Source organism: Streptomyces liliifuscus, assembly GCF_016598615.1.
GTDB classification, from domain to species: domain Bacteria; phylum Actinomycetota; class Actinomycetes; order Streptomycetales; family Streptomycetaceae; genus Streptomyces; species Streptomyces liliifuscus.
Genome location: NZ_CP066832.1, coordinates 56,454 through 109,601, shown reverse-complemented (window position 1 = coordinate 109,601; position 53,148 = coordinate 56,454). Strand labels below are relative to the sequence as shown.

Genomic DNA, 53,148 nt, shown 5'->3' with positions numbered 1-53,148 from the left:
GACACCAGCCGCTCGTCATCGAGGTGGACGGCATTCGGTTCGGCTTCGCATTGTGCATTGAGGCCAACTTCCCCGAGGTGTTCGACGAGTACGAGCGCTTGGACGTCGACTGCGTCCTGCTGTCGGTGATGGTCGACGACGCGCCCCGTGCCCGTGTCGCGCAGGCGTACGGGACGCTCTACAACTACTGGCTCGGCTACTCGGTCCCGTCCCAGTTCAGCGCTACGGTGCCGTCCGGGGTCGTGGCGCCCGGCGGGAGGTGGCTGGCGCGCTGTCCCGCGAACGGACAGCCCGCCCTCGCGATCGCGGACATCGACCTGGACTCGCAGGACGAAGACATCGACGTGGCCGTTCGCTGCGCCCGCCCGTGGCGGCGCACTGCGCGGGCCGGACTCTACGAGGAGCGGATCCCCGTCGGGGATCCGCGCAGCGAAGTACGCACCACGTTCTGAAACTGCCCTGCCCTCGGCATCCCCCCTGCCCAGGTCGCGTTGCCGGGCAAGGCGGGCGGTGAGAGCTGGCGCCGTGCCGTCGGTTCAGTGGCCGGGGCTTTGGCGTCGGAGGAACTCCCGGGCTCCGCGGAGGCGGGTGGCGAGGTATTTCTGGGTGACGCGGCTGTCGAGGTGGACGCGGAGTGCGCCGGGGAGGCCGCTGCCGGCGCGACGGGCGGTCGGCAACAGCGATGCGTCAAGGCCGTCTCGCTGTGCAATGAGGGTGCCGAGTTCGTGGCGAGTGACGGCGTCCGGGCCGGCGAGGTGAAAGATGCCCGCCGCATCGGACAGGGTGAGCTCCCACAGTGCGGCGGCCAGATCGCCGACATGGACGGGGCACCGGACATCGTCCGTGAACAGGGCCCCGTCCCGCGTGCCGGCGACCAAGGCGTGCACCATGCGTTCGTGCTCGGACCGGCCATCGCCGATGATCAGCGAGGTCCGTGCGACGACGGCGCCCTCGTCCAGCAGGCGCACGGCGGTTTCGGCCGCAGCCTTCGCCGCCCCGTACGGCGTTACCGGGTCGGGTAGGCACGTTTCGTCGTACTTGTCGTGGCGGCGGCCGGAGAAGACGGCGTCACTCGAGACGTGGACCAGGCGGATTCCCCGTTGAGCCGCGGCTTGAGCCAGGCGCATCCCGCCCTCGGCCGTGACTGCCCACTGGGATCCGCCACTGCTCGCGTTGACGACCGCCGTTGGGCTGACAGCGTCCAGGGTCTCTCGCAGGCTCGCAGGGTTGCGCAGATCAAGGCGGTGCCACGTCACTCCGGCGATCTCGCCGGGATGTGAGTGGAAGGTGGCGGCCGTCTGACGGCCCGCTGCATGTCCCTGGCGGGCCAGCTCGGCGCCCAGGAACCCGCTGCCGCCCACGATCAGTACCGTCATGCTTTCCACGCTAGGACAGCAACGTCCGTCCCGGGGCGGAACGTGAAGTGCATGGTGGGAGAGACGTCCAGCCGGTCGGTGCGGAACATCGCCTGCTCCGCCACGATCGACCGGCGCGGGGCCGCACGTGCCGTCCTGTCGTGAGGTCATCCGCACACCGCCTCGGGTGATCCGTCGTCGGGCCAGGTCGGGCGGTACGGGTCGTCGATGTTCCACCCCCGCCATGCGGGGTCGCGGAGCTCGCCCGTGCTCTCGTCGACCACGCCCTCGGGAACCAGCCGCAGCCGGGGCCGGGCGGGCCGGCGTCGCTCGACGGCGTACTGCGTGCGTTCGGTGAGCCACTGCCGGTACCGGCGCCGCTGGTCGCCGTGTCGTTTGCGGCGCCTTTCGCCCAGGCCGGCGGTGCCCCGGGTGAGGGCGACGTGCTCGAGCTGGTCGGGGTCGGGGCGAAGGCCTTCGCCGTCGGCCAGGTGGCGGGGCAGGTAGACCAGGCCGTCGGCTTCCTCGGCGAGACCGTCTTCGACGAGCTTGTCCAAGCGGCGGCGCACCGTGGTGCGGTGCAGGCCCGTCGCCGTGGCCAAGGACTCGACGTCGGCGCCGTCGAGCGGGTCGAGGGCGGCGAGGATCCGGGCGCCGGAGGTGCCGTGGGCGTAGTGGTGACAGGCGTCGGTACCCATCACGGCGCCCAGCGCGCGCGTGCTCACCTCCCGCTCCGTGTGCGCGCCCGGGACACCCTCTGCCCCCCTCTCCCCCGAGGCTGGACGGTGTCCCGGGCGCGCACACGACTCCTGGTCTTCGGGCTCTGTCGGGGGGATGCGCAGGGACCAGGCCGAACTGTGCTCTCCTGTGCCGGCCGCGACCAGGACCAGCCACCGGGCCGCACGCAGGCGGGCGTTGCTGGCTTCCACGGTCGAGCGGGCGCATCCCATCAGCTCGGCCAGCTGCCGTACCGAGACCTCGTGCTCGAGTCCGCCGGCCTGTTCGGCCAGCTGCAGCCGCGCGGTGAGGTTCTTGAGATCGGTGCCGCCGCCGGGCCCCGGCCACACGACGGCTTCGACGGCGCCCCGCAGGCGGGCGATCGCCACCATGGCATCGGCCCGGCACACGATTGTGCCGGAAGTGCCCACGTACGCACGTGCCTTGTCGAGCATCCCGGCGAGCTTGCCCTCGACGTACCGATCCCCCTTGCGCGAGCGCAGCGACCGCGCCCAGGCGCCGCCCGCCGTCGGGCGCAGCACCAGGGCCTCCCACCACTGCGCGAGGGTCCACTCCCGGCCGGGCTGGGAGACCGCGACCGCCAGGGCCATCGTCAGCCGGTAGCCGGAATCGGCGGCTGTCCTGCCCGCGTACCGGCCCTCGGTGTCGCCCTCCAGTAGCAGTCGGCGCGCCCGCCCCGACAGACCCGGCAGCCCTTGCACCCACTCGGTCAACGACGGCCGTCGCACCGGCCGGTGCGCGACAGCAGACCGTACGGGACGGTTCATGCCCCCACCCCCGCCTCGCTGCCACGTGCCGGCGAGCCCGGCAACGCAGGGGGCCGTCGTACGGACATCGCGCGCTCGGGCGGCGCGGGGCGGATCAGGCCACGGACCTGGGCGGCCGCTTGCGCATACCAGTCGGGTTCGGCATCCGCTTCGGACGTGGGCCGGGCGGCCCGCAACGCACGCAGCTGGTCGTTGAGGAGCGCGTGCGCCGTGTTGAACCGGGCCATCTGGGCGGCCTCTTCAGCGGCCTCGCGGGCCGCCTCGAGGCTGTCGTGGAGGTGGCTGCGCCGCATCTCGGTGGCGAAGACCTTCTCGTACTCGGCCTGGGCCGGCGGCTGGTGAGCGAACCAGTTCACAGCCCGGCGCTGCAAGGCGCCCAGCTGGAGTTCCGCCGCCAGCCGCGCCGCGAGCGCCACCGATTCGGCGAACACGCCTCCGCCCGCAGCCAGCAGGTCCTTCACCGCCTGGTCGACCGCTCTACGCATGGTCCCTTTAGTCCTGCGAACGGCATCAAGCCGGTCGGCCTCGCCGCTCATGCCCCAGGTGGCCACCGCCACGTCTACGGCCTCGGCCACCAGTTCCTCGACGCGGCGCTCGTCGCGGCACCGGCAGCACAGACCGGCTGTCTCCGGCTTCCCGCACACCTTGCAGGCCAGTGCCCGCTGGGCGGTCTCCTGGGCCGCACGCTGGGCCCGCTGCTCGGCCCACACCCGCTCACGGGCGTGCCGCTGGCGGAGTGCGTCCTCGCGGCGCACCGCGGCCGCGGCGGCCTCCCGCTGCCAGCACGCGTTGAGCTCCGCCTCGAACACCGGCCGGTCAACCCGGCCGCCGGCCAGAGCCGTTGTCGCCTTGGTGAAGGCGCGGGAGCGCAGCGCCCGTCCGTCCAGGACCAGCATCTGGCAGGCGGCGCAGTCGGCCCAGGTGTCCATCCGTCGTCCGTCGTCGCACCGACTGTCAGGGCACAACGCCCGGCGCGGCAGAGCACGGCCGACCAGCCACCCCACCGGGTCGGTGACCGGCACCGTGCCCTGCTCGGTCAACCGGCGCTTGAGCCGTTCCCGGAGAACCCGCTCGGCATCCACCCCTGGACCGCACGCCCCCGAGATCTCGCGGAGCCGCGCCTGGACCACCTTCGTGACGTAACGCCTGGTCGTCAGCCGGTCCAGCCGGCCCCACACCATGGCCACCGGCTCCAGCACACGCTCCAGCCCTTTGGGCACCTGAGCCCACACCGGCGGCGGCCCCCCCGACGCTGACCGCCACGCCTCAAGCGTCGACACCGCGGCCGACGAACCCGACTCCCCCTCCGCCAGCAGCAGATCAGGCTTGTCCCCGCGAAGCGGGCCAGCCCCGCCGTCGACGACCGTCACGTCACCGTGGAGACCATCCTCCAGCGTCGGGGAGTTCCCGCCCTCGCACGCGCGTACCGGCTGACGGCAGTACCCCGACGCGGCTTCGCCGGAAAACCCGAAACCTCCAGCACCCTCACCACGTACATCAGCCACAACAGCGTGGTCGGCGTGAGGGTCTGCAGCAGCGCAACTCGCCTCGAACGTCTCAAAGACGACCTGACCTGCGAAAAGATCGCTACCAGCGTCGTCGAGATCCCTGGGTGCAGTTCCGGAACCCTCCTCGGCGCCCCCAAGGTCATCCCACGACAGCTGCCGCCACCCATCCCCCTCCACCACAAGCACGTCGGACTCTTCACGCCAGGCACACCGAACACAGCGCGCAGCATCACCGGCAGACGCCGGATCAGCAGACGCAGAACTCTCCAGCTCGGCATCGTCCGGGACCGCGGCCGCGGACCCATGCGCGGCCGCCACCGTCGGCACCACGAGTCGACCCGGCGCGACCGTCACCGCTTCCGCGGCAACAAGCCGGCCCAGCACCGTCGCGGCCACCGGCACACGGCACCCCAGCATCCGCGCCAGCGTCACCGCCGCCCGGCCATGACGAGCCACCTTCTTCGCCAACGGCCCACCGACCAACGGAACCCGCCCGTCCGGCCGTGCATGCAGGGCGAGCAGAACCAGTGCCAGCCGATCCGACGCCGCGCCCCTCCCCCGCCGTCCCTTCTTCACCAGCAGACCAGGAGGCGTGGCGCACTGCTCACCCCACCCCGGAGCGAACAACTCCTCCAAAAACCGCAGCAGCGTCGCCAACTCGGCCTTCGTCAACGCCAAAGGTGCGCCGACGTCGTTCCGGGCCTCCCACAGAGCTTCCACCCGATACTCGACACCGGTCGGCAGCCCGTCGCCGCCCCGCAGCACACGCGCAGCGACAGCATCAACGTCACGAAGAACGTTGATTACTTCGTGGTCGACGGTCGACTCCGACACCCCGAGCCAACGACCCAGCTCCCTGGCCGTGATCTCAACCCGGCAGCTGCCATGGCTGGCCTTCGCCATCAGCACGAGGGTGCCGAGACGCACAACATCCTTGCGGCCGGCGAGCCTGGGATCGGAAAGCAGGGCGCGGACGGCCGTCAACAGCCGGAACCCCATGCCGCGCCCCAGCTGTAGGGCCAGAGTCGGTCGGTCGGCCAGGTGTGGAGAGCTTGACGAGACGCCATGCGAGGGCGCTCGCCCTGGAATTTTCGACTTCTTGGGTAGGCTTTCGCCTGCTTCAGGCATGACTGAGCCGACCCTCGTACGGGTAGCTATGATCTGCTCCAGTCGAGGAGGTACAAGGACGTCCGTCATCGCCACCCGGCGCGCTAGGCCGTAGCAGAACAGCCGGGCATGCGACGTGATTCAGCTAGGGATGTCGGTTGTGCCTCACCTCCTCGACAACAGCAGTGGCCCGGGACCGCAGATCCCGGGCCGTCCTGCTACATGAGCCCCCGCAGGGCGTTTCTCAGTGGAGCGTGCCGGAAGCCAATGCTTCGCGGTCGACTCCGGCTGCTGGCCTCTCGGCGGAATGCCCGGCGAGTCACTTTGTTTCCCGGTCAGGACGCCGGCCAAAGTGCTTGAGCTGGGGTCCGTACTCGTTGCGAAGGCTTATGTCGTCCACCGGACGACGGATCAGCCCGCCGTCCGGAAGGCCGTAGAGCTCGGACCAACGAGACTGTGCACCCTTTGTTTGGTGCTCGATGATTCGGATCGCTGAGCCACGGTGCTGCGACGACACATGCTGCTGCACCTTCTGGTACGTGGCGTCGTTGAGTGCGGTGCTTGATGTCGCAAACACCGTGACCTGTTGGGGAATGGTGCTGAAGCCCAGGAGAGCGATCTCCGTGTCTTGGACAGTGATCGTGGTGTCCAAGATCTTGCGCGGCCAGTGGAAGATAGTTTCGAGGTTCGGTGGAAGTTCAGCGATCCATTCGCCGATTGGGACTGCAACGAAGTTCGACCGCTGGTGCGCGAGGACAAATCCCGTGTGGGCACCGAAGTCGTTCGTTACCTCAACGCCCTCAGGGGTAATCCACAGGATTGAGTCCATCTTGGTGGCTGGGTCACGTGCTGCATCTCGCGCAGCGTTGACCGCAAGCGACACCCAGGGCTCCATCGCCCGAGCCTCGCTTCGAGAGCGCTTCTTGCCCGGCCAGACGAGCTGATCCACAAAGGCGAACACGCGTACGACAATGACGTCTTCCCCGTCGAGCGCACTTGCGTTCACGAGACCGAGCTGGGCGGCCTTGGTAACCCAGGAGCGGTTGACGTTGGCCGTGCTCGCGAGAACGGCCGGCTGCACGTAGGCGGACAAGGCGTCTCCAGTGTGTGTCCTTCAGGCTGTGGATCACCGTAGCGCATTGCGGCCCGATCTCGTGTCACGACGCGACACGCGTTTCGCTCGATTCCTCGCCCCCGCCTGGGCGTTCGTCCGAGTTGTCCGGTTATACCGAGCTGTTTGCGTGTCGCGTCGCGTCATAGTCGAGGCACTCAAGAAGGCCGAACGATACGAACATAGGAGTGCGCCTAGATCCCTACAGACATCGCTACAGACATCCCTACGGGCATCCCTACAGGCATCCCTATAGAACTACTGATGTAACTACGAAGGTGCCTTCTCAACGGCACGCCGAGTATCCCTGCTCATGGAAGGGCAGGCAGAAGTGCGGAGGCGCCGACCACATCGCTGTGGTCGGCGCCTCCGCGAAGCCGAGGGGGTGCCTGTGCCCTACTTCCCGAGCGGCCCTTCTGCTTCGAGATCGCGGAGGAAGCTGTCAAGGGCCCCTGAGTAGACGTGAACGGCGATGCGCGCGTGCCCTGCTTCCCGGAGATCATTGGCTAGGGGCGCTGCGACGGCATAGACCTCAGGGCTGACCCGATGGCTGGCCTGCTTCCCCGTGCCCACGTCCGTCTCCCGAGAGAGAAGGAACTCCTCGGCAAGCGCCAACTGCTCCTCTATGGTCGTCGGCAGATACTGGCTCATTGCAGCGTCGACATACTGCGCAGCCGTCAGCGACTTACCGGAAGACGAACAGTCTTGCGCCACCCGTTTGCTTAGCTGTGTCACCAAGTCCGCCGCGAAGCGGAACGGATGCGTCTGCCAGGCGTCCCGACGGAGCTTGAGGTCCACCCTGCTGCTACGCCATGAGTTGAGCAATGCCGTGTGTGCGGGCCCCACCTTGGAGCCCTGGCGAGTGGAGACAGAGCGCTTTCGCCGGGACCCTGATGAAGGTGCTCCCCCCGCTCTTGGCTCAGCCTCAGTCGTCTCGGCTGTGGTCGCCTCCTCCCCCGGGACCGGCTGCTCGTCGTCATGAGCAACGAGGTGCTGCCCAGCGGCCTCCCCGTCGTCGGGTAGGCCTTGGTAGGCATGCGGGGTAGTTCCGTGCATTGCTCCAGAGTTAGCAGCGTCTGGAGATGAAAGATCACCGGAGTCCGGTCGTGCCGGTTCACTGAGTTGCACATCCGTGGCGGAGACCGACAGAGGCGTGGCGGAGCCGGATTCCGCTCCCTCGCTCAACGCCTGGTCTTCGGCCCGCGTCTGCGTAGTGTCCGGCGCAACCGCCTCAGCCGCGCCCTGCGAGTCAGGGGGTGTACTCGGGGCAGGCACGGCAATGGCGTCTTGTGAGGCCGAGGCCGGAACCTGGACAGCCTTAACTGGCTGAGCTCCGGCACCCTGACCCAGGACTGAGCGGGCCGCCACGCTCGCCGCACCCGACAGGGCGGGATTGCTGAGCAAGTCTGGACGAGGCCTGAGACCCGCGACCTTCTTCGCCGTCCTCTTCTTGGGTTGCTTGCGCTCCGCTCCGGAGGGCTCTTCCTCAGGCATCGACGTTCTCCTCGACAAGGACCGGATCGGCGATGGTCCACTTCTGGCGCGGCAGTTGGATGCGGTCCAGGATCTCCTCCACGACGCCCGTGTACTGCTTGCCACACGAGTGATTCGGGAACCGCGTTACGGCGGGCCGGCCGTGGATGTAGGACTCCGAGATGCGGACGTCGCGTCGCACATCCGTAACGAACGGAAAGAGGCCCCGCCCTGGCTCGGCGTTGATGCCGTCACCAATCATCGCGTTCCGGATGTCCACGTCCTGAGCCGTCCACGCAGACTCGGGGTTGGAGCGATTGAGTAGAGCGCCGAGAAGCTGTGGCTCGCAGACTCCCTGGGTGTTCGTTGCGATCGCGTGCGTGGCCGCGCTCAGAACCAGGGCACCCTTGATGGACTGGTACTCCGGGATGCAGACGGTTACCACGAAGTCAGCGGCCGCCAGCGCCACTGCGTTGAGGTGGGATACGGCCGGCGGTGTGTCGATGAGGACGAAGTGGAAGCCCCGTGCCTCCTGGAGCAAGAGGTGTCGAAGGGTGACGATCTCCTTGTAGGGCTTCGTCACGAAGGCGTTCTGCGCCGCTGACATGGATGCCTCTTCCGAGGCAAGGACGCAAAGCTGACCGTGACCTTCGAAGTCCCCCAGTACCTCGTCGGTGCGGTCGAACATCGCCTGCTTGAGATGCGGACGCGGGAACTTCTGGAGAGCCATCTGCAGGATGTAGCCGAGAGACCGCTGGAGCTCCGCTTCGTTCGCAGCCTCATCCTCATGGCCGCCGAGCGTGATGCCGAGCGCGGTTCCAGCTTGCGCCTGGGGCTCAAGATCAACAATTAGGACGTTGTAGCCGGCCATGGAGAGGCGTGCGCCCAAGTTCACGGTGGTGGTCGTCTTGCCCACGCCGCCCTTCTGAGTGGCGATGGCAAGCACCACCGGCGCCGGGAGCGATGCCTCGTCGGCGACGTCGATGTCGCTCGGATGGGCTGTGGTCATCGCGAGGGCCTCCGGAGTTGGGAGAGAGGGTGGCTGCGGGAGACGGCGAGGTGACTGTCGCGTCGTGTCACGCGCTTGAGGTGTATCTGAGTGGCATTACTGGCCATTTGCTGCATCACGAGTGCGCTCTGCTGGTTATTACGGACATTGGGGGCGTGCTTCGTGCACTGGATGTCTGCAGTCCGTGTCACGACGCGACACGGGCGACCATAACAGGAAGATGCGACGAGTGTTGGTGTTGTGGCGTAGCGCGGGGCGTGTCGTGAGCCTTGCGGTGCGCCGAGTCCACGCCAGTGCCAAGGCTGCGGAGCTTGAGGGGCTGCCGCCAAGGCTGGGACTTGTGCAGGCGGCGACAAGAGGCCATGCATCTAGATAGCGCGAAGGGATGTGGTGCGCGTACAGGCAGAGTGGCGGGGTCGGACGTGCCAAGGTGCGTAATGTTCGAGAAGTATGCGTTCGCAGCATGAAGCGTGCGGATCAACGCGCAGGCAGCGACGTCGTCGCATGTGCGCGGGGTGCTAGTGGGCAACTGCCGATGTAGAAGCAGCGTGTGTCGATAGAAGTGCGTGTTAGGTGGAGAGGTGAGCGACCTGGCTGCATCGATCGAAACCTACAGAGATGCGAAGATCCCTACAGAGATACCTACAGAGATGCCTACGTACCTACAAGCATGCCTACAAGCATGCCTACGGAAATGAGTAAATTGGCTCAGCCCTAGCAGTCAGTGCGCGAACTGTGGAGGAGCAATGAGCATGTGCAGGCCACAAACGGCGAGCGCAAAGTGTGGGCGCAGTACCAATATATGTGTTGGTGGCGGCAAGCAAATGACCAGTAGTAGGTGCGCAGGACGGATTGCAAGTCCATGCCGACTGGAACGAAGTTTTCACTGAATCAGAGCCGAGGCGAGTGCGCGCCTTCTTGGTACATCAATGAATAGGTGCAGCGTCGGCGTACCAGTTTCTTGGAGTCCAAAGGGACCTGACGTTGCAACTCCGTCCCAAACAAGCTGCTTGAGACCATTCCCGACGACCAACCATCTTCGGTCGATGTCATAAGCCCGTCGTAATGAGGCTATTCGAGGCCACTGCTTGTGGACATCCCAATGGAGAATTCAAGGAGGTGGAGAGCCCGAGGAGCCAGTGGCCGTGTAGCGCGCGCAGTGGACAGCGGGGGGAGCCACACGGCAGCAACACTACGTCTGGCGGCGACCAGGCTCTGGCCGGTGGCAGTAGGGCCCCTAAACGCCTACAGCCAGAACGCCTCGGAGCGCTGAACGGCTCCGCCGCACGCGGCGGGCCCAGGTGCCTACACGGCCCGAGTGGGCTTGGTGAGGTGGGCCAGACGGACAACCTCTGGTCAGCCGAAGCGGTCACCCGGGGCTGGATCGCCGGGGGCCTGGCCCCTACTCGATGATGCTGTGGTGAAGCGCAGCCAGAGCCGGCCGTTGCCGGTTCGGATGTCCAGGGTGTCGGGGCTGGTGCTCTGGACGTGGCCGACGGGTTGGGCGCGCAGGACCCTGCGGGCGGCCATGAGGACGTCCAGGCCGGGGAGTTCCCGGTGGTTGGGGTCGGTGGGCTTTGTCCAACCGTTGTCGGTGCGGATGTGGACGGCGTAGTTGGCGTCGGGGTCGATCAGCTGGCGGGCGGTGGCGTAGGCGTGGTTGGGGTTCATGTCGCTGCTCCGTCGGCCGAGGGGCGGGGGTGTTCGTGCTCGCCGCCGTTGTTCACCTCGACGAGCAGCAGACTGGGCCCTTCGTTCTGGTCCTCGATGTGGACGTAGGGGACGTCGGAGGCGGGGCCCCACTGGGCTCGGCGGCGGATGAGGACGCTGACGCCGTGGACCTGGATCTCGTAGACGTCGCTGGGGGTGTTGTCCTCGGGAGAGGCGTCGACCACGGTGATCGACGCGTCGCGGATGCGGTGGAGTTCGGGGTCGGCCATGGAGGTTCCGGATGTTGTCGGCGCGGAGTCGGGGGAGTAGGTGGCGGGATCGAGTGCGACGAGAGCCTCGGCGATGGCCGAGGCCAGGTGGGAAGGGACGAGGCTGGAGTTCTGCAGCAGCGCGAGCTTGTCGCGCGGGGTGTCGGCGTGGTCAATCGCGTCGAGCTGCTCCTGGTCCTCGGTGTCGTCGCACGCCCACTGCTGGGCTTCGGCGAGGAGGGCTTCGAAGAGGGGGCCGGCTGCGTCGGTGGGGTTCATGAGGGGCCTTGGGTAGGGGTGCCGGGCCCTGCGGGCCCGGCACCGGAGGAGGGCGGCGTGGGGTCGTGTCAGGGCTTGGCGGGGAGGAAGTGGACGAGGCGGAGGGGGGTTTGCGGCCCGCGCTCGTTGAAGGCGTCGACGCAGTCGGAACAGGTCGCCAGACGGGGATCGGCCGCGATGGGCTGGTGGGACTCGGCGCCGCACAGGGTCCAGCCCTTGCTCACCGGAGCCAGCGGGGAGGTGAGGGGGCCCGGGTTCCAGGCGGTGGGGTCGGTCGTGGCTGCGATGCACGCCTCCGTGGTGGGGACGGGCGGGGCGTTGCGGACGGCTTCGGCGAGCTGGAGGAGGAGGCCGAGCACCTTGTCGCGGTTGCCGTAGAGGGCGATGCCGTCGCTGCTGTCGTAGACGGCGGCGACGATCTCGCCGGGCTCGACGAGTGCGTCGTCGGAGCTGAAGCCGGGGTAGAGCAGGACCGGTGTGGCGTCGGCGGAGACCCACTCGAATTCGGTGTTGCCGAGCATGGGGGAGCCCTTCGGGTAGGGGTGCGGGACACGGGCGAGCGGGCGCCCGGCGCGTGGCCGGGCGCAGCTGTGGGTGAGGTCAGGGGGTGACCGGCTCGACGTGTTCGACGGTGTCGTCGAGCCAGGCGTCGTCGTCGCGGGCGAACTCCTCGTACGCGCGTTGCACGGCGTGGCGGTGGGTGTCGACGGGGAACGTGCACGCCCAGTTCGCGCCGTTGGCGAACGCGGGCCGGGTGAGGGCGTCGACGGCGGCCTGGTCCTCGTCGTCGAACTGGTGGGACGCGGTGATGCTGAGGGTGGCGTTGTCCGTGGACCAGCGGCCGATCAGCAGAGTGGACATGGCGTGGCTCGCCTTCGTGGCTGGCCGGGACCCGGCGGTGGCTCACCGGGCCCTGGGGACGGTGAGGTTCAGGAGGCCAGGACGACGCGGATGTGTTCGCCGTAGCCCGGCTTGGACCACCTGGTGAGGGAGTCGAGGGCGGCGGCGATGTCCGCGAAGCGGTCCCGGTCACGGAACCCGCCGGTGACCTCTTCGGTCCTGCCGCCGTACATCTCGGTGACCTCGGCGCCGCGCCAGCCGGGTCCGCCCCAGTAGTCGAAGACCACGGCGTCGGGCATCGGGGCGTCGGGGCCGTAGTGCCGGAGCAGCGCGCGGCGCAGCGCAGCCCACCGGCGCTCGGTGTACATGCACGGGTGGAGGTCGCCGACCGGCTTGCCCTTGCTGCCCCATCCGCAGCCCTCGCAGTAGCGCTGCCCCCGGTAGTTGTAGGCGGGGCAGGCCGGGTTGCCGCAGCGCCACAGGTAGCCGGCCTGGCGGGCGAGTTCCTGGATGCGCTGGGTCTCGGGCTCGTCGGCATGGGCGAGGAGACGGGCTATGACGGATCGGACCGCTTCGGCGTCGGACATGGGAGATCTCCGTAAGGGGGCATGGGGGAGCGGCAGGGCGGCTCCGAGAGGGGGGCGGGGTGGAGGGGAACGTCACCCTCAACACGAATAAGACTACACATTGAAACGCAAATAGGCAACAGCTCGGGGTGGTGTGGGCCCTCGCAGCCCAACCCTTCAGGAGACGCAGCGCCACGGGGCCAACGCGCTGCCGTAGGCGGGACCCAACGGCTCGGAGTCCGAGCAAAAGCGCACGGACACCCTGACCTTCATCTCGCGCGCGTCGGCCCTTCGGGAGCGCCGGCGCCGCCAACACGCCAGCCATCGGCTCAGCCTCAGCCATTCCGGAGAACGCGGTTCCCCTCCTGGGCCACCATCAGAGGCATGCGTGAAGAGGACTTCCAGGAAGAGCAGTACTTCGGCGACGACTTCATTCACCTCACTGACGCGCCCTTGTGGGAGGGAGAGGCCCTGCCCAGGTCGCGCAGGACCAAGAACTTCAAGAATCGGCAGCTGCTTCCCGGCGCCAGGGTGCGACTGCTCGACTACTTCGACACGGGGCGCACGCCCCCCAAGGAGATCTGCGCCGCCGTACGGCACATGGCGTGGGAGGACCTGGAAGAAGCAGGAGGGCCGCTCGATGCTGTCGGCGACCGGCTCTACGTCCTGGAGTTCCGGTCCATGATCGAGAAGCTGTCCTACATCAAGGTCGGCAGGGCGGAGAACACGCCTGCCAACACCCGCGAGGTCGTGGATCGCATCTCACGCCATGAAAGCGACGCGCAGGTGACTCAGGCGCTCCTGTTCCAGGCGTGGATCTCGCGCCCGTGCGCCACGGCTGAGGGATGGGAGACAGGCGTCAAGGATCATCTGACGGCCGTGACGGAGATCCTGAGAATCGGCGTGGCGGTCAAGAAGGAGTACTTCCGAGGCATCAGCCATTTCGACGCCGTGCGGGTTGCGGAGATGCACCAGGAGCACGTTGATCTCGCCTAACGCCGAGGAGCGCGCGATCCGGCGAGCGTGTCGGCGATGGTCAAGAGAGACGGACGATGCCGATGTGCACGGTCCGGCCGCACGGGAGGCTTCCCCGCCCATCCAGACCGCTGTCGGTGCGCCATGTCCGGACCTGCTCCAGCCCTGCGCCGGCGGCAGCGGCGACACTCTCCACGTCGTCACCGCGTGCGGCTGTCGCCAGCAGCCGGACGGTGAAGCCCTGGCCGTCGTCGTCCACCCACAACTGGGCCCCCGACAGCAGCTGTTGGTCCAGTGCGGCCGTCCACGGGGCCAGCGTCCGCAGCAGGGCAGCCGCCGCCGACGTAGACGTTGCGCGGTGTCTGGGCGCGGTCCCGCGCACCGGCGTGTCCACGGCGGCGACCAGGGCCACTTCGTCTTCCAGGTCCGCCGTGATCACACCGTCGTCCTGGTCGACCGCCCGGCCAGCCACCTCGCCGCCCGTCGCCGCTGACAGGCGCGCCATACTCGCCGAGGCGGCCGGCCCGCTCGCGCACACCTCCGCCTGCACGTCCCGGTCGCTCATGCACAGCCGGACCGGCTCCAACGGGGCACAGCTATCCAGCAGGCGGGCAACCGCTTCCACGCAGCGGGCCAGGGAGAGTGACATGGCCGCCATTCTCGCCCCAGCGAGGTCGAGGCGTTGGGTTGTCCGGCCAACGGGCCGGCTTGAACCCGGGCAGCCGCCGGTCGGCGGTCAGCTGCCCGCGGCGGCCGTCGGCCGGGTGTCGGGGACCGGCCTGAGCCACGACACCGCGTCGTGGGCGTAGCTCTGGAACGCCGGGACGAGGTCCGAGGAGTCGTCCAGGGCGCTGAAGTTGAACGCGATGCTCGTGGCGCCGTCGTCCAGGGCGCACAACTGGCCCCCGCAGTCGGGGCAGCGACCGCGCCGCGTCTTCTGTGGGTACGTGTAGAACCAGACCGGCTCCCGGCCGATCCAGACCAGACCCGCCAGAGGGAAACAGACCCACGACATCACCGGCCCGCCGCTCAGCTTCTGGCAATGCCGGCAACTGCACAGTTCCCTGTCAAGTCCTTGTGTTCAGCTCGGCGGGTTGGCTGAGAGTTGGCTGGACGCTGGGTGTTCGGGCGTCGGCAGGGGGCGCTCTCTGACGCGCTGATTGAGGCTGTGCAACAGTTCCCTGCCCGCCAGCTCCGAGGTTGAACTACAGGCCGTCGTGGTGCCTATTCGACGATAGAACTGCTCCCGGGATCTTCCCTTGCTTTTGATAGGCGGAGTTCACCGATGGCGGTGGTCCAGGCGAGTTTGCGGCAGAGCGCGGTGCGGGAGGGCATTGAAACCCGTGGGGAGAAACCTGGCCTGGCGAGGAATGCGGCTGCTGCTGACCACATCGCCGTAGGCGCCAGCTCAGCGCGGGCCCAAAGCGGCACCTGTGGGCGAGCCGTCGGCGGGCGTGGATCGAACACCCCCGGATACGCGACCGCGCCCTGTGGATGGGCGGCGGGCAAGGTTTTGCGGCTTGCGGTGGAGCATTCTGGAGGTGGGGTACGTTCGCCCGCCGGCCGAAGAAGGTGATCGGCATGATGTGGTACGACGGCTGGGGCTGGGGCGGCTGGTTCGCCATGGTGATCTTCATGGTGCTGTTCTGGGTGCTGGTGATCGCCGGTGTCCTCGTGCTTGTCCGCTATCTCACGGGCGGCCATCGCCCCCACCAGGCCGGTCCATCCCCTGGCACAGGTGAAGCCGGGTGGGGAAGCAGGCGGGCAGAGGATGTGCTCGCCGAGCGGTTCGCCCGTGGGGAGATCGACGAGGATGAGTACAAACGCCGACTGACGCTGCTGCGGGAGCACCGGTGACCGCGCCGGGCAGAGATTCTGGGCCGTTCGATGGCAGGTGCGGGCCGAACGGCCCAGGATCCGGGCCGCTTGCTCGCGGGAGGCTGGTAAGCGGATAAGCCAGTGGCTCCAGCCCTTGGCCCGTGGGCGTCGGCGGGGACGGGCCGTGGAGGTGAGAACCATGATCCGTAGGCGTGCGCGTGTCGCCGCTGGTGCGGCAGTTGCCCTGGCAGGCGCTGTGGCCATTGGTGCGTGCGGCGCGAACGGCAACACCTCTGGCAGTGCCCACCGTGCCCCCGCCGCCTTTGCCAGCTCTTCTCCCACTGCACCGGGCAGCGGCTCTCCGACTCCGGTCGGCCCGACCAGCGGGTGGGGGCCGGACGTATGGAGCGGCGGCTGGGGCTCTTGCATGATGGGCGACGGCCGGGGCTCGTGGGGGCCCGGCATGATGGGCGACGGGATGATGGGCAACTGGTGGTTGCCAGGCACCGGAGACCGTGTGCAGTCACTTGACCAGGCCCGGCAGCGGGCGAAGGCGTTTTCCGATCGGCTTGGGTTGCGGGTCGGCGAGGTCATGCAGTTCTCTCGGAACTTCTACGCCGAACTGCAGACGTCCGACGGCCATGGGGCCACCGAGGTCCTGGTCAACCCTGCTGACGGTGCCGTGCAGATCGAGTACGGGCCGGCGATGATGTAGAACACCGTCTATGGCATGCACTACGGCAGCCGAAGCCCGGCCCGCATCTCGTCCGCTCAGGCCCAGAGCATCGCTCAGCAGTGGCTGCGTGCTCGTGGCAGCACGCTGACTGCTGGTGACCCGGAGTCCTACCCCGGCTACTACACGCTGCACACCATGCGGGACGGGAAGATCAGCGGGATGCTGTCGGTCAACTCCAGCACCGGCCAGGTCTGGTACCACACCTGGCACGGCACCTACATCGCCATGAACCAGCGGTGAACCACAGCCGTGGCGGCTGACAATGGGGGATCTGGAGTGCCTCGGTCGAGCCTCGGCCGAGGCTTCACCGCGGTGTTGACCCGCGTGCGCGCAGTAGGTCTGTCATGACCGTCATCTCCGACTGCTGGGCGTCGACCATGCCCTGGGCCAGCTTCTTCTCCTGGGGGATCGTGCACTGCTGGGTGCAGGCGCGGGCCATGTCGATGCCGCCCATGTGGTGGTCGTACATCAGCTGGAGGTAGAGGATCTCGGCCTGTTTGCCTGTGAGCTTGCCGAGTTGGTCGAGTTGGGTGTTGGTGGCCATGCCCGGCATGAGGGAGCCGTCCTTGATCTGGTGGCCCATGTGGCCGCCTTGCATCCAGGTCATGTAGCCGTCGGGGGAGGTCACGGGCAGGTTCCACAGGTCGAGCCAGCCGAGCAGCATGCCGCGTTGGTTGGCCTGGGTCTGGGCGATGTCGTAGGCGAGGCGGCGAACGTCCTCGTTGGTGGTGCGGTCGCGGACGATGTAGGCCATCTCGACGGCCTGTTGGTGGTGGACGGCCATATCGCGGGCGAAGCCGGCATCGGCGGAGGCGGCGGTGGGCACGCTGACCGACTTGGTGTCCTCGTTGCTGGTCGCGGCCAGGAGCCACAGGCCCAGGACGAGGGCGAGCAGCGCCGCCGCGGCGGCCGCCAGCCACCGGCCCGGGGTGGGCTTGCGCTCGTGGCCGTCGCCGAGGTCCGTCTCGCCGTGTGTGGGGGTGGTCGTGTCGGTCATGAGGCGGTCAGTCCGTTGGTGCAGGCGGCGCCCGGCTCGGGGGTCTGCGGGCCCTGGACGTACTTGGTGAGGAACTGGTCGACCCGCGGGTCGGAGGCCGTGTTCACGCTGAGCTGGTGGCCCCAGGCGGTCAGCATGATGGTTCCGGACTCGGTCTTGTCCGGGCTCATCAGCGTGTACGGGGTCTTGGAGACCTTGCCGGCGAGTGTCTTGATGTCGGCGGCGGTGGCCTTGTCGTTGTAGGTGACCCAGACTGCGCCGTGTTCGAGGGAGTGGACGGCGTTCTCGTTCGGGATGGCCTTGGTGTAGACGTTGCCGTTGCAGGTCATCCATTGCGGGGCGTGGTTGCCGCCGACGGGCGGGTTCATCGGGTAGCTGACCTTGGTCTGGACGTGGGTGCGGCCGAGCTTCTTCGCGTCCCAGGTCTTCTCGCCGCTGATCGGCTTCGCCGCGGCGGCGGCCTTCTGGTCCTGCTTGTCGTTGGCGTTGTTGATGGCGTACACGCCCCAGCCGACCAGTGCGGCGACTATGGCCGTGCTGAGGGTGATGGTGATGATGCGGTTTCTGCGCTCGCGGGCCTTCTCGGCGCGGCGCATCGCCTCGATGCGCGCCTTGCGGTCGGCGGCGGCCTGCTTCTTGCTGGTCCTGGCCATGGGGTACGTCCTTGTCCCCGCCGCGCGGTGTCGTCGGGCGGCGGTGGGTGCAGGGGTGCGTGGGTGGATGTCTGGCGCGCGCACGTGCGCGGGCATGCCGGTCAGGTCCGTTGCACCTGCAGGACGTGGAGATCGGGGGCGCCACGGGTGGGCGGGAGGTCGGTCGAACACGAGGGGGTGTCCGACCTCGGCGGGCTCGGCATGGGGGGCAGGATCGCCGGTGGCGGTTGGGTGGGCGCGGCGAGCACGGCTCGTACGCCGTGGGCGACCGGGTCGCAGCACACGTCGCCGGCCGGGCAGTCGGCCTGGTGCGCGATCACTTTGACGTGGTGTGTTGCGGAGGGGGTCGTCTGGGCCGCCGTGGCCGACATCGTGGCCATGGGAGCGGCAGCCTGGTCGCTGGCGTTGTGCGCCGCGTAGCCCAGGCACATCACGAGCGCCGCGAGCAGCACGGCCAGGGCAGGGCAGAGCGCCGCGACCGGCGTGGTCCACCACGCCCCGCGGTGCCTGCGCTGCGTCCGGCTGCTCATCACGGTGATGCTAGGTGCTACCTGTGATCATACTTTCGGCCCGGTTCGTGCGGTCAGTGCTCATGGCCCTCCTCCTCCGGCTCCGGGTAGACGAAGGTGCGGGTGACCAGGTGGTTGGGCGCGGTCAGCGTCTCGTGCACGATCCGGCCGGTCTCGTCGAGGGTGAGATCCAGCTGCGTGTGCTCGGCCGGATAGGCCAGGGCGAGACGGCGGTGGCCGTTCTCGTCGGGCAGCCGGGTGGTGACCGGGGCGGTGCCGCTGCCGTACGGCTCGGCGGCCAGGAACTCCTTGCCGCTGATGGGGAGCTGCTTGAGGTCGCCCAGTCCGCGCGCGGTGTTGCTGGTGACCAGCTCGTGCAGGGTGAAGCGGGGTGCCTTCTTCATCGCGGCGACCGTCTCGCGCAGCAGCGCCGTGTCGGGGCGGGAGGGCCAGGTGATGGCCAGGCCGGCGCGGCCGCCGGCCCATTCTTCGCCCGCGGAGGCGGTCAGGGTGAGGTGGCTGGTGCCCTTGCGCCAGGTGAGCGGGGTGTAGAAGCAGCCGGTGCCGCAGCCGCGGAGCTTGAGGGCTCGGCGGGTGCCGCGCGGGTCGGCGAGGGTGGCGGTCAGGCCGTACGACTGGTCGTCGGGGTTGCCGACCTGGGGTGCGGTCAGTTCGATGATGAGCTGGCCGGTGCTGGCGCGGGCGCTGATGCCGATTTCCCCGGCGCGGGTGCCGGCGGGCACGACGGGGCCGGTGGTCGGGGGTGCGAAGGACAGCGGACGGTTGGTGTCCGCGGGCGCGCGCAGGATGGTGAGGGTGGCGGACAGGGCGAGGACCACGGCCAGCACGGAGGCTTCGAGGCGGGCCGGGCGGTACGGGAGGCGGCCGGTCGTACGGTGCAGGCGACGGCGTGCGGTCCAGGCGAGGGCGGCGACGAGGGCGACCACGCCGATCTTGACGAGGAGGACCTGGCCGTAGGCGGTGGTGAAGACGCCGTCGAGCGGGACCAGCAGCAGGGCGGCGATGACACCGGTGGTGACGACGGCCGCGAACAGCCACCCGGCAAGCCGGGCATACGCGAGCAGCAGCTTGCGGGAGGCAGCGCGCTCGCCCCGCCAGGCCACCATCGTGCGCAACACCTGTACCAACGCGCCCACCCACAGGGCGGCGGCTGCGAGATGGACGAAGGTCAGCAGCGGTCCGGCGACGGCCTGTTCGGCCTGCGGGTGCGCGCGCAGCGCCTCCGCGACGACCACCGCGGTCAGCGGAATGACAGCCCAGGCCCGCCGTCGGCGGACGACAACGGCCACGGCCGCCAGAGCGAAGCCGGCCACCTCGATCAGCGATAGCACGCCGGGGCGGGTGTCGATCGCGGACCGCAGTGAGCCGTCACCGATCACCAGCACGGTCAGGCCGAGCGCGACCGCGCAGCCGACGAGAGCGGCGGGCAGGGCCCAGGAGCGCGGCCGTCGCGACGGAGCGTCGGGGACGCGGGCGGCGAGTCGGCTGAGTGCGGCCTCGCCGAGGAGCAGGGCCAGGGCGGTGAACAGCAGCCAGCGCAGGATCGTGGTGGGGACGGGGTCCTTGGCGGTGGTGCTCTGGCCGGAGGTGAGGGCAACCGAGCGCGGGCCGATGGCGAAGCGGTAGCTGCCGGTCATGATGTCGCCGTCCTGGGCGGTGACCTGCCAGTTGACGGTGTGGACGCCCTCGGCGAGCTTGCCCTGCACGGGGAGAGTGACCGTCCGTCCGCCCTGGCTGCGGGTCGGCTTGCCGAGTCCGGCTGTGGGCGTGAGGTGTAGGGCGGAGCTGCCGACGACGACCGGCTGGTCGAAGACGAGGACCAGCGAGGACGGGGAGTCGGGGACCGTAGCGTCCGCGGCCGGACTGGTGAACAGCAGCGTAGCGTGCGCGGAGGCCGCGCCGGCGGTGCCCAGCAAGACGGCCAGGACGAGCGAAGCCACGGTCAGGAGCGCGGCGGCGGGGCGCCGGAAGGCTGGTGCGAGGACGGTCACCGGTTAAGGGTCTCCGGTCTGTCTGTCGGGTCGGTCGGCGGGGTGGTCTCGCCCCGCAGGCGCTGGAGCTCCTCGCGGGCGGCGCGCAGCTCCTCCTGCAGTCCGGGATCGGGCGCGTGGTGGCAGGAGCGGTTGCGGACCATCGGGCGGATGCAGCACCACCAGGTCAGGGCGGCGGCGAGGACGGTGGCCGCCAGGGGGAGCCACAGGCCGGTCATGCCGGGTGGTCCTGGCGCGGGTCGTCCTGCGGGGCGCGGTCGGCGCGCAGGGCATCGATCTCCTTGCGCAGGCGCAGCAGTTCCTGGCGGTCGGCGTCCGTGCCGGGCTGGGTCTGTGCGCCGTGCTTGGGGCGCATCATGAACCACATCATCAGGCCCATGCCGACGGGGCAGGCGAGGGCCGGGAGTATGTACAGCAGCTTGTCCATGGCGGACGCTCCTTCAGGACTGGGAGAGGCGGGACAGTTCGCGACGGAGGGCGCGTTGGGAGAGGCGCCCGTACGCGATGAGCCGGTCGTCGTGGAGGAGGCCGGGGGCGAACAGCAGCCGGTGGCGGGCGGCCAGTTCACGGCCCTCGTCGGTGTCCAGCGACACCTCGGTGACCTCGACATCCGCGTCGGTCTCGGCCAAGAGCTGCTTCGCGCGGTCGCACCACGCGCAGTCCGCTTGGGTGAGGAGCGTGAGCGCGATCACGACTTCACTCCGGCCTTGAGGTCGGCGAGGAGTTTGTCGACGGCGACGTACATCGTGTAGTCGGGGGCGCCGCCGTAGTCGGCGCGCCAGCGGATGGTGCCGTCCGGACCGACCAGCAGGAAGCTATGCCCGTCGCGCGAGGTGCCCATCATCCCGTACTGGTTGGCCCCGTACTCCTTGGAGACCTTCAGACCCGGGTCGGACAGCACCGGCGTGGTCAGGCCCATGTCCTTGGTCTTGCGGGTGATCAGGTCGGCCGGGTCGGTGGTGATCGAGACGATGTCGTCGATTCCGGCGGCCTTGACCTTGGCGGCGGACTTCTCCAGGGCCGTCATCTGGTCCCAGCAGGGCTGGCAGGTCAGGCCCTCCTGGAAGTACAGCAGCACGTTCTTGCCCCGGAAATCGCTCAGGCTGACCTGCTTGCCGGTGGAAGCGGCGAGGGTGAACGCGGGTGCGGTCTTGCCGATGCCGGGGCTGCCGACGTCGTACGACGTCCCGCTGCTGGAGGTGTTCTTGGCCGGAGAGGTGGAGAAGACCGCGTACAGCACGACCAGCGCGATCACGGCGACCGCCGAGCTGATGATCCAGGTCAGGCGGCGCCGCTTGGCCTCCCGCTGCGCGGCGATCACGGCGTCGGGCCGCCGCAGCGGTGGCCTCTTCTTGCTGGTGGTGCTCATGCGGGGCGGTCCTCTCCGGCGGAGGTGGGGACGGTCGTAAGGGGCGGCTGCGGTGGGTCGCAGCAGTCGGCGGAGGAGGCCCCCGCCGTGGCGCCGGGGGAACGCCGGGCGGGGGCGGTCAGGTGGGCGCGCGCCTGCCGGAACAGGAAGGCGGCGAGCGCGACGAGGATGACCGCCAGGGCCCAGCCGGGCAGCCAGCCCAGGGCCTTGGTGACCACGGACGCGGCGTGCTGCAGATCAGCGGCGACCCGCACCCGCCAGCCGCCCGAGGCCATGTCCGGGCCGCGCACGGCCTGGACGAGGGTGAGCGCGCCCATCGCGATGAGCAGGATCCCGGAGGCGGCGCTGCCGAGCGGCATCCGCCGCCGCAGCCGGCCGAGGCGCAGGGTGACCTGGCGGCCCTGGAGCAGGCGGCCGGCGCTCCAGTCGCGGCGGTCCCAGACCAGGGCGAGCAGGCACAGCGGGGCGACCATTCCGGCGACGTAGGTCAGGGAGACGGCGAGCGCGGCGGGGAAGGAGGCGGCGGCACCGGAGAGAACGGCGACTCCGGCGAGGACCGGTGCGCAGCAGGAGCTGGCCGCGCCGGAGAACACGCCGAGCCCGTAGACGGAGCCGAAGCCGTGCCCGGCCGGGGCCCGGCCCGCGATCATCGGCAGCTGCGGCTTCCACCCGGCCAGCAGGGCGATCCCGCCGACCGCCATGGCCGCACCGCCGATCGAGAACACCAGCAGGTGGTGGCCGGAGATGAGTGAGACGAGGGCGGTGGCGCCGAGCCCGATCGGCACGATCACGGTGGCCACCCCGGCGGCGAAGACCAGCGTCGCGGCCAGGATCCCGGTGCGGCGGCGGAAGCCGGTCGCGAGGTAGGCGGGCAGCATCACGGACACGCAGCAGGGTGCGAGCAGGGCTACTACTCCGCCGAGGAACGACGCCAGCAGCGTGGTGCCGAACAGCAGCTCTCCCATACGGACGACGCCTCTCCTCAGCCTTAAACCTGAACTCCTAAGGAGATTAGGTCAACGGGGTGGCGGTGTCCAGGCAGAGGCTTGGTGTGCTGGTCAGCGCATCGTGGTGACCTGGGCGGCGGGCGTGCCGTCCGGGCAGTAGTTCAGCTGCGTCGCGGCCGCCGCAGGGCCGCCGACTACCAGCAGCGGCAGGGCGAGCGCCACGGCAGCGGTCAGTGAACCGGCAGCTATGCGCAGGCGGCTCAGGGGCCGGTGGGGCTCGATGAGGCGGCGTACCCGGCGGGCTGCCGTGGAGCCGCCGGCCGCGAGGGCCACAGCCGGGGTGCGCCCGCCCGCCACCGCGAGCAGCGCGGCGGCGGCGGTCAGCCGTCCGGAGCGGCCGGCGGCCACGTCGTCGGCGCGCATCTCCACCAGCCGGGCGATCTCCGCCTCGCCGATACGGAACAGGGCGATCCGGGGGAAGGCGCGGGCAAGCGTCTGCGCCCAGGCCAGTACGGCGTCGTGTCGCTCAACCTGGTGGGCGTGCTCATGTGCGAGGACGGCCGTGAGCTGGTCGTCGTCCAGGGTGTCAAGGGCGCCGGTGGTGATGACGGTGCGGCGGTGGCGGCCGGGCAGGCAGTAGGCGGCGGGCTCGTCGTGGTCGAGGACGACCACCCCGCGTACGGGATCGGCGCGGCCGACCATGTCGAGAACGTCGCGGTGTTCCCGGCGCTCACGGCGGGTGCGCAGGAGGGCCGCGCCCGCGCACCAGGCCACTCTTCCCAGCACGGCGAGGGCCAGGACGGCTCCGGCCGCCCCGGCGGCGGCTCCGCCTGGCGAGGCGTACTGCGCGGTCAGCGCCATGACGCATGCCTGCAGCATCGCGGCGAGGTCGGCGCTGACCCGCACGGTGGGTACGGTCAGGGCGAGCCCGGCCAGGACGGCGGCGGTGAGCGCCGATGTGCCGAGCGCCTGCCAGACCACGATGCCCAGCCGGGGTGCCCGCTCGGCCCAGCCCGCACCGCGCAGCAGCCGGGGCGCCAGGGTGCACAGCAGGACGGCGTACGTGAAGAGGACGGCGGCGACGATCATTCCGACGCCTCCCGGGCCTTGGCCTGGCCGAGCAGGTGGTACAGCTCCTCGGCCTCACCGGGCTGCATCTGCTGCACGAAGCGGGCCAGCGTCGCGGTGCGGTCCCCGGCCACGGACAGGGCCTCGTCCATCAGCCCGGCGACGTACTCCTCGCGGCTCTTGGTGGCGCCGTACCGGTAGGCCCGGCCGTCCTTCTCCTTGGCCAGCCAGCCCTTGCGATGCAGGATCTCGGTGACGGTGTGGACGGTGTTGTAGGCAGGCTCCGGGTCCCGGTCGAGGCGGTCCAGGACCTCGCGGACGCGCAGCGGCCTGCCCGCGTCCCACACCGCGTCCATGATCGCGGCCTCCAGCTCACCGAACTGCGCCATGCGTCCTCCTCTCGGACCGAACCCCTGCCCTGCGGACATCCTAAGCGGCCTAGGTGGACGGCCGGGCGGTCCCGATGATCGACGGGGAGGCGGGGCTGGCCCGGCCGTTGATCAGGAAGTCGAAGCGGCGGATCTCCTTTGCTGTGAAGCCCGCCTCCTGGATGGCCCGTTCGGTGTCGCGGGTGAGGTGGCAGCCGCCGCCGAGCAGGCCCCACAGCGGGTTCAGCAGCCGCTGCATCCGGAAGAAACGTGGGCGCTCGGACCGTACGTGCTCGTAGAAGCGCAGTTCCCCGCCCGGCTTGAGGACCCGCCTGGCCTCGGCGAGTGCGGCTGGCACGTCCGTGATGGTGCACAGCACCAGCGAGAACACCGCCACGTCGAAGCTGTCGTCGTCCGCCGGCAGCTCCTCGGCGCGGCCCGCCCGCACCTCCACCGGCACGGCGGCCTTCGCGGCGGCCTGCTCGGCGACCGCGCGCAGCCTCGCCTCCGGCTCGATGGCGACGACCTGCTCCACCTCCGCCGGGTAGTGCACGAAGTTCGAGCCCAGGCCCGGGCCGATCTCGATCACCCGCCCGTGGATGCCGGCCAGCATCTCCTGGCGGTGCTCGACGGAGCCGTGGGCCTCGGCGAAGGCGTTGATGCGGGGGTAGATCCGGGCGAACAGCGGGTGCGACACGGCGGCTTTGGCCATGACGTCCTCCTCGGTCGCGGCGACAGGAGGCCCCTCTGCCTCACCTAATCAGGTTAGGAGTATTGTCGCGGGGGCGTCCAGCGCGGCGCACCGTTCCTTCGTGCGCCGTTCTGGAGGCTGTCCTTGAGTGCCGCCATACCCGACCTCGTCGCCGACGGGCCGTTGCTGCTGGCCGCGCCGCTCGCCCTGCTGGCCGGTGCGGTGTCGTTCTTCTCGCCGTGCTGTCTGCCGCTGGTGCCCGGCTACCTTTCGTACGCCACCGGCATGTCGGCGGCCGACGTCCAGGCGGGCCGGGAGAGCCGGGGCCGGATGGTCGCCGGGACGGCGCTGTTCATCCTCGGCTTCTCCGTCCTCTTCGCCAGCTACGGGGCCGCGCTCGGCTATGCCGGCAACACGCTGCTCGCCCACCAGGACCTCATCACCCGGATCCTCGGCACCCTGACGATCCTGCTCGGCCTGCTCTTCCTGGGCGCCTTCGAGCGCATCCCGCTCGCCGGACGCACCTTCCGCGTCAGCTATCACCCGCGGGCCGGGCTGGCCGGGGCCCCGCTGCTGGGGGTGATGTTCGGTCTGGGCTGGACCCCGTGCATCGGCCCCACCCTCGCCGCCGTGATGAGCCTGTCCTTCACCACCGGCAGCGCCGGACGCGGCGCCCTGCTCGCCTTCGTCTACAGCGTCGGCCTGGGCCTGCCCTTCCTCATCGCCGCCCTCGGCTTCCGCCGCGCCCTGCACGCCTTCGGGTTCGCCCGCCGCAATGCTCGTACGGTGATGCGGTTCGGCGGCGCGATGCTGGTGATCGTCGGCATTCTGCAGGTCAGCGGTCTGTGGGCGTACTTCGCCGGGCTGCTGCGGTACTGGGTCGCGGGCTACCAGCCGGCGCTGTGATCGCGGAATGCTCAGGCTGGGGCGTCAGCGCGGGCTAGCATCCCGTGCCATGGCCAGGATGCGCGTGCAACCGCTCTCGGCCCGGCGATGGGCCGGGCTGCTGGCCGTGGTCGCTCTGGCCCTGTGCACCACGGCCCTCGCGCAGCCCGCCGTGGCCGTCCCCATGGACACCAGGTCCATGGACGCGATGCCCATGACGTCGACGATGCCGTGGAACGCGACGGATCAAGCAGACGCCGGAGAGAGGGCCGAGCCGTCGTGTCCCATGGACGACATGGTCATGGACTGCCAGCCGTCAGCCCAGCACCGTCCGGCGAGCGTCCCGTTGCCGCTTGCCGCGCGCACTCCCTCGACGGCCGAGGACGAGGTGGCCGGACGGGTCGGCGTGGAGCGGGCGCCGCCGTCCCCCGCCTCCCGTGAGGGACCCGATCTCGACAGGCTGTGCGTGAGCCGGACCTGATCACACCCTGTTTCCGCCGGTCGCTGACCGGCGGAAATCCGGATGCCTGATCAGCCCGGCACGCCATCATGCGCGCGTGCCCTCCTCCCGATTCCCGACGGAGAACCTCACGCATGGCCTCGACGCTCGCCCTCTTCCTCACCAGTGCCGGCACCGGTCTGCTGGCCGGAGGCGCCTCCTGCGCTGCCGTACAAGGCGGTCTACTCGCCGGCGCCGTCGGCCGCCGCACCACCCCTCACGGATCTCCCGCCCCTCGGCCCGCACGCGGCGCAACCACCCGGCAGCAGGCCACCGAACCCCTGGCCCCGGTCGGCGCCTTCCTCGCCGGAAAACTCCTCTCCCACACCCTCCTCGGCGCCCTGCTCGGCATCTTCGGCGCCGCACTGCAGCCCAGCCCCCGCACCCGGGCGGTCCTGCTCATCGCCGCCGCACTCGTGATGCTGCTGTTCGCCCTGGACCTGATGGGGGTCAAGGCGGTGGCCCGGCTGGTGCCCCGGCCGCCCGCCGCCTTCGGGCAACTGGTGCGCCGCAAGTCCAAGTCCGGTGCCAAACTCGCCCCCGCCCTGCTCGGCTTCGCCACCGTCCTCATCCCCTGCGGGGTGACGCTCTCCGTCGAACTGGTCGCCATCACCTCCGGCTCGGCGGTGGCCGGGGCCGCGGTGATGGCCGGGTTCGTCCTGGGCACAGCCCCGCTGTTCGCCGTTCTCGGCTACGTCTTCCGCCAGGCCGGCCAAGCGTTCTCCGGGCGGCTCGGCATCGTCACCGGCCTGGTGGTGCTCACCGTCGCGCTCTGGACGGCGGTCTCCGGACTCCAGGCCGGCGGCTGGTACACGACCGTGGACACCACCACCCCCGCCGCCGCGGCGGAACCGCAACCCGGCACGTCCGCCAAGCCCAACGCGCCTGCCCTGCAAGGACCGGTCACCCTCGACGCCGCCGGGAAGCAGACCATCGTCCTGACCGTCACCGACTTCTACGAACCCACCGCCTTCACCGCCCGGGCCGGGGCGCCCACGACCCTGATCCTGCGCGGCAAGGACTCCGGCGGCTGCGCCCGCGCCTTCACCATCCCCGAGCTCGGCGTGCAGGAGATCGCCAAGCGCGACGGCGACATCCGCATCGACCTGGGCACCCGCAAGCCCGGCAAGCTGCTGTTCTCCTGCGCCATGGGCATGCAGGGCGGCGCGATCGACTTCAAGGAGGACGCGGCATGAAATGGCTGCGCGGCAAGGCCCGTTCGGAGCAGACCGGCCCCCAAGTCGTCCTCAAGGTCGACGGGATGCACTGCGCCAGCTGCGGTCTGCTCATCGACGACGAGCTCGAAGACGTGCCGGGCGTACGCTCCTCCAGCACCGACGTACGCAAGGGCCGCTGCATCGTCCACCTCACCGACGAAGGCTCCACGGACCCCTCGACGCTGATCGCGGCGGTCGAGCGTGCGGGCTACCAGGCCACTGTCCTCGGCTGAAGTCCGAAGCGCGAGCACACCGCGAGGGGGTGGCCGCCACATGGCGGCCACCCCCTCGCTCACCTTCCGTTCACCGCAGCGGCTGGAAACGCCGGAGCCGCAAGCTGTTGGAGACGACGAAGACCGACGAGAACGCCATCGCCCCACCGGCGATCATCGGGTTGAGCAGGCCGAGCGCGGCCAGCGGCAGCGCGGCCACGTTGTAGGCGAACGCCCAGAACAGATTGGCCTTGATCGTGCGGAGGGTGCGCCGGGCCAGCCGGATGGCGTCCGCCGCCGCCCGCAGGTCGCCCCGTACCAGCGTCAGGTCGGAGGCGGCGATCGCCGCGTCGGTGCCGGTGCCCATGGCCAGGCCCAGGTCGGCCTGCGCGAGGGCGGCCGCGTCGTTGACGCCGTCACCGACCATCGCCACCACCCGGCCCTGGTGCTGGAGGCGTTCGACCTCGGCGACCTTGTCCTCGGGATGGACCTCGGCGATCACCTGCTCGATGCCCACCTCGGCCGCGACCGCGCGGGCGGCGGCGGTGTTGTCGCCGGTCAGCAGCACCGGGGTCAGACCGAGCCGCTTCAGGTCGGCCACCGCCTCGGCGCTGGTCGCCTTGACGGTGTCGGCGACCACCAGCGCACCGCGCGCCTTCCCCTCCCAGGCGACGAAGACGACCGTACGGCCCTCGCCCTCGGCCTCCTTCCGGGCCCGGACCAACTCCTCCGGCAGGCCCAGCTCTTGCTCGTCCAGCCAGGCAGCGCGCCCCGCGCGGACCGTACGTCCATCGACCTGCCCGGTGACACCCCGGCCCTGGGTGCTGACGAATTCGGTCACGTCTGGGAGTGAGCCGAGCTGCTCGCGCGCGGCGTTCGCGATGGCCGCGGCGATGGGGTGCTCGCTGGCGTGCTCAAGCCCGCCGGCCAGGCGCAGCACCTCCTCCTGGTCCTCGCCGTCGGCCGGTACGACGTCGACCATGCGCATGCGGCCTTCGGTGACGGTTCCGGTCTTGTCCAGGACGACGGTGTCGATCCGCCGGGTGGACTCCAGCACCTCTGGCCCGCGGATCAGCAGTCCGAGCTGTGCGCCGCGTCCGGTGCCGACCATCAGCGCGGTGGGCGTGGCCAGCCCGAGCGCACACGGGCAGGCGATGATGACCACGGCGATCGCGGCCGTGAGGGCACTCGCCGCCGAGGCCCCGGTCAGCAGCCACACTCCGAACGTGCCGACCGCCAGCGCGATCACGACCGGGACGAAAACCGCTGAGATCCGGTCCGCCAGCCGCTGCACCTCCGCCTTGCCGGTCTGCGCCCGCTCCACCAGCGCGGCGATCTGCGCCAGCTTGGTGTCCGCGCCGATCCGGGTCGCCCGTACGACCAGCCGGCCGTGGCTGTTGAGGGTCGCGCCGGTCACAGCCGAGCCCGGCTCGACCTCCACCGGCACGCTCTCGCCGGTCAGCAGCGACTCGTCCACCGCCGAGGCGCCCTCGATGACCTCTCCGTCCGTGGCGATCTTCTCCCCGGGCCGTGCCACGAACAGATCCCCGACCGCCAACTCCTCGACGGGGATACGTATTTCGGTGCCGTCGCGCAGAACGGCGACGTCCTTGGCGCCCAGGTGCATCAGCGCCCGGATCGCCTCCCCGGCACGCCGCTTGGCCCGCGCTTCGAAGAACCGCCCGGCGAGCAGGAACGCCGTCAGCACGACGGCGACCTCCAGATACAGGTGCTCCCCGCCCACGGCCAGGGCGCCCGCGCTCCACAGATACGCGGCCAGCACGCCCAGCGACACGAGGGTGTCCATGGTCGCCGAGCCGTGCCGCAGATTGACCGCCGCCGCCCGGTGGAACGGCCACGCCCCCCAGGCAACTACCGGCGTGGCCAGCGCGAACACGACCCACTCCCATCCGGCGAAGTGCAGCGCGGAGATCATCGATATGGCCACCACGGGCAGGCCGAGCAGTGCCGAGCCGATCAGGCGGCGCCGCAGTCCGGCGACGTGGGCCTGCTCGGCATCGCCAGACTCGGCCTCCTTTGTCTCAGGCGCGCCGATTCCCGCCGGCTCGGCGCCGTAGCCGATGGCCTCCACCGCGGAGACCAGCTCCGCCACCTCGACCGCCGGGTCCTCGCGGGTGACGTGCGCGGTGGCGGTCGCCAGGTTCACCGTGGCGCTCACTCCGGGCAGCTTGCCCAGCTTCCGCTCGACCCGGGCGACGCACGAGGCGCAGGTCATCCCGGAGATGGCCAGCTCTATGGGGCCGGTATCCGTCGTGGTGGACATCGTGGAAGTTCCTTCCCTGTTCATACTCGGCCGGCCGGGGTGATGACGGCGAAGCCCTGTCCCGCAGCGGGGCGCCAGCCCAGCTCGCCGGAGTAGAGGCGGCGCAGCACGTCGGGCGGCTGGTGGTAGCAGAAGAGCGATATCCCGGCGTCGACGATGGAGGGGGTGTCGAGGAACAGCGGCAGCTCGGCCAGGAAGTACCGCACCGCCCGCTCAACCTGCTCCGCATCTGGCCGCTGCCCGGTGGGCAGCTTCCCGGCCAGCACCCAGCCGGAAGCCTCCCGGCACGCATCCCGGAACTCCGCGTCCTCGGCGTACCGCCGCAGCCCGTGTTCGTGGAGTCGCCCGAACGCGGCGTTGCCCTCCAGCTCGGCCCAGCCCAGCACGCGCGCACCGCGCTGGGTGACGCCGAGTGAACTCAGCGCCGTAGCGATCTTGTTGCGGGTGTACTGCCCCTGCCGGCGCGCCTTCCACGCGGCCTTCTCCGGCGTGTACCCGAGCGCCTCGAAGGTGAAGGCACTGGGCGCGTCCGGTACGAAGAAGTCCACCCGCTCGAAGCGGGCCAGCCCCCACGCCGCCAGATCCCGGATCCGGTCCGTGGAGAAGTAGCTGTTGAACGGGCTGATCCCGAAGCAGGCGTGCTCGCCCCGCTCCACCACGGCCGCGCACGCGGCGCTCAGCGGCTCCACCGCCATCGCCGCACAGCCACCCGCTTGATCCATGCTCATGCCCGGACGGTAGAACCTTGCCCTTAGGGCAAGGTCAAGCCGACACTGGAGACACGCCCCACGAACGGAGCCCCGCCATGCTCACCGTCGGCCGCATCGCCGCCGCCACCGGGCTCAGCCCCAAGGCCGTACGCCTCTACGAGGCCAACGGCCTCATCGACCCGCCCGAGCGCACCGCCGCCGGCTACCGCACCTACACCGACGACGCCGTCCCCGTCCTCGGCTTCATCCGCCAGGCCCAGGCCCTCGGCCTCAGCCTCAAGGAGATCAAGGACATCCTCGACCTCCAGCGCCGCGGCGAGCAGCCCTGCGGCCTCGTCGCCGACCTCCTCGACAAGCACCTCGCCGACATAGACCGCCGCATCGCCGACCTCGAAGCCCTCCGCACGACTCTCCAGCACGCCCGCGCCCAGGCGGACCAGGCCGCCGACCGCGGGGATATGGCCCTGGTCTGCCGGATCATCGAGAACGCGGCCCCAGCCGGCAGTTGACGATCCACGGATACCTGAATTCAGGAATCTATGTATCGTGGTGGTGTGCTGACCATTGCCACCGACATTGAGGTGCTGGCGCGATTCGGACGCGCGCTCGCCGACCCCATCCGCTGCCGCGTCCTGCTCGCCCTGCGCGAGGCCCCGGCATACCCCGCCGACCTCGCCGACAAGCTGCGAATCTCCCGCACCCGGCTGTCGAACCACCTGGCCTGCCTGCGCGACTGCGGCCTGGTCGTCACCGTGCCCGACGGCCGGCGCACCCGCTACGAACTGGCCGACGAACGCCTCGGACATGCCCTGGACGACCTGCGGACCGCCGTGGTCGCCGTGGCGGCGGACCGCACCTGCGTGGACGCCGACGAGAAGGGCTGCTGCTGAATGACCGCGATATCCCTCGGCCCCAGCCCGGCCCGCCGCGACGCACTCGCCCGCCGCATACGCCTGCTGGTCGCCGCGACGATCACCTACAACGTCGCCGAGGCCGCTGTCGCCCTCACCGCGGGCACCCTCGCCTCCTCCACCGCCCTGATCGGCTTCGGACTCGACTCCGTCATCGAGGTCTCCTCCGCCGCGGCCGTCGCCTGGCAGTTCTCCGCGCGCGACCACGCCGTCCGGGAGGCCCGGGAAAAGCGAACGCTGCGGATCATCGCTTTCTCCTTCTTCGCGCTCGCGCTCTACGTCGCCGTCGACTCCGTACGCGCCCTGACCGGCACCGGCGAAGCCGGCCACTCGGTGCCCGGCATCGTCCTCGCCGCTCTCTCCCTGGCGGTCATGCCGTTCCTGTCCGCCGCCCAGCGCAAGGCCGGCCGCGAACTCGGCTCCGCCTCCGCCGTCGCCGACTCCAAACAGACCCTGCTGTGCACCTATCTCTCTGCCGTACTCCTGGCCGGCCTGCTGGCCAACCTGCTGTTCGGCTGGACCTGGGCCGACCCCATCGCCGCCCTCGTGATCGCCGCCGTCGCGGTCAAGGAAGGCCGCGATGCCTGGCAGGGCAAGGGCTGCTGCGCGCCCGCCCTCGGTCACACGCCCACCGGAGCCGAACCGGACGTGTGCGGTTGCGCCCCGGGCTGCGATTGCTGCTGACCGAACTCGCTACCGAGTCGGATGTCGCCGTGTTGACACACGGCCCCCTCGCCGTCAGCCTGCTGAACTCACCCTTGCCCGGGGGTGAGTTGTTTAGGCGACCGGTGCTGCCGTTGGCGTGCCGGAGCGCAGCGTTGTTCGCCTGTTCGGTGCCCGTGTGCGAGATGAGGGCGAGCAGCATCAGCGCCGCGCCAGCGCCAGGTCCTTGCGGAAGGAGCTCATTACGAGCTGCCGCGCCTGGGAGGCTCCGTCCAGAAGGCGCGCATGAGCACCACTCCGTCGTCCTGCAGCGCGTACGGCGTCGTCGGCTGCCCGGCGTCGGCCGGGACCATCGAGGGTGCGGGTGAAGTCGCCGACCAGCGGACGGGCGGTCAACCGGTTGCGCTGTGCCCGGTCTCCGGCACCGGGGGCAGCCAGTGCACGGCGTTGCCGCGGAAGGACGCGTGAATGGGCACAAGGCCAGTGCCGCTCTGGTGTTGTCAAGGGCGGTGACGTTGATGCCGATCTCCGGGATGTCGCTGTCGATCGCCGCGACGCGGCTGCCACAGGTCGGGCAGAAGCCGCGCTTCGCCTCGCCTTCGAAGGTCTCGTACCAGGTCGGCTCGCTCTCGCCGGTCCAGGTGACCGTCTCGAAGCCCACCCACCACATCACGGGGGTGCCACCGAGTTTCTGGCAATGCCCGCAGGCGCAGGTCTCCCTGTCAAGTCTTTGTGTTCAGCTCGGCGGGCTGACTGCGAGTTGGCTGCGCTGCTGTTCGGGCGTCCGCAAGCAGGCGATTCCCCAGCGGGCGATCTGGGTGGCGCACAGGGCGCTGGCAGCGCCCTGTGCGCCGGGGCCGTGACCGGTCCCCCGTCCCGGTCACGGCCCCGCTGGTGTGGAGGTCGGTCATCGGCGGGTCAGCAGCAGCCGCCCGCAGCGACCGGTTCCTTCGCGTCGGTGTCGGACTCGGCCGCGCCTGTGCAGCAGGTGCTGCCCTGCTGCTTGGCGAGGGAGTCGGCGTCGGCCTTGACGGCGTACACCTCCCAGGGTTCCTGGCCGGGGCCGTGAACCCAGACCTTGTCCTGGAGGGCGTAGCAGCAGGTGGTGTCGTTCTCCACGTCGGTGGCCAGGCCGGCCTCGCCCAGGCGTGCGGTGGCGGCGTAGACCTCTTCGGTCCTCTCGACCTCAACGCCGAGGTGGTCCATGCGCGTTGCCTCGCCTGCGCTGCCTTCGATGAGGACGAGCTTGAGCGGGGGCTCGGTGATGGCGAAGTTGGCGTAGCCGTCGCGGAGTTTGGCGGGCTCGGTGCCGAACAGCTTGCTGTAGAAAGCGACGGACGCATCGAGATCGGGGACGCGCAGGGCGAGCTGTACGCGGGACATGGCGAACCTCCTTGGTGGGGTGGGGAGTTCAGCAGCTGCCGGACGCGGTTGCAGGGGCGCCGATGCCGATCTGCAGAGTGGCCGGGGCGGCGCAGCATCCGCCGCCTTCGGTGCTCTGGGTGGCCTCGGGGTCGTCGAACAGGCCCGCGCCCCCGCACACGCCCGTCTCCGGCAGAGTCAGTTCGACGCGCTCGGCGGCCTCGCGGTCGCCTGCGAGGGCGGCGGTGATGGAGCGGACCTGCTCGTAGCCGGTCATCGCGAGGAATGTGGGGGCGCGGCCGTAAGACTTCATGCCGACCAGATAGACGTCCTTCTCCGGGTGGGAGAGCTCGCCCGCGCCGTGCGGGTAGACGGTGCCGCAGGAGTGCTGGTTGGGGTCGATCAGCGGTGCGAGCGCGGTCGGGGCCTGGAGGCGCTCGTCCAGGCCGAGGCGGAGCTCGTCGAGGAAGGTGAGGTCGGGTCGCAGGCCGGTGAGGACGATGACCTCGTCGACCGCATCGAGGCGGCAGCCGTCCTCGCCGACGAGGACCAGGCGGCCGTCGGTGTCGCGTTCGACGGCGTCGGTGCGGAAGCCCGTGACCGCGTCGGCGTAGCCGTCGTCGACGGCGGCCTTCGCGGCGAGGCCGAGGGCGCCGCGGGCGGGGAGCTGGTCGGCTTCGCCGCCGCCGAAGGTGGAGCCGGAGATCCCCCGGCGCAGGATCCACGTGGCGTGTGTGCCGGTGCCGTCGTCGGCCTTCGCCAGGTCGGCGAGGTAGGCCAGCGCGGTGAAGGCGGAGGCGCCGGAGCCGATGACGGCGGTGCGCTTGCCCGCGTACCGGGCGCGGAGGGCCGGGTCGGCCAGGTCCGGGATCCGGTAGGAGATCCGGTCGGCTGCTGCGGCCTTCTCGCCGAGGGCGGGCAGGCCGCTGCCGCCGGCCGGGCTGGGGGTGGACCAGGTGCCCGAGGCGTCGATCACGGTGCGGGCGTGGATCCGCTCCTCCGCTCCGTGGGGGCCGGTGTAGTGGATGACGAAGGGCTGGTCCTCGCGGTCGGCGTCGACGATGCGGTCGCGGCCGCTGCGGGAGACGCCCGTGACAGTGGCGTTGTAGCGCACCTTGTCGCCCAGGACGTCAGCCAGCGGCTGGAGATAGAGGCCGGCCCAGTCCCCGCCGGACGGGTAGGTGGCGCCGTCGGGGCGGACCCAGCCGGTGGGGGCCAGGAGCTTCTCGGCGGCGGGATCGACGACCTCGGACCAGGGGGAGAACAGCCGCACGTGCGACCAGGCGCGCACCGCCGTCGCCGCGGCGGGTCCGGCTTCCAGGACCAGGGGCTGGATGTCCCGCTCGATGAGGCGGGCGGCTGCTGCCAGGCCGATGGGGCCGGCGCCGATCACGACGATGGGCAGGTCTGCGGTGGATGCGTTCACGACGGGGCTCCCCCATTGATTCGACAAGTGTCGATGTCCTGGGTCCAGCGTGACACCACATATCGACGTTCGTCAACATAGACATTCATCGAAGTTGCCGGGATGATGGGGGCATGACTACGAAGGTGTTGCCGCTGCTGGAGCCGGAGACCGTGGTGCCGTGCTGCCCGCCGCTGTCGGAGCGGCCGCTGACGGCTGAGGAGGCCGAGCGGACCGCGGTTATGTTCAAGGCGCTCGGCGACCCGGTGCGGCTGCGCCTGTTCTCCCTGGTCGCGTCCCATGAGGGCGGGGAGGCGTGCGTGTGCGACATCTCCGACGTCGGCGTCTCCCAGCCCACCGTCTCCCACCACCTGAAGAAGCTCCGCGAGGCTGGCCTGCTGTCCTCCGAGCGGCGCGGCACCTGGGTGTACTACCGCGTCGAGCCGTCCGTGCTCGCCGCCATGGGCCAGCTCCTCACCCGCGCGGCCGGCGCATGACCCTGGCCGTCACCGCGCTGACCGGCGCGTATGCGGATGAGGTCCTGGCGATCTACCAGGCCGGGATCGACGAGGGCAACGCCACCTTCGAGACCACCGCCCCGACCTGGGCGGAGTTCGACGCCGCCAAGCTGCCTGCCCACCGCTTCGCCGCGGCCGGCGCCGACGGGAAGCTGCTGGGCTGGATCGCGGCCGCCAAGGTCTCCGACCGGTGCGCGTACGCGGGCGTCGTCGAGCACTCCGTCTACGTCCACCCCGTCGCCCGCGGCCGCGGCGTCGCCGGTCGGCTGCTTGAGGCCCTGGTGGAGTCGACCGAGGCCGCGGGGATCTGGACGATCCAGTCCGGGATCTTCCCCGAGAACAAGGCGAGCCTCGCCGTCCACGCGCGTGCCGGGTTCCGTGTCATCGGTACCCGCGAGCGCATCGGCCGCCACCACGGCGTGTGGCGCGACGTGGTCCTGCTGGAGCGCCGCAGCCCGAAGATCAGCTGACCTCAGGCTTCCCGCCACGCCCGTCGTCGCTGTCCAGGGTGAGCTGGCGGTGGTGGAAGTCGAAGTGCTGCGTCGGGTAGCGGTAGATGTCCGCGAGCGTCATGAAGTCCTTGAAGAAGGGGTCCCACCGGACGGGGTAGTGCATCCCGCGGGCCAGGTCGGCGTCGGACTCGGCGGCCAGCCGGCGCTGGAGGGAGTCGAGGACCCGATCGAAGGCGACGGCCATCCGGCGCGGGCCGAAGACCTTCACGGCCCCAAGTGGACCTGCGTAGTTGACCCAGTCGAACGGCACGGTTCCCGCGTTCAGCAGCCGGGCGAACGCCTTGCCGACGCCGCGTGGGAGCCGCCCGAAGACACGGACCAGGACCAGCAGGGCCCGGACGACGATGTAGCCGAAGAGCATGTGCCACAGCAGCTGCCCGTTGGTCCACTTGGTGCCGCGGGTGGGCCGGGCGAGGTCCGCCGTGGAGGCGGAGTCCAGCAGTTGGTGGAAGGTGCGACGGGTTCGTTCGTAGTCCTCGTACACGGCCTGCCGGTCCATCGCGCTCGCGTTCATCATGGCCTGCCAGCTCTGGGCCTGTCCTCGACGAGTCGGCCGGGTGGCAATGATGCCCGCTCCAGGCCGGGCGTAACGGCGGCGGCTGCCACGGTTGTGCGGTCAGCCGTTCTGGAGGAGCGGGCCGAACGTCTGCTGCCCGATCCGGGTGGCGCGGGCCTGGCTGACGATCTCACCGCGCACCTCGGGGTGCGTCGACTGCCATTGCTCGGCCGAGCCCTGGCTGGCGAAGAAGTTGAGGGCGTCGCAGCACACCGCGGCGGCCGGGCCTTCGCCCTCGCGGCGCCCGACGAATACGACCGCCTCGGCGGGCTCCCACGTCGCCGCGCCGCCTGTGAAGGAGACCGTCACCGGCTGTGCGTCGACGGGGTCGGTGGAGGAGACGGTGAGGTCCTGGCCGAGCATCGCGGAGATGCCCAGGGCGTCGATCGCGCACATCGACGACACGCTCACCCCGTTGGCCAGCCGCACCTGGTGCCGGGTCTCTGCTGCCGAGAACGGGTAGGCGGCCTTGATCCGGCCCGATGCGTCGAGGGTCAGGAAGTCCTCGTGGTCCAGCTCCGCCAGGACCTCGCCGGCGCTCCGCCCGGCTTGGGCCGCCACCGCTTCGAGCAGGGCGGCCTCCGGCACGCGGCCCGTGGTGGCGAAGTGCCGCAGGACCGCCTGCTGGACCAGCCGCAGGCCGCGCTCCGCGGGCGCACGCCTGCCCCGCCCGGCCCGGCCGGTCGGATCCAGAAGATCCGTCGCCTCGCAGCAGTCCTGCCCCTCGGCCGCCTGCGGCATGCTGGCTTCCCGGAGAGCCTGGACGCTCGGCGCACCGTCGGTGCGGCCATCCGTGTCACGGTAGAGGCGGCACGACACCGACGGCGGAGCATCAAGGATGCGGAACGGGTCGATGCCGTCGAGGAGCACGGTGGGCGAACCGGTCATGCCCCACCGGGCCGCCTCGCCCTCTTCGGACACCTCGACCAGGTCGATCACGGCAGCACGGCCGTCGAGTGCCTGAGTGATCCGCTCCCGTACGACCGGCACGTTCGGGCACTCGGGCACCGTGAGGATCGTGATCCGCATCCGGCTGTCCTTCCAGGTCGGTGAGCTTGTGCACCGACCGTAGACGTTCCAGTGCACTGGAAGGTCAAGGGCGTAGCGTGGAGCCATGCGCATCGGTGACCTCGCGGCGGCAGGCCAGGTGACGGCCAAGACCATCCGCTTCTACGAGCAGGCCCGGCTGCTACCCGCCCCGCCCCGTACGACCGGCGGGTACCGCGACTACGCGCCGGAGGCGGTGAGCCGACTGGCGTTCATCCGCGACGCCCAGGGCGCGGGCCTGACGCTCGCCGAGATCCGCTCGGTCCTGGAGATCCGCGACAGCGGGCAGGCCCCGTGCGGACAGGTCACGAGCCTCATCGATCAGCGGCTGGCGGACATCGAGCAGCGCATGGCTGAACTCCGCCAGACCCGCAGCGCGCTGCGCGAGCTCGCCCGGCGGGCCGCCGCCACCGACCCCGATACCTGCTCTGAAGGCGAGATCTGCACCATCCTCACGCGACCGTGACCGGCTCCGGCACCAGGCGCGGGACCAGGCGCACGTAGGCGACCATGCCGATGACCTCGACCAGGGTCTGGGTGACCACGACAACCGCGGCGACCGCGAGCTGGTCGGGCAGGGCGAGGGCCAGGGGCAGCACGACCAGGGAGTTGCGGGTCGCTCCGGTGAACACGATCGCGCGGGCTGCGGGCGCCTTGAGGCGGAAGAGTCGGGCGACGATGCGTCCGGCGAAGGCCATGACCACGAGGAACGCGGCGTAGAAGGGGATGACGGCCGCGACGTCGCCGAGACTTCCGCCGAGCTTGGGGACCTGGGAGGCGACCACGGTGATGAGGGTGGCGGCCATCAGCGGCACCATCGTCGTCGTGGCCGCATCCGACACCTTCTGTCCGGCCGTTGTGCGGGCCGCCCACGCCTGGAGGGCCCAGGCCAGCGCGAGGGGGATCACGATGAGGAAGAGGAAGGCTTCCAGGAACGGGCCGGCCTCGACGATGTCGGCCAGGCCGGGCCCCATGAACAGGTACAGCAGTCCCGGCAGGAGCAGCATCTGGGCGACCAGCAGGAGCGGGGTCGCGGCCAGGAGCCGGCGGCTGTCGCCGTCGGCCAGGCCGGAGAAGACGATGACGTAGTCCACGCACGGGCACAGCAGCACCAGCAGGACACCGATGCGAAGGGCCTGGTCTACGGGGAGGAAGGCGAACATCGCAGCGACGACCAGGGGGACGACGACGAAGTTCACGACCAGGGCCGCGGACAGGAACCGGCCGTCGCGCAGGGACCGGAGCAGGTCACCGGCCGGGACCTGGAGGAAGGTCACGAACAGCAGCGCCCCCAGGACGGGATTGATGGCGTGCTCGAGGCCCGGCCCCGCTGAGGGCGCCGCCCAGCCGAGGAATGCGCCCAGGGCCATGGCGCCGAGGTAGATCGGGATCTGGTGGTGCTCCATGCGCGCGACCAGACCCTGCGATTCCTGCGACACCCTGATGACCCCTTGCTGTGCATGCGTGCTGATCGTGTGGCGGCCCTGCCCGGGGCCCGGCTCATTGTGGCAAGCGGGCGTGTCCGTGTCCGTCTGCGGGCGGCGGGGTGGGCAGGCCCAGGTCGACGGGCCCCGGCGCGGTCATGCACGCGGCAGCCTTGCGGCGCCGGTGCAGCACCCATGCCGTGGCGCCAAGGGCGAGAACGGTGACGGCGGCCAGCGCGGGAACCCACAGGGCGCCGACGGCGGAGAGCACTCCGAGCCCGCCGAGGAAGGCCAGGATCGGGCCGATGCAGCAGGCCGCGCAGGCCAGTACGCCGAGCGCGCCCACGCCGAGGAGGGACTTGCCGGAGGACTTCGTCTCGGGGTTCATACGGTGGCTCCGAACAGGTCGGCGAGCAGGGAACGCGCGGCTTCGGGCGCGCGCACCGTCAGCGTCAGGCGGCCGGGGGCCAGGCCCAGGGTGAAGTCGAAGAACGCGCAGCAGTCCTGCTCGGCCGCCGAGAGGGCCGCGAGTTCCGCGGCCAGCTCCGGGGTGCTGGGATAGGTCAGGCGGATTCCGTCGGTGATCTCTTCGCGGCTGGTGGCCTGAGCGACCAGCGCCTGCCACTGGGCGGTGCGCTCGCCGAGCTCGGCGCCGCCGAGCGTGCAGGCCACCGGCGCCTCGCGCCATGGTCCATCGGCCGCGCCCTGGGGACGGGCGGAGAGTTCGACCATCACCGGCCCCGGCGCCGGGGGCTCCTCGTCGGCGGTGGTGGTGCAGCCGCAGTCCGGGTCGCACCCACCGGACGGCGCCGGCCCGGACAACTGCCGGTGAACCTCGGCGAGGCGGGCGGAGAACGCCGCCAGCTCGGCCGAGCGGCGGTCCGCGTCCGCGATCCGGTCGGCAACCAGCGGCACCATCCGCGCCCGCACCGCAGCGCACACCCCCGCGTCTCGTACGTCGAGCAGGTCGCGGATGTCCTCCAGCGCCAGCCCCAGCAGCTTCGCGGAGGAGATGAACGCCAGCCGCTCCACCGCGTCCGGCCCGTACTGGCGGTACCCGGACGACGTCCGCTCGGCGGGCAGCAGCCCGGCCGTCTCGTAGAACCGCAGCGTGGAGGCCGGTACGCCGGAGCGTTCGGCCAGCTGCGAGATGCGCAGTGTGCTCATACCTCGAACGTAAACCTTCAACCCGACTCGAAGGTCAAGCCCGCAGTAGCCCGGCAATCTCCCTGGCCGCCTCCCGGGCGGGGCGGCCGACGCCGATGAGGGTGGCGGAGGCCGGTCCGGTCCAGTCGCCGTAGCCGAGCAGGTGCAGGCGGGGCTCGTCCGCGGCGCGGGTGCCGACGGTCGCGATGTGGCCGCGGGTGCCGCGCAGGCGCAGGCCGGCGAAGGGGGCGAGGGCGGGACGGAAGCCGGTGCACCAGATGACCGTGTCCGCCTCGGCCCGGGTGCCGTCGGCCCACTCGACCCCGGCCGGCGTGAGGCGGGCGAACATCGGGCGGGCACTGAGAAGTCCGGCGTCGCGGGCGGCGCGTACGGGCGGGATGGCCACGATGTCGCCGAGGGAGGCGACGCCGCCGGTGTCGGTGCGGCCTTCGTCCAGGGCGCGGCGGCGGGCGGTGGCGTGGTCGAAGAGGGCGCGGCCGTCGATGTCGTCGGCGAGGTAGCGGGGCGGGCGCTGGGCGACCCATGTCAGGTCGATTCCTGCGTGGGCGAGGTCGGCGGCGATCTGGGCGCCGGAGTTGCCACCGCCCACGACGATGACCCGCTGTCCGGCGAACTCGGCGGGGCTCTGGTACTGGACGGTGTGGAGCTGGCGGCCGGTGTACTCGCGGCGGCCGGGGATGGCGGGGAGGAAGGGGCGGGTCCAGGTGCCGGTGGCGCTGACGACCGCGCGGGCCTGCCAGTTGCCGCTGTCCGTGGCGATCCGTAGGAAGGCGCCGTCGCGGTGGACCTCGGAGACCCACACCCCGCGCTGCACGGGCAGCTCGTACCGCTTCTCGTAGTCGGCGAGGTAGTCGACCACGTGCTGCGCATCGGGATACTTCTCGCCGGGCTGGACCGGCATCAGTCGCCCGGGCAGGGACGAGAACTCCGCAGGCGAGAAGAGGCGGAGGGAGCCCCAGGTGTGCTGCCAGGCTCCGCCGGGCGCCGTCTGGGCGTCGAGGATGACGTGCTCGACGCCCAGACGGCGCAGGTGGTAGCCGGCGGCGAGCCCGGACTGGCCGCCGCCGATCACCACCACGTCCGTGCGCTGCGTCATGCCGAAGGCGTCCCGGCGCCGGTCTTGCCGCGCATGAAGATGACCGCCACCAATGCCAGGCCCACCACCGCGCCGATCAGCTGCATAGCGATGAAGCCCGGCACCGAGCCGGGGGCGATGCCCGCAAAGGTGTCGGTGAAGGCGCGGCCAATCGTCACGGCCGGGTTGGCGAAGGACGTGGACGAGGTGAACCAGTAGGCGGCGCCGATGTAGGAGGCGACCGCGACCGGGGCGAAGCGGAGCCTGTCTGTACGGGCGAGGCCGAAGATCAGCAGGATCAGGCCCGCGGTGGCGACGACCTCGCCGAGGAGGAGGTTCCCGGCCGAGCGGTCGTGGGTGGACCACTTCACCAGCGGCTCGCCGAACATCGCGTCCGCCAGGATCGCACCTGAGATCGCACCGGCGATCTGTGAGGGCACGTAGACGGCGAGCTCGCGGGCGGTGACGCCGGCGCCGCCGCGGCGGGCGGTCCACCACTCGGCCAACGTGACGGCGGGGTTGAAGTGGGCGCCGGAGACCGGTCCAAGCAGGAGGATGAGGATGCCGAGGCCGAAGACGGTGGCCGTGGAGTTGGCCAGCAGCTGGAGGCCGACGTCCTTGGTGAGTTCGGTGGCCTGGATGCCGGAGCCGACCACGACCGCCACGAGCAGGGCGGTGCCTATGAGTTCGGCGGCGGCCCGGGCGACCAGCGGGGTGCGCGGCGGAGTGGCACCCGGCGCGGGAGCCACGGACTCAGGCGCTGGGCCGGCTGGCGCGGACTCCGTGGTCGGGGTGGCTTCGGCGGCGGTCATGGGCAGGCCCTCTTGTTCTCGGCGGCGGTGCGAGCGGACTCGGCCAGGTCGGCGAACTGACTGGCGAGCTGGGCGATGACGTCGGGCTTGAGCCGGTAGTAGATGTACCGGCCGCACGGTTCCGTCTCGACGACCCCGGCCTCGCGCAGCACCTTCATGTGGTTGGAGAGGTTGGTCTGTTTGGCACCGGTCTCCTCCACGAGGTGGGTGGTGCACAGGGTCTCTTTGGCGAGCAGGGTCACGATTTGGAGCCTGAGCGGGTCGGCCAGAACCCGGATCAGATCAGTGTCGACTGACGTCATCATGGGCTGATACTGTCACATCAGTGGTGGCTGACACCACCGGGTGCTGACATCATTTGCACCTGATCCGGTCGTGAGACAAGAGAGACCTCTGATGTCCGACAAGCCCTCCGTGCTGTTCGTCTGTGTCCACAACGCCGGCCGTTCCCAGATGGCCGCCGCGTGGCTGACCCACCTGGCCGGGGACCGTGTCGAGGTCCGTTCCGCCGGCTCCAACCCGGGCGCGGGCGTCAACCCGGCCGCTGTCGAGGCCATGGCCGAGGTCGGCATCGACATCTCCGCCGAGGTCCCGAAGATGCTCACCGTGGACGCGGTGAAGGAGTCGGACGTCTGCATCACCATGGGCTGCGGCGACACGTGCCCGGTCTTCCCGGGCAAGCGGTACCTGGACTGGCAGCTGGAGGACCCGGCGGGCCAGGGCGTCGAGGCCGTACGCCCGATCCGGGATGAGATCAAGGTGCTGGTCGAGGGCCTGATCAAGGAGATCGCGCCGGAGCCCCAGGCATGAGCACGGCGGCGGACATACGCAACGTCATCATCGTCGGCTCCGGTCCCGCCGGATACACCGCTGCCCTCTACACCGCCCGCGCCTCGCTGAAGCCGCTGGTCTTCGAGGGCGCGGTCACGGCCGGCGGCGCGCTGGTGCAGACGACCGAGGTGGAGAACTTCCCCGGCTTCCGCGACGGCATCATGGGCCCGGACCTGATGGACAACATGCGGGCCCAGGCCGAACGCTTCGGCACCGAGCTGGTCCCCGACGACATCGTCGAGGTCGACCTCACCGGCGCGGTCAAGACCGTCACCGACAGCGCGGGTACGGTCCACCGGGCGAGGGCCGTGATCGTGGCGACCGGCTCGCAGCACCGCAAGCTGAACCTGCCCGGCGAGGACGCGCTCTCCGGCCGGGGCGTGTCGTACTGCGCGACCTGCGACGGCTTCTTCTTCCGCGAGCACGACATCGTGGTGGTCGGTGGCGGTGACACGGCGATGGAGGAGGCCACCTTCCTCTCCCGCTTCGCCCGCTCCGTGACCGTCGTCCACCGCCGCGACACCCTGCGGGCCTCCAAGACCATGCAGGACCGCGCGTTCGCCGACCCGAAGATCTCCTTCGCCTGGAACAGCGAGGTCGCCGAGATCCGCGAGGACGACGGCAAGCTCGGCGGGCTCATCCTGCGCGACACCGTCACCGGCGAGACCTCCGAACTCCCCGCTACGGGCCTGTTCGTCGCGATCGGCCACGACCCGCGCACCGACCTGGTCACCGGCCAGCTCGACCTGGACGACGAGGGCTACCTCAAGGTCGCCTCCCCCTCCACCTGTACGAACATCGCCGGCGTCTTCGGCGCCGGTGACGTGGTCGACCACACCTACCGGCAGGCGATCACCGCGGCCGGCTCCGGCTGCGCCGCAGCCCTGGACGCCGAGCGGTACCTGGCCGCCCTGAGCGACGCCGACGCCGCAGGCGAACCGGCCGTAGCGGCCGTCTGACGCCCGGGAGGAAGACCATGGCTCTCAAGAACGTCACCGACGACTCCTTCGCTCAGGACGTGCTCACCAGTGACAAGCCCGTCCTGGTCGACTTCTGGGCCGCCTGGTGTGGCCCGTGCCGCCAGCTCGCCCCGTCGCTGGAGGCGATCGCCGCGGAGCACGGCGACAAGATCGAGATCGTCAAGCTCAACATCGACGAGAACCCGGCCATCGCCGCGCAGTACGGCGTGATGTCCATCCCGACGCTGCACCTCTACAAGGGCGGCGAGGTCGTGCAGACCATCGTGGGCGCCAAGCCGAAGGCCGCCCTCGAACGCGATCTCGCCGAACACCTCGCCTGACACGCGACGCCGGTGGGGGCGCGAACAGCGCCCCCACCACCTCCCCTTCTCCGATCTCCACGGAGGTATCCGGTGGCCAGCAAACGCATCGTCGCCATCGGCGGCAGCGACGCCGGAATCAGCGCGGCCCTGCGCGCCCGCGAGCTGGATCCCGACAGCGAGGTCACCGTGGTGGTGGCCGACGCCTACCCGAATTTCTCCATCTGCGGCATCCCGTACTACGTATCCGGCGAGGTCGGCCACTGGAGCGATCTGGCCCACCGCACGCTGGCCGACCTGAAGGCCACCGGGATGCAGGTGCGCACTGACACCCTCGCCACCGGCATCGACGTGACCGGCAAGCGGCTGGTCGTGCGTGATACCGAGGGCCGTGCCGAGGAACTGCCGTACGACGCGCTGATCGTGGGCACCGGCGCGGTCAGCGTCCGCCCGCCCATCGAGGGGCTGAGCGGACCGGACGCGCTCGGCCCGCAGGACGGCGTCCACCTCGTGCACAGCATGGGCGACACCTTCGGGATCATGCAGTCCCTTGCCGCACGCAGCCCGAAGTCGGCCGTCGTCATCGGCGCCGGCTACATCGGCCTGGAGATGGCCGAGGCCCTCACCACCCGCGGCCTCCAGGTCACCCAGATCGAGGCCCTTCCCGAGGTCCTGCCCACCGCCGACCCCGAGCTCGGCGCCGTCGTCCATGACGAACTCACCGCCAACGGGGTCGAGGTCATCACCGGCACCCAGGTCTCCGCGATCACCCGCGACCCCGCCGGCGACATCCTTCAGGTACGGGCCACCGGACCCGACGGCAGAACGTTCACCCGCGGCGCCGACCTCGTCCTGGTCGTCGTCGGCGTACGCCCCGACACCGCCCTCGCCTCTGCCGCCGGAGCCCTGCTCGGCGTGAAGGGCGCGATCGACGTCGACGAGTACATGCGCACCTCGCTGCCCGACGTGTACGCAGCCGGAGACTGCGCCGTCACGCACCACCGTCTCCTCGGCAAGACCTGGCTGCCGCTGGGGACGACCGCCCACAAGCAGGGCCGGATCGCGGGCGAGAACGCCCTCGGCGGCACCCGCTGGTTCGCGGGCAGTCTCGGCACCCAGGTGGTCAAGGTCTTCGACCTCGTCGCTGCCCGCACTGGCCTGCGCGACCACGAAGCAGGAGCTGCCGGGCGGGGCTGGACTCCGGCGACCACCGCGAGCCGCCCTGACGACCACAAGGCGTACTACCCTGGCGCCACCCCGATCTCGATCCGCGTCACCGGGGACACCTCAAGCGGCATTCTGCTGGGCGCCCAGCTCGTCGGACGGCGCGGGGCGGAGATCTCCAAGCGGGTGGACACGTACGCGACCGCGCTGTTCCACGGCATGCCGGTCGACAGCCTCAGCGAACTCGACCTCTCCTACACCCCACCGCTGGGCTCTCCGTGGGACGCGGTCCAGGTCGCGGCGCAGGCGTGGATGAGCGAGCACCACCTCGACGTGCAGCGCCGGATGCTGGGCGTCTTCTGACACCTTTCTCGCACACCGGCCTCCTGACCTCTGCGGGATGCATTGACACCTGGCATTAGCTCAACGAAAATTGAGTCAATGAACGTTGAGTGGTCTGAATCGGTGGTGGCGCGAGCACAACGGCACGCGGCACTGGGGGAACCCGCGCGTCTGGCGATCATCGACCGGCTGCTGCTGGGCGATGCCTCGCCCGGCGAACTCGGCCAGGAGCTGGGCCTGCCCAGCAACCTCCTGGCCCACCACCTCAAGCTGCTCGAACAGGTCGGCCTGATCGAGCGGTCCCGCTCCGAAGGCGACCGTCGGCGCACCTACCTGCGCCTGCGCGTGGAAACCCTGGCCGACACCATGCCCGCACCCCTGCGGACGGCGCCCCGTGTGGTGTTCGTCTGCACCCACAACTCCGCCCGCTCCCACCTCGCCGCGGCCCTCTGGAAGCGCCACAGCACCGTCCCCGCCGCCTCGGCCGGAACCGAACCAGCTCAGCGCGTCCACCCCCGAGCCGTGGCGACCGCACGCAGACACGGCCTCTCCCTGGCCCACGCCCGTACCTCCCACATCGACGAGACGCTGCGCCCGGACGACCTCGTGGTCGCCGTCTGCGACAACGCTCACGAGCAGCTCGGCCCCCGGGTCCCCGACCGCCTGCACTGGTCGGTACCCGACCCCACCCGCACCGGCACCGACGACGCCTTCGCCGACGCCCTGAGTGATCTCGCCGACCGGATCGACCGGCTGGCCCCCGCCGTCCGCCCTCCAGGAGGCAGCGATGACTGAGACCGCGCCCACCCCGCACCGCAACCTGAGCATCGACCAGCAACTCGCCCTGCGCACCGCAGCCACCCACCTGAGCCGGGAGTTCGACGGGATCTTCGGCCAGGAGACCATCGAACGGTTCCTGCACACCAGCTACGACCAGTTCGCCGGCCGCAGCACCATCCCCAACTACCTCCCCCTCATCGCCGAACGCTTCGCCCGCCAGCGCCTGCGCGCCCTGGCCAAGATCGAAGGCCACCACACCGACGGCAAGCCCGTCGTCCTCTTCCTCTGCGTCCACAACGCCGGCCGCAGCCAGATGGCCATGGGCTTCTTCCAGCACCTCGCCGGCGACAACGCCGTCGCCTGGTCCGGCGGCTCCGAACCCGGCTTCGAGGTCAACCCGGCAGCCATCGCCGCCATGAGCGAACGCGGCATCGACATCTCCCGCGAGTTCACCAAGCCCTGGACCGACGAGATCGTCCGCGCCGCCGACGTCGTCGTCAGCATGGGCTGCGGCGACGCCTGCCCGGTGTTCCCCGGCAAGCGCTACCTCGACTGGACCCTGGACGACCCCGCGGGCAGGACCGTCGACGACGTCCGGCCCATCCGCGACGACATCGAGCGCCGTGTCCGCGGCCTCCTCGACGACCTCGGCGTCCCGGCCCAGCACTGACCGCGCACAGGGCATGCGGAAGCCGGATCCACACTGCTTTCGCGTCGCCCGTACGAATCCACCGTGGTGTGGGCAGCCAACGCTCGGACTGCGTCCGCGAGTTCAACGCGGCCCTGGCACCCGGCGGCGCGAGCCGGCCCGTGCGGGAGTGTGTCCAGCGGACATGGAAGGAACGCGTCGTCGCCTGAACCTGATCTCTCAGTCGCGGGGCGGGTGGAGTGGGACGACGTTTCCGGAGGCGGTGTGGTCCTGGCCGGTGGAGGTCCGGAGGATGAGAACGGCTGCCGCGAGGGCCATCTGCTCGGCTCGATGCCGGGACTCGGCCTCGGCAGCCCGGGAGTCCTTGAGAACTTCTTTCAGGCGGACAACCTCTTTGCGAAGCCGCCTCTCGACTTCCGGCGTCTGGTGCGTTTCCGTACGCACCCGCGCGTAGAACTCCTCCTTGAGGTCGGCGTGGCGCTTTTGCAGCGCCATGCGGTGAACACCGGCCTCTGCGGCGAGCGCGACCACTGTGAGGCTGCCGTTGGAGCTCGTGGGCTGGCCGGCCAGGAGGCGGTCCATCGCTGCGCGGATGCGCGAGCGTTCGTCCTCGTGCTGCTGGTTCATGCGATGGCCTCCTCGGCGAACTGGGCGGCGGAGTCGTGGGCATCGGCAAGAGCACGGAAGCGGCCAGCTGTTCGGCGAAACCGGTCGCCCAGGGGCTGGGGCATCAGGGCTGCCTTCGCATCGAGCCGATCAGCGTGCTCCCGAGCCGCCTGTGCGTGACTGTCGGTGCGGACGGCGTTGCCGCAGCCGAGCTGGCAGGCGAACTGGTTGGGTGCCGTCGCCACGGGATCCGGGTCGCACAGGGCGGTGTCGCGCTTGAAGGCGCAGATGAGGAACGCGTCCGGGTTGTCGAAGAGGACGAGGCCGTCGCGCGCGAGGAACTTGGCGGCGGCCTTCGGGGTGGTCAAGGCGCCTTCGAAGCTGGGGAGCGAGGTTGCTCCGATGAGAGCCCGTCGAGCGGCGGGACCGGAGATTTTCTCGCCGGCTGCAGCGGTGTCGCGCAGCCGTGCTGCGGTCTGCGCGGCGGCGAGAGCGGTCTCGACGTCGAGCTCCCCGTGGAACCCCCGACGCTCGCGGTTGCCGTAGCCGGTGGAGGTGCGGGCGTCCAGGGCGGTGCGCATGTGTCCGTACTGGATGGCGAGGGCGACCAGACCGCCGGGGCGGCGGGCGATGTGCCAAGCCAAAGTTCTGCGCAGGCGACTCAGTCCAAGGTTGCCGTGCGGGTCCTCCGGCACCATCTGGGCGTCCAGGCCCTGGGCGGTGGCCTCCTGGTTGATCCACGACACGAGATTCTCGACCCGGCGGTCCAGGGTGCCCCGCTTCAGCGCACCGTGGTGCTTGCGCTGGCCGATGACATCGTGGTGGGTGGAGCTGAACAGCAGCTCGCCCTTGGGGACGATGCGTTCCAGAACCCGGATGGCGTTCACGACGGGGGTGATCGCGACCCAGGGGACGGCGCGCTCCTCACCAGCGGAGATGTGGTGGCCGTCAGAGTCGCGGACGTTCTTGTAGTGGTGGGCTCGGATCAGATGCCGCGGCATGGAGCCGTCCTCGTTGGGCTCCGGATCGGGGCAGCAGCCGGACCGCAGCGACCGCGCCTCCTGGGGGCGCATCCCGGTCAAATACAAGATCACGATGGCGGCGGCCGTGGCCAGGTGACGCACCAGAATCGGCGTCTCCTCATAGTCCATGAACTCGCGCCAGGGCCGCCTCTCGATCCGGCCCGTCACCGGCACCTGCATCGGGCTGGGGCCGGGCCGCCGGGCGGCGAGCGCACGGAGCCCGCGCCGAGTAGCGAAGTCGTGGACCTGGTTCCAGCTGGCTGCCGTGACCGCCGCGACGTAGTGGTGGGCCAGGGTGATGCCGTGCTTTCGGCTCACGGTGGCGGGCAGGAGAGCCCCGGAATCGACCAGCGGCTGCAGGTAGTTCTTGACGGCCGCCAGACCCCCTCGGGTGCTCGGGGTGGCCGTCACGCGGGCGTGCATGCGGCGGCGCTCGGCCCAGGCGGCCAGGATGTCGTCGGAGAAGTCTTCGACCATGCGGATCGACCAGGTCAGCAAGGGACCGATCACGGTCGGGTCCAGTGGCTCGGTCTTGTTCTCCCCGCCCGCCTCTCCCGTCTCGGCCGGCAGGTAGTCGTCGATGCCCTCGCTCTCCCAGGGCGGCTGCGTAACGCCGCAGGGGCTGGCCGACAGCTGGTCGAAGGCCCACAGGTCCGAGAGCCAGTTAAGAACCGTCTGGGCATGAACGCGCGTGCAGCCGCTGCTGGCGATCTTGGCGGCGTACGCCTTCCAGTGCTCCACGGTGCAGTCACTGACCTGGGACACGCCCTGCCGGTCGAGCCAGCGCGCGAACTTCATCCACTGCAGGATGTTGTCGCGCATGCTGACCACGCCGTCGCGTGACCGGTTCTGAAAGCCCCGTTCCTGCACGTAGGTGGGGCGCAGCTCGCCGTTGATCAGGACCCAGATGAGGCGCCTGAACTCGCTCCGCAGGGAGGCGGGGCACCTCCTCAAATTGATCTTGTGGATGCTGTCCCCGGGGTTGTCGGTCAGCGGTCCCATCGACCAGACGTCGTCGCTGTAGCGGGAGTTGGGGTGGGTGTTACCAGCGCTGATCCACCGGTCCAGGACCACCGGGCTCTCCGGACCCGGCAGGGGAAGGATGTAGGGATCGGCCTCGAGGGTCAGAGCTGTGGTCACGGGGCGAGGTCTCCCTTGAGCAGGTGGTCGACGATCATTTGGTCGCGGTCGGTGATCCGGGCCAGAGCGGCGTCCCAGGTGCTCTCGTTGACCTTTGTCCGCAGGTCATCGAGTCGCTGGAGGTGTTCGTCCCATCGCTTGCGCCAGAGTTTCTCCGGCCAGCCGGAGCGGAGCGATATCAACTGGCGGCGCAGGAGCGCGAGGCGCGGGTGGTGGCCGGTGTGGACCCGGGAGTTCTCGCAGGACAGGCAGAGCAGGAAGTCGGCGCCGCAGCCCCCGCTCGGGTCCGGCCAGGGGCTGGTCTCCTCGTCCGCGCAGTCCGCGGTCGCGGTCTCCTGGTGGGCCGCGTCGGCCGCGTCCGAGAGCCGACCCTTGAAGGTGTAGTCGCGGGCCTGTTCGAGGGCCTCCTCGGCGCCGGCCGCGATCACGCTCACGGCGGCCTCCTGGACGTTCTCGTCGGGCAGGACGTAGACGCTCTCGTGGGTGGCACGTTTGTGCTGTAGCGGCTTGCCCGTCGTCGTGACGGTGGTCCTGCGGGCGCGTTGGAAGGGCGAGCCGATCTTGTGAGTGCTCGCCCATACTCGCGCGTCGCCCTTGGACACCCCGAAGCACAGCGGGCCGACGTTGCGGGGCCGGTCCAGATTGGAGTCCACGTCAGTACGGCGCCGGTTGCGGGCAACCATCAGCAGGTCGTGGCCGGGAGACAGGGCAGCGGCCAAGGCTCGCCCGTGCTGCGTGGCTTCCAGGGCCTGGGTGATGAGCCGGCCCGGCGAGTCCGCGCCGGAGTCGGTGTAGTTCTCCGTGTCGAACCAGCGACCCTCTCCCGAGCGGCGCTTCTCCACCAGGACCTCGTAGGTGACCGTGGCGGTCTCTCCCGCGGACGGGGTGATGACGGGCACGTGCAGACGGTCGTAGACCGACAGATTCCAGCCGTAGCGGTCCGTCATCATCACGGTCAGGGCCGTCAGTTCCGACCTGGTCAAGAACAGCCGGCCGGTCGTCTTCCCGTGGTTCTTTCCGCGCAGCAGCCCTTCGGCCCGGGTGTAGACCTTCCCGTCTTTGTCCGGGTACCCGGGCAGTTCGCCCGTGGCGGCGATGTGTTCGAGAGCCGTCCCGACCCTCCAGTCACGGCTTTCCGGGTCCAGTGCGCCCGCCCGGTAGCGGGCCAGCAGCGCGGTGTTCTCCCGGATCCGCAACAGCGCGGTACGGAACTGCCGTTCGGCGGCCAGCAGCACCTGGTCGCGCTCCGACGGCCGGTAGGACTGCTTGGAGGGCTTGCCCTTCTTCGGAACCGGGCGGGCCAGTTCCTCGGCGGCCAGGCCCTGCGCCAGCCGCGGCTCGCGTTTCAGCAGCGTACGCATCTTGCCCAGGGCCTCGCGCCCGCCGGGGGTGTCCTTGTGGTTGTTGCGCCAGAGCCGGAGTGTGGCAGAGGTGAGGTCGCCCAGGTCCTCGGCCGGCTGACCCTGGTCCTTGAGGAACCGGGCGAAGACCTCGATAGACCGCCAATATGACTCACCGCTCGCATGGCTGTTCCACCCCGTGGACTGCTCGGCGAACGCTCGCGCAAGGGAGCAGCGCATCGGCTGCGGCACGGCGATCGCGACGAAGTCGAAGACGCGCTCGAAGCGTTCCTTGTTCACCACCCTGACCTGTAGTCCGTCGGCGGCTATCCGCTCGGTTGCCTGGAAGTCCGCCGGTGGCAGGACAGCTTTGCGCCCCCGCCCGCTCACGATGCCGCCGCGATGGGCAGGGCGTCGACCAGCAGCTCGATGTCCTGGATCCCGGAGGTTTCCCGGGCCAGCTGGGCGAACAGGCCGTTCAGATCCTTCGTCCGGTCCGTCTCGCCGTGCTCGTCCTCGGTGTCGAAGGCGAGGATCGATTCCAGCTGCATGTGCATGACCGGGTTGAGGTAGTGCTCCTTCGTCGTCTCGACGTCCCGGTGCCCCAGCAGGGTCTTCACCAGCCACCACGGGTCGCCGTAGAGCTGGGCGAAGTCGCGTCGGTCCGCGGCGGTCAGCCCGTACTTCTTGTCCATGAGCTCGTTCAGCACGATCAGCATGTAGAGCGCCATGGAGTGACGCGCGGCATGCGGGGTCGCGTACGGGGCCTTCCCCCGTACTGCAGCCGACCTCAGCGGGCGCTGGATCTCTCGCTCCTCCGGCGTCAGCAGAGCTTCCTCACACCGCTGGTTGGCCTGCCAGAACACCGTGTTCCATCGGTCCGGCAGCATCGGCATGCCCTGCTCGGTCAGCCACAGCCACGCCGGCTCCGGGCCGTGTGGCCCCTCGACGAACAGCCACTGCCGCTCGCGCCAGTCCAGCAGGCTCAACTCCCGCCTGCCTGCCACCCTGTCCCGGTCCACCCAGTGCACGACCGGAGCCGGGCCATGCGTCACGTTCGTGACCAGCCGCATCAGCGGCAGCTTCTCGTAGCGGCCCTCCTGCTGGGCACGCTGGATAGCCCACGTCCGCTCGGACTCGCTGTAGGCGCCGAGTTGGCGCACCGACTCGACCGAGGTGTAGTAGGTGCGGTCACGCTTCGACCGCGACAGGGCGCGAGCTACCTGGCCATGGCAGTAACGTCCAGACCGAAGGCGCCGGGTCGGCACTTCGAACGTCAGCATCGCCCCGGCTTCCTGCCGCCGCAGGCCCGAGCTGAGCGCCAGCCCCACGAACGAGGTGTTCCGCAGTTCGGTTCGTCCGTCCCAGCCGGGCAACGGCGCCCCGTCACGACCAAGTCCCCGAAGGCCAAGGTCCTGCCACAACCCCCACGTCCGCGGAGTCAGCCACGACACCCGCGAGCTTCGCGCGCTTGCCGCCCGGTCACCACGCCGCCCCACGTCCACCGGCAGCGGACTGACCTTCGCCCACTTGTAGAGCCGGGTCAGCGCGGCCGCATCCCGGTTCCACTTCGTGCCGCCGATCCGCTGCGGATTCTGCGGCGAATCGAGACGGAACTCCTTGTACGCCCGCAAGTCCGCGCTGGTCGCAGCCCGCCACGGCACACCCCGCCGCCACAGCCACGACAGCAACAGCCGGATATCCGACGCGTAATTCCGGCGACTTTCCCGCTCGAGACCTCGGAATTCAGGCGATAGGACAAAGTCCAACAGCTCCGCGTCCACGACGAAGTCCGGCCGTACGAAGACCGGATCACCGGGCCGTAGTCCCACCCTGCCGAGGGCTGCCGGGAGGTCACGGACTCCAAGCACCCCCTCCTCAGGCAGCTGCCACCACCGTTCCGGATCCGGAACGAAGACCA

General features: G+C 70.3%; 63 protein-coding genes and 1 pseudogene (2 of these 64 running past the window's edge). 22 read left to right on the top strand and 42 right to left on the bottom strand.

Translation table 11 applies throughout. The features are described from left to right. Positions 1-452: the final stretch of a carbon-nitrogen hydrolase family protein gene (locus JEQ17_RS48635; RefSeq protein WP_200402215.1), read on the top strand. The gene continues 478 nt to the left of window position 1, outside the view; only the last 452 of its 930 coding nucleotides appear in the window; its start codon lies off the left edge, out of view; the stop codon is at positions 450-452. Between the two features lie 84 nt (positions 453-536). Here JEQ17_RS48635 and JEQ17_RS48630 read toward each other — a convergent pair whose 3' ends face one another. The 11 genes from JEQ17_RS48630 to JEQ17_RS48580 form a co-directional block, all read right to left on the bottom strand. Next, complete coding sequence (locus JEQ17_RS48630; protein ID WP_200402214.1) at positions 537-1,376, bottom strand: SDR family oxidoreductase; 840 nt, start codon at positions 1,374-1,376, stop codon at positions 537-539. 146 nt (positions 1,377-1,522) lie between these two features. After that, positions 1,523-2,860: a helix-turn-helix domain-containing protein gene (locus JEQ17_RS48625; RefSeq protein ID WP_200402213.1), complete on the bottom strand. Its 1,338-nt coding sequence runs from the start codon at positions 2,858-2,860 to the stop codon at positions 1,523-1,525. Beyond that, complete coding sequence (locus tag JEQ17_RS48620) at positions 2,857-5,367, bottom strand: hypothetical protein (RefSeq protein WP_200402212.1); 2,511 nt, start codon at positions 5,365-5,367, stop codon at positions 2,857-2,859. Before JEQ17_RS48620 ends, JEQ17_RS48625 begins: the two co-directional genes overlap by 4 nt. Before the next feature lie 427 nt (positions 5,368-5,794). After that, a complete protein-coding gene (locus JEQ17_RS48615) occupies positions 5,795-6,568 on the bottom strand; it encodes a hypothetical protein (protein WP_200402211.1) in 774 nt (257 codons plus the stop codon). Between the two features lie 414 nt (positions 6,569-6,982). Beyond that, on the bottom strand, positions 6,983-7,384 hold the full coding sequence (locus JEQ17_RS48610) for a hypothetical protein (protein ID WP_030578395.1): 402 nt from the start codon (positions 7,382-7,384) through the stop codon (positions 6,983-6,985). Between the two features lie 688 nt (positions 7,385-8,072). Further along, positions 8,073-9,068: a ParA family protein gene (locus tag JEQ17_RS48605; RefSeq protein ID WP_200402210.1), complete on the bottom strand. Its 996-nt coding sequence runs from the start codon at positions 9,066-9,068 to the stop codon at positions 8,073-8,075. Positions 9,069-10,424: 1,356 nt separating this feature from the next. Beyond that, a complete protein-coding gene (locus tag JEQ17_RS48600) occupies positions 10,425-10,739 on the bottom strand; it encodes a hypothetical protein (RefSeq protein WP_200402209.1) in 315 nt (104 codons plus the stop codon). After that, positions 10,736-11,266, bottom strand: a complete 531-nt coding sequence (locus JEQ17_RS48595) for a hypothetical protein (protein WP_200402208.1) — start codon at positions 11,264-11,266, stop codon at positions 10,736-10,738. Before JEQ17_RS48595 ends, JEQ17_RS48600 begins: the two co-directional genes overlap by 4 nt. Before the next feature lie 68 nt (positions 11,267-11,334). Then, complete coding sequence (locus JEQ17_RS48590; RefSeq protein ID WP_200402207.1) at positions 11,335-11,787, bottom strand: hypothetical protein; 453 nt, start codon at positions 11,785-11,787, stop codon at positions 11,335-11,337. Positions 11,788-11,866: 79 nt separating this feature from the next. Then, positions 11,867-12,127: a hypothetical protein gene (locus JEQ17_RS48585; protein WP_200402206.1), complete on the bottom strand. Its 261-nt coding sequence runs from the start codon at positions 12,125-12,127 to the stop codon at positions 11,867-11,869. 68 nt (positions 12,128-12,195) lie between these two features. Then, positions 12,196-12,693 (bottom strand): hypothetical protein, encoded by a 498-nt coding sequence (locus tag JEQ17_RS48580; RefSeq protein WP_200402205.1) that lies wholly within the window; start codon positions 12,691-12,693, stop codon positions 12,196-12,198. A gap of 363 nt (positions 12,694-13,056) precedes the next feature. On the opposite strand from JEQ17_RS48580, the gene JEQ17_RS48575 reads away from it, so the two are divergent. Beyond that, a complete protein-coding gene (locus JEQ17_RS48575; RefSeq protein ID WP_200402204.1) occupies positions 13,057-13,668 on the top strand; it encodes a hypothetical protein in 612 nt (203 codons plus the stop codon). A gap of 40 nt (positions 13,669-13,708) precedes the next feature. On the opposite strand, the gene JEQ17_RS48570 is transcribed toward JEQ17_RS48575, so the two are convergent. Continuing rightward, complete coding sequence (locus JEQ17_RS48570; protein WP_200402203.1) at positions 13,709-14,296, bottom strand: hypothetical protein; 588 nt, start codon at positions 14,294-14,296, stop codon at positions 13,709-13,711. A gap of 87 nt (positions 14,297-14,383) precedes the next feature. Next, positions 14,384-14,707, bottom strand: a complete 324-nt coding sequence (locus JEQ17_RS48565; protein ID WP_267924851.1) for a GFA family protein — start codon at positions 14,705-14,707, stop codon at positions 14,384-14,386. A 521-nt stretch (positions 14,708-15,228) separates the two neighbouring features. On the opposite strand from JEQ17_RS48565, the gene JEQ17_RS48560 reads away from it, so the two are divergent. The 3 genes from JEQ17_RS48560 to JEQ17_RS50390 all read left to right on the top strand — a co-directional run bounded on the left by JEQ17_RS48560 (position 15,229) and on the right by JEQ17_RS50390 (position 16,441). Beyond that, complete coding sequence (locus JEQ17_RS48560) at positions 15,229-15,504, top strand: SHOCT domain-containing protein (RefSeq protein WP_234048882.1); 276 nt, start codon at positions 15,229-15,231, stop codon at positions 15,502-15,504. Positions 15,505-15,892: 388 nt separating this feature from the next. Next, the gene (locus JEQ17_RS50395) at positions 15,893-16,180 is read left to right on the top strand and encodes a hypothetical protein (RefSeq protein ID WP_234048881.1); all 288 of its coding nucleotides are present in this window, start codon (positions 15,893-15,895) and stop codon (positions 16,178-16,180) included. A gap of 15 nt (positions 16,181-16,195) precedes the next feature. Then, the gene (locus JEQ17_RS50390; RefSeq protein ID WP_234048880.1) at positions 16,196-16,441 is read left to right on the top strand and encodes a hypothetical protein; all 246 of its coding nucleotides are present in this window, start codon (positions 16,196-16,198) and stop codon (positions 16,439-16,441) included. 64 nt (positions 16,442-16,505) lie between these two features. Here the strand turns inward: JEQ17_RS50390 and JEQ17_RS48550 are convergent, their stop codons facing one another. From JEQ17_RS48550 to JEQ17_RS48495, 12 genes are all read right to left on the bottom strand, one after another. After that, positions 16,506-17,198 carry a DUF305 domain-containing protein gene (locus JEQ17_RS48550; protein WP_200402201.1) on the bottom strand — a complete coding sequence of 231 codons (693 nt, stop codon included), beginning with the start codon at positions 17,196-17,198 and terminating at the stop codon, positions 16,506-16,508. Beyond that, positions 17,195-17,851, bottom strand: coding sequence for a DUF3105 domain-containing protein (locus tag JEQ17_RS48545; RefSeq protein ID WP_200402200.1), 657 nt, complete (start codon positions 17,849-17,851; stop codon positions 17,195-17,197). Before JEQ17_RS48545 ends, JEQ17_RS48550 begins: the two co-directional genes overlap by 4 nt. Positions 17,852-17,952: 101 nt before the next feature. Then, positions 17,953-18,381 (bottom strand): hypothetical protein, encoded by a 429-nt coding sequence (locus JEQ17_RS48540; protein ID WP_200402199.1) that lies wholly within the window; start codon positions 18,379-18,381, stop codon positions 17,953-17,955. A 53-nt stretch (positions 18,382-18,434) separates the two neighbouring features. Beyond that, entirely contained in the window at positions 18,435-20,372 is a 1,938-nt protein-coding gene (locus JEQ17_RS48535; protein ID WP_234048879.1) for a copper resistance CopC/CopD family protein, read from the bottom strand. After that, positions 20,369-20,590, bottom strand: a complete 222-nt coding sequence (locus JEQ17_RS48530) for a hypothetical protein (RefSeq protein ID WP_200402198.1) — start codon at positions 20,588-20,590, stop codon at positions 20,369-20,371. The genes JEQ17_RS48535 and JEQ17_RS48530 overlap by 4 nt, the downstream gene beginning before the upstream one ends. Further along, complete coding sequence (locus JEQ17_RS48525; RefSeq protein ID WP_200402197.1) at positions 20,587-20,799, bottom strand: hypothetical protein; 213 nt, start codon at positions 20,797-20,799, stop codon at positions 20,587-20,589. Before JEQ17_RS48525 ends, JEQ17_RS48530 begins: the two co-directional genes overlap by 4 nt. Before the next feature lie 13 nt (positions 20,800-20,812). Next, entirely contained in the window at positions 20,813-21,064 is a 252-nt protein-coding gene (locus JEQ17_RS48520; RefSeq protein WP_200402196.1) for a glutaredoxin family protein, read from the bottom strand. Beyond that, positions 21,061-21,741 carry a peroxiredoxin family protein gene (locus tag JEQ17_RS48515; RefSeq protein ID WP_200402195.1) on the bottom strand — a complete coding sequence of 227 codons (681 nt, stop codon included), beginning with the start codon at positions 21,739-21,741 and terminating at the stop codon, positions 21,061-21,063. Before JEQ17_RS48515 ends, JEQ17_RS48520 begins: the two co-directional genes overlap by 4 nt. Continuing rightward, entirely contained in the window at positions 21,738-22,706 is a 969-nt protein-coding gene (locus JEQ17_RS48510; RefSeq protein WP_200402194.1) for a cytochrome c biogenesis CcdA family protein, read from the bottom strand. The genes JEQ17_RS48515 and JEQ17_RS48510 overlap by 4 nt, the downstream gene beginning before the upstream one ends. 93 nt (positions 22,707-22,799) lie before the next feature. Beyond that, on the bottom strand, positions 22,800-23,777 hold the full coding sequence (locus JEQ17_RS48505) for a M56 family metallopeptidase (protein ID WP_200402193.1): 978 nt from the start codon (positions 23,775-23,777) through the stop codon (positions 22,800-22,802). Continuing rightward, positions 23,774-24,145, bottom strand: coding sequence for a BlaI/MecI/CopY family transcriptional regulator (locus JEQ17_RS48500; RefSeq protein ID WP_200402192.1), 372 nt, complete (start codon positions 24,143-24,145; stop codon positions 23,774-23,776). The genes JEQ17_RS48505 and JEQ17_RS48500 overlap by 4 nt, the downstream gene beginning before the upstream one ends. Before the next feature lie 49 nt (positions 24,146-24,194). Continuing rightward, positions 24,195-24,836 (bottom strand): class I SAM-dependent methyltransferase, encoded by a 642-nt coding sequence (locus JEQ17_RS48495; RefSeq protein WP_200402191.1) that lies wholly within the window; start codon positions 24,834-24,836, stop codon positions 24,195-24,197. A 117-nt stretch (positions 24,837-24,953) separates the two neighbouring features. On the opposite strand from JEQ17_RS48495, the gene JEQ17_RS48490 reads away from it, so the two are divergent. The 4 genes from JEQ17_RS48490 to JEQ17_RS48475 all read left to right on the top strand — a co-directional run bounded on the left by JEQ17_RS48490 (position 24,954) and on the right by JEQ17_RS48475 (position 27,649). Then, complete coding sequence (locus JEQ17_RS48490; RefSeq protein WP_200402327.1) at positions 24,954-25,721, top strand: cytochrome c biogenesis CcdA family protein; 768 nt, start codon at positions 24,954-24,956, stop codon at positions 25,719-25,721. 49 nt (positions 25,722-25,770) lie between these two features. After that, entirely contained in the window at positions 25,771-26,181 is a 411-nt protein-coding gene (locus JEQ17_RS48485; RefSeq protein ID WP_200402190.1) for a hypothetical protein, read from the top strand. 113 nt (positions 26,182-26,294) lie between these two features. Further along, positions 26,295-27,395, top strand: a complete 1,101-nt coding sequence (locus JEQ17_RS48480; protein ID WP_200402189.1) for an urease accessory protein UreH domain-containing protein — start codon at positions 26,295-26,297, stop codon at positions 27,393-27,395. Then, entirely contained in the window at positions 27,392-27,649 is a 258-nt protein-coding gene (locus tag JEQ17_RS48475; protein ID WP_200402188.1) for a cation transporter, read from the top strand. Before JEQ17_RS48480 ends, JEQ17_RS48475 begins: the two co-directional genes overlap by 4 nt. Before the next feature lie 70 nt (positions 27,650-27,719). On the opposite strand, the gene JEQ17_RS48470 is transcribed toward JEQ17_RS48475, so the two are convergent. Both JEQ17_RS48470 and JEQ17_RS48465 read right to left on the bottom strand, forming a co-directional pair. Beyond that, positions 27,720-29,912, bottom strand: coding sequence for a heavy metal translocating P-type ATPase (locus JEQ17_RS48470; protein WP_200402187.1), 2,193 nt, complete (start codon positions 29,910-29,912; stop codon positions 27,720-27,722). A 20-nt stretch (positions 29,913-29,932) separates the two neighbouring features. Continuing rightward, a complete protein-coding gene (locus tag JEQ17_RS48465) occupies positions 29,933-30,640 on the bottom strand; it encodes a tRNA-dependent cyclodipeptide synthase (protein ID WP_234048878.1) in 708 nt (235 codons plus the stop codon). A gap of 77 nt (positions 30,641-30,717) precedes the next feature. On the opposite strand from JEQ17_RS48465, the gene JEQ17_RS48460 reads away from it, so the two are divergent. The 4 genes from JEQ17_RS48460 to JEQ17_RS48445 all read left to right on the top strand — a co-directional run bounded on the left by JEQ17_RS48460 (position 30,718) and on the right by JEQ17_RS48445 (position 32,664). Then, complete coding sequence (locus JEQ17_RS48460) at positions 30,718-31,131, top strand: heavy metal-responsive transcriptional regulator (protein ID WP_200402186.1); 414 nt, start codon at positions 30,718-30,720, stop codon at positions 31,129-31,131. Positions 31,132-31,176: 45 nt separating this feature from the next. Next, positions 31,177-31,512: an ArsR/SmtB family transcription factor gene (locus JEQ17_RS48455; protein WP_200402185.1), complete on the top strand. Its 336-nt coding sequence runs from the start codon at positions 31,177-31,179 to the stop codon at positions 31,510-31,512. Next, positions 31,513-32,217: a cation transporter gene (locus tag JEQ17_RS48450; protein WP_200402184.1), complete on the top strand. Its 705-nt coding sequence runs from the start codon at positions 31,513-31,515 to the stop codon at positions 32,215-32,217. Between the two features lie 264 nt (positions 32,218-32,481). Beyond that, positions 32,482-32,664, top strand: coding sequence for a hypothetical protein (locus JEQ17_RS48445; RefSeq protein ID WP_200402347.1), 183 nt, complete (start codon positions 32,482-32,484; stop codon positions 32,662-32,664). Between the two features lie 82 nt (positions 32,665-32,746). Here JEQ17_RS48445 and JEQ17_RS50385 read toward each other — a convergent pair. The 3 genes and pseudogenes from JEQ17_RS50385 to JEQ17_RS48430 form a co-directional block, all read right to left on the bottom strand. Next, a pseudogene (locus tag JEQ17_RS50385) lies at positions 32,747-32,866 on the bottom strand (GFA family protein); the annotation flags it as partial. Positions 32,867-33,114: 248 nt separating this feature from the next. Next, the gene (locus tag JEQ17_RS48435; protein WP_200402183.1) at positions 33,115-33,579 is read right to left on the bottom strand and encodes an ArsI/CadI family heavy metal resistance metalloenzyme; all 465 of its coding nucleotides are present in this window, start codon (positions 33,577-33,579) and stop codon (positions 33,115-33,117) included. Between the two features lie 28 nt (positions 33,580-33,607). Continuing rightward, a complete protein-coding gene (locus JEQ17_RS48430; RefSeq protein ID WP_200402182.1) occupies positions 33,608-34,984 on the bottom strand; it encodes an NAD(P)-binding domain-containing protein in 1,377 nt (458 codons plus the stop codon). Positions 34,985-35,097: 113 nt separating this feature from the next. Between JEQ17_RS48430 and JEQ17_RS48425 the strand changes: the two genes are divergently transcribed. Together JEQ17_RS48425 and JEQ17_RS48420 are read left to right on the top strand one after the other, a co-directional pair. Next, positions 35,098-35,460 carry an ArsR/SmtB family transcription factor gene (locus JEQ17_RS48425; RefSeq protein ID WP_200402181.1) on the top strand — a complete coding sequence of 121 codons (363 nt, stop codon included), beginning with the start codon at positions 35,098-35,100 and terminating at the stop codon, positions 35,458-35,460. Then, complete coding sequence (locus tag JEQ17_RS48420) at positions 35,457-35,951, top strand: GNAT family N-acetyltransferase (RefSeq protein WP_200402180.1); 495 nt, start codon at positions 35,457-35,459, stop codon at positions 35,949-35,951. The genes JEQ17_RS48425 and JEQ17_RS48420 overlap by 4 nt, the downstream gene beginning before the upstream one ends. On the opposite strand, the gene JEQ17_RS48415 is transcribed toward JEQ17_RS48420, so the two are convergent. Together JEQ17_RS48415 and JEQ17_RS48410 are read right to left on the bottom strand one after the other, a co-directional pair. Continuing rightward, positions 35,944-36,510: a DinB family protein gene (locus JEQ17_RS48415; protein WP_234048877.1), complete on the bottom strand. Its 567-nt coding sequence runs from the start codon at positions 36,508-36,510 to the stop codon at positions 35,944-35,946. The two genes, JEQ17_RS48420 and JEQ17_RS48415, sit on opposite strands and share 8 nt — an antisense overlap. A 99-nt stretch (positions 36,511-36,609) precedes the next feature. Beyond that, on the bottom strand, positions 36,610-37,578 hold the full coding sequence (locus tag JEQ17_RS48410) for an alkylmercury lyase family protein (protein WP_200402179.1): 969 nt from the start codon (positions 37,576-37,578) through the stop codon (positions 36,610-36,612). An 85-nt stretch (positions 37,579-37,663) separates the two neighbouring features. Between JEQ17_RS48410 and JEQ17_RS48405 the strand changes: the two genes are divergently transcribed. Further along, the gene (locus JEQ17_RS48405) at positions 37,664-38,062 is read left to right on the top strand and encodes a heavy metal-responsive transcriptional regulator (protein ID WP_200402178.1); all 399 of its coding nucleotides are present in this window, start codon (positions 37,664-37,666) and stop codon (positions 38,060-38,062) included. Here JEQ17_RS48405 and JEQ17_RS48400 read toward each other — a convergent pair. The 6 genes from JEQ17_RS48400 to JEQ17_RS48375 all read right to left on the bottom strand — a co-directional run bounded on the left by JEQ17_RS48400 (position 38,049) and on the right by JEQ17_RS48375 (position 42,379). Then, positions 38,049-39,035, bottom strand: coding sequence for a bile acid:sodium symporter (locus JEQ17_RS48400; protein WP_200402177.1), 987 nt, complete (start codon positions 39,033-39,035; stop codon positions 38,049-38,051). The two genes, JEQ17_RS48405 and JEQ17_RS48400, sit on opposite strands and share 14 nt — an antisense overlap. 61 nt (positions 39,036-39,096) lie before the next feature. Next, positions 39,097-39,408, bottom strand: coding sequence for a hypothetical protein (locus tag JEQ17_RS48395; protein ID WP_234048876.1), 312 nt, complete (start codon positions 39,406-39,408; stop codon positions 39,097-39,099). Next, entirely contained in the window at positions 39,405-40,187 is a 783-nt protein-coding gene (locus tag JEQ17_RS48390) for a heavy metal-responsive transcriptional regulator (protein ID WP_200402176.1), read from the bottom strand. Before JEQ17_RS48390 ends, JEQ17_RS48395 begins: the two co-directional genes overlap by 4 nt. 34 nt (positions 40,188-40,221) lie before the next feature. Next, positions 40,222-41,283, bottom strand: a complete 1,062-nt coding sequence (locus JEQ17_RS48385) for an ArsO family NAD(P)H-dependent flavin-containing monooxygenase (RefSeq protein WP_200402175.1) — start codon at positions 41,281-41,283, stop codon at positions 40,222-40,224. Beyond that, positions 41,280-42,074, bottom strand: coding sequence for an aquaporin (locus JEQ17_RS48380; RefSeq protein ID WP_200402174.1), 795 nt, complete (start codon positions 42,072-42,074; stop codon positions 41,280-41,282). The genes JEQ17_RS48385 and JEQ17_RS48380 overlap by 4 nt, the downstream gene beginning before the upstream one ends. Then, positions 42,071-42,379 (bottom strand): ArsR/SmtB family transcription factor, encoded by a 309-nt coding sequence (locus JEQ17_RS48375; RefSeq protein ID WP_200402173.1) that lies wholly within the window; start codon positions 42,377-42,379, stop codon positions 42,071-42,073. The genes JEQ17_RS48380 and JEQ17_RS48375 overlap by 4 nt, the downstream gene beginning before the upstream one ends. A 91-nt stretch (positions 42,380-42,470) precedes the next feature. Between JEQ17_RS48375 and JEQ17_RS48370 the strand changes: the two genes are divergently transcribed. The 6 genes from JEQ17_RS48370 to JEQ17_RS48345 all read left to right on the top strand — a co-directional run bounded on the left by JEQ17_RS48370 (position 42,471) and on the right by JEQ17_RS48345 (position 47,140). Beyond that, positions 42,471-42,884: an arsenate reductase ArsC gene (locus tag JEQ17_RS48370; protein WP_060905627.1), complete on the top strand. Its 414-nt coding sequence runs from the start codon at positions 42,471-42,473 to the stop codon at positions 42,882-42,884. After that, positions 42,881-43,864: a thioredoxin-disulfide reductase gene (trxB, locus tag JEQ17_RS48365; RefSeq protein WP_200402172.1), complete on the top strand. Its 984-nt coding sequence runs from the start codon at positions 42,881-42,883 to the stop codon at positions 43,862-43,864. Before JEQ17_RS48370 ends, trxB begins: the two co-directional genes overlap by 4 nt. 17 nt (positions 43,865-43,881) lie before the next feature. Continuing rightward, a complete protein-coding gene (gene trxA / locus JEQ17_RS48360) occupies positions 43,882-44,205 on the top strand; it encodes a thioredoxin (protein WP_200402171.1) in 324 nt (107 codons plus the stop codon). Between the two features lie 72 nt (positions 44,206-44,277). Beyond that, on the top strand, positions 44,278-45,711 hold the full coding sequence (locus tag JEQ17_RS48355) for an FAD-dependent oxidoreductase (protein ID WP_200402170.1): 1,434 nt from the start codon (positions 44,278-44,280) through the stop codon (positions 45,709-45,711). Positions 45,712-45,789: 78 nt separating this feature from the next. After that, a complete protein-coding gene (locus JEQ17_RS48350) occupies positions 45,790-46,485 on the top strand; it encodes an arsenate reductase/protein-tyrosine-phosphatase family protein (protein ID WP_200402169.1) in 696 nt (231 codons plus the stop codon). Further along, a complete protein-coding gene (locus JEQ17_RS48345) occupies positions 46,478-47,140 on the top strand; it encodes an arsenate reductase ArsC (protein WP_200402168.1) in 663 nt (220 codons plus the stop codon). The genes JEQ17_RS48350 and JEQ17_RS48345 overlap by 8 nt, the downstream gene beginning before the upstream one ends. Before the next feature lie 198 nt (positions 47,141-47,338). Here JEQ17_RS48345 and JEQ17_RS48340 read toward each other — a convergent pair whose 3' ends face one another. The 4 genes from JEQ17_RS48340 to JEQ17_RS48325 form a co-directional block, all read right to left on the bottom strand. Beyond that, positions 47,339-47,746, bottom strand: a complete 408-nt coding sequence (locus tag JEQ17_RS48340; RefSeq protein ID WP_234048875.1) for a hypothetical protein — start codon at positions 47,744-47,746, stop codon at positions 47,339-47,341. Continuing rightward, a complete protein-coding gene (locus JEQ17_RS48335) occupies positions 47,743-49,887 on the bottom strand; it encodes an integrase (RefSeq protein WP_200402167.1) in 2,145 nt (714 codons plus the stop codon). The genes JEQ17_RS48340 and JEQ17_RS48335 overlap by 4 nt, the downstream gene beginning before the upstream one ends. Beyond that, entirely contained in the window at positions 49,884-51,527 is a 1,644-nt protein-coding gene (locus JEQ17_RS48330) for a hypothetical protein (protein ID WP_325176343.1), read from the bottom strand. Before JEQ17_RS48330 ends, JEQ17_RS48335 begins: the two co-directional genes overlap by 4 nt. Positions 51,528-51,613: 86 nt before the next feature. After that, positions 51,614-53,148, bottom strand: the 3' portion of a protein-coding gene (locus tag JEQ17_RS48325) for a site-specific integrase (RefSeq protein ID WP_200402165.1). Its footprint extends 16 nt past the window's final position; only the last 1,535 of its 1,551 coding nucleotides appear in the window; the start codon falls outside the window, past its right edge; its stop codon occupies positions 51,614-51,616.

Coding starts and splice junctions, on each gene's coding strand:
- JEQ17_RS48630 (WP_200402214.1), bottom strand. CDS start 1,376: ATGACGGTACTGATCGTGGGCGGCAGCGGGTTCCTGGGCGCCGAGCTG.
- JEQ17_RS48625 (WP_200402213.1), bottom strand. CDS start 2,860: ATGAACCGTCCCGTACGGTCTGCTGTCGCGCACCGGCCGGTGCGACGG.
- JEQ17_RS48620 (WP_200402212.1), bottom strand. CDS start 5,367: ATGGGGTTCCGGCTGTTGACGGCCGTCCGCGCCCTGCTTTCCGATCCC.
- JEQ17_RS48605 (WP_200402210.1), bottom strand. CDS start 9,068: ATGACCACAGCCCATCCGAGCGACATCGACGTCGCCGACGAGGCATCG.
- JEQ17_RS48600 (WP_200402209.1), bottom strand. CDS start 10,739: ATGAACCCCAACCACGCCTACGCCACCGCCCGCCAGCTGATCGACCCC.
- JEQ17_RS48595 (WP_200402208.1), bottom strand. CDS start 11,266: ATGAACCCCACCGACGCAGCCGGCCCCCTCTTCGAAGCCCTCCTCGCC.
- JEQ17_RS48590 (WP_200402207.1), bottom strand. CDS start 11,787: ATGCTCGGCAACACCGAATTCGAGTGGGTCTCCGCCGACGCCACACCG.
- JEQ17_RS48585 (WP_200402206.1), bottom strand. CDS start 12,127: ATGTCCACTCTGCTGATCGGCCGCTGGTCCACGGACAACGCCACCCTC.
- JEQ17_RS48580 (WP_200402205.1), bottom strand. CDS start 12,693: ATGTCCGACGCCGAAGCGGTCCGATCCGTCATAGCCCGTCTCCTCGCC.
- JEQ17_RS48575 (WP_200402204.1), top strand. CDS start 13,057: ATGCGTGAAGAGGACTTCCAGGAAGAGCAGTACTTCGGCGACGACTTC.
- JEQ17_RS48570 (WP_200402203.1), bottom strand. CDS start 14,296: ATGTCACTCTCCCTGGCCCGCTGCGTGGAAGCGGTTGCCCGCCTGCTG.
- JEQ17_RS48560 (WP_234048882.1), top strand. CDS start 15,229: ATGATGTGGTACGACGGCTGGGGCTGGGGCGGCTGGTTCGCCATGGTG.
- JEQ17_RS50395 (WP_234048881.1), top strand. CDS start 15,893: ATGATGGGCGACGGCCGGGGCTCGTGGGGGCCCGGCATGATGGGCGAC.
- JEQ17_RS50390 (WP_234048880.1), top strand. CDS start 16,196: ATGCACTACGGCAGCCGAAGCCCGGCCCGCATCTCGTCCGCTCAGGCC.
- JEQ17_RS48550 (WP_200402201.1), bottom strand. CDS start 17,198: ATGACCGACACGACCACCCCCACACACGGCGAGACGGACCTCGGCGAC.
- JEQ17_RS48545 (WP_200402200.1), bottom strand. CDS start 17,851: ATGGCCAGGACCAGCAAGAAGCAGGCCGCCGCCGACCGCAAGGCGCGC.
- JEQ17_RS48540 (WP_200402199.1), bottom strand. CDS start 18,381: ATGAGCAGCCGGACGCAGCGCAGGCACCGCGGGGCGTGGTGGACCACG.
- JEQ17_RS48530 (WP_200402198.1), bottom strand. CDS start 20,590: ATGACCGGCCTGTGGCTCCCCCTGGCGGCCACCGTCCTCGCCGCCGCC.
- JEQ17_RS48525 (WP_200402197.1), bottom strand. CDS start 20,799: ATGGACAAGCTGCTGTACATACTCCCGGCCCTCGCCTGCCCCGTCGGC.
- JEQ17_RS48515 (WP_200402195.1), bottom strand. CDS start 21,741: ATGAGCACCACCAGCAAGAAGAGGCCACCGCTGCGGCGGCCCGACGCC.
- JEQ17_RS48510 (WP_200402194.1), bottom strand. CDS start 22,706: ATGGGAGAGCTGCTGTTCGGCACCACGCTGCTGGCGTCGTTCCTCGGC.
- JEQ17_RS48505 (WP_200402193.1), bottom strand. CDS start 23,777: ATGATCGTCGCCGCCGTCCTCTTCACGTACGCCGTCCTGCTGTGCACC.
- JEQ17_RS48500 (WP_200402192.1), bottom strand. CDS start 24,145: ATGGCGCAGTTCGGTGAGCTGGAGGCCGCGATCATGGACGCGGTGTGG.
- JEQ17_RS48495 (WP_200402191.1), bottom strand. CDS start 24,836: ATGGCCAAAGCCGCCGTGTCGCACCCGCTGTTCGCCCGGATCTACCCC.
- JEQ17_RS48485 (WP_200402190.1), top strand. CDS start 25,771: ATGGCCAGGATGCGCGTGCAACCGCTCTCGGCCCGGCGATGGGCCGGG.
- JEQ17_RS48480 (WP_200402189.1), top strand. CDS start 26,295: ATGGCCTCGACGCTCGCCCTCTTCCTCACCAGTGCCGGCACCGGTCTG.
- JEQ17_RS48475 (WP_200402188.1), top strand. CDS start 27,392: ATGAAATGGCTGCGCGGCAAGGCCCGTTCGGAGCAGACCGGCCCCCAA.
- JEQ17_RS48470 (WP_200402187.1), bottom strand. CDS start 29,912: ATGTCCACCACGACGGATACCGGCCCCATAGAGCTGGCCATCTCCGGG.
- JEQ17_RS48465 (WP_234048878.1), bottom strand. CDS start 30,640: ATGAGCATGGATCAAGCGGGTGGCTGTGCGGCGATGGCGGTGGAGCCG.
- JEQ17_RS48460 (WP_200402186.1), top strand. CDS start 30,718: ATGCTCACCGTCGGCCGCATCGCCGCCGCCACCGGGCTCAGCCCCAAG.
- JEQ17_RS48450 (WP_200402184.1), top strand. CDS start 31,513: ATGACCGCGATATCCCTCGGCCCCAGCCCGGCCCGCCGCGACGCACTC.
- JEQ17_RS48445 (WP_200402347.1), top strand. CDS start 32,482: ATGAGCACCACTCCGTCGTCCTGCAGCGCGTACGGCGTCGTCGGCTGC.
- JEQ17_RS48435 (WP_200402183.1), bottom strand. CDS start 33,579: ATGTCCCGCGTACAGCTCGCCCTGCGCGTCCCCGATCTCGATGCGTCC.
- JEQ17_RS48425 (WP_200402181.1), top strand. CDS start 35,098: ATGACTACGAAGGTGTTGCCGCTGCTGGAGCCGGAGACCGTGGTGCCG.
- JEQ17_RS48420 (WP_200402180.1), top strand. CDS start 35,457: ATGACCCTGGCCGTCACCGCGCTGACCGGCGCGTATGCGGATGAGGTC.
- JEQ17_RS48415 (WP_234048877.1), bottom strand. CDS start 36,510: ATGATGAACGCGAGCGCGATGGACCGGCAGGCCGTGTACGAGGACTAC.
- JEQ17_RS48410 (WP_200402179.1), bottom strand. CDS start 37,578: ATGCGGATCACGATCCTCACGGTGCCCGAGTGCCCGAACGTGCCGGTC.
- JEQ17_RS48405 (WP_200402178.1), top strand. CDS start 37,664: ATGCGCATCGGTGACCTCGCGGCGGCAGGCCAGGTGACGGCCAAGACC.
- JEQ17_RS48395 (WP_234048876.1), bottom strand. CDS start 39,408: ATGAACCCCGAGACGAAGTCCTCCGGCAAGTCCCTCCTCGGCGTGGGC.
- JEQ17_RS48390 (WP_200402176.1), bottom strand. CDS start 40,187: ATGAGCACACTGCGCATCTCGCAGCTGGCCGAACGCTCCGGCGTACCG.
- JEQ17_RS48385 (WP_200402175.1), bottom strand. CDS start 41,283: ATGACGCAGCGCACGGACGTGGTGGTGATCGGCGGCGGCCAGTCCGGG.
- JEQ17_RS48380 (WP_200402174.1), bottom strand. CDS start 42,074: ATGACCGCCGCCGAAGCCACCCCGACCACGGAGTCCGCGCCAGCCGGC.
- JEQ17_RS48375 (WP_200402173.1), bottom strand. CDS start 42,379: ATGATGACGTCAGTCGACACTGATCTGATCCGGGTTCTGGCCGACCCG.
- JEQ17_RS48370 (WP_060905627.1), top strand. CDS start 42,471: ATGTCCGACAAGCCCTCCGTGCTGTTCGTCTGTGTCCACAACGCCGGC.
- trxB (WP_200402172.1), top strand. CDS start 42,881: ATGAGCACGGCGGCGGACATACGCAACGTCATCATCGTCGGCTCCGGT.
- trxA (WP_200402171.1), top strand. CDS start 43,882: ATGGCTCTCAAGAACGTCACCGACGACTCCTTCGCTCAGGACGTGCTC.
- JEQ17_RS48350 (WP_200402169.1), top strand. CDS start 45,790: ATGAACGTTGAGTGGTCTGAATCGGTGGTGGCGCGAGCACAACGGCAC.
- JEQ17_RS48345 (WP_200402168.1), top strand. CDS start 46,478: ATGACTGAGACCGCGCCCACCCCGCACCGCAACCTGAGCATCGACCAG.
- JEQ17_RS48340 (WP_234048875.1), bottom strand. CDS start 47,746: ATGAACCAGCAGCACGAGGACGAACGCTCGCGCATCCGCGCAGCGATG.